The sequence below is a fragment of the Pseudomonas sp. PNPG3 genome, assembly GCF_023093815.1.
Lineage (GTDB): Bacteria > Pseudomonadota > Gammaproteobacteria > Pseudomonadales > Pseudomonadaceae > Aquipseudomonas > Aquipseudomonas asiatica.
On sequence record NZ_JALLKV010000044.1, the window covers coordinates 1 to 52,261 of the forward strand.

Consider the following 52,261-nt stretch of genomic DNA (forward strand, 5'->3'; position numbering starts at 1 on the left):
AGGTCTGGGTGACAGATATCACTTACATCCGCACCTATGAAGGATGGCTCTATCTAGCGGTAGTGCTGGATCTGTTCTCACGCCAAAGGATCTGGGCGAGATTGTTCCCCACAGCGGGCGCTTCCCCGCTGCGGTAGAACGTGCACTGTTTTTCCTGCTACTGGCGCCATGGGAAGACTGGGCCGAGATGACCGAAGTGGACTGGCGGGGTTTCCGGCTGCCTTGGGTCTATACCCTCGACGATGACCTGTGCGCTTTCCCGCACCCGCCGCCCCACCCTGAGCGGCTGACGTGGGAGCCGTGCTCCTTCCAAGTGGACCACGACGAGTGGGAGGAAGCCGAACGCCCTATGTGGCTGCGAACTTGGGCAACCGCCGAGGATGTGCGGCAGGCACTGGAAGCCAGGTGGGAGCTGCTGCGTGTAGCTAGCCCCCAAGCGTCGGAGCTTTTCTCAACTCCTGTCGAACACTTCCTGGTCCGTGCGTTTCTTTCTGACGGCATCGATGAAGTGATGGCGCACCTCATCATGATTGAGGCCGCGTTTGGCGCCGAGGAAGACCACAGGCGTAAGCTGCGACTAACAGGTGATAATTACGACGAATCGCCGACGCGCAGGGTTGCTGCAAGACTGAGCGCCGCCATCGTCGAGCCTGGCGCAGCGAAGGAGCATCCCGTCGCCGTGTGATGATGGACCTGGGGTACATTAAGCGTTTAACGCAGCGCTGCGCGAGTCCTGCATTGGGGGTGATTGCTTTGAGAGAGGCTGAAACACTGATTCGGCATACCGGCAAGCTGAATATTGGCGCTGTGGAGAAAGCGATATTGGAGACTTTTCCATGATGAGGTTCTCTGAAATTGAGGCGTTCAGGGCCGTCATGTTGTCGGGCTCAACCACTGCGGCCGCGCAGACGCTGCACACCTCACAACCTAATGTGAGCAGAGCGATTGCGCTGCTTGAACAAAAAACCGGCTTGAAACTTTTCGAGCGATTGCCAGGGCGACTGGTGCCCACCAGTGACGCCCGGTCCTTCTTCAAGGAGGTACAACGAAGCTTTGCGGGGCTGCACCATCTGGACGAAGCCGCCAAGCGGATCAAGCGGTTCAGCGGTGGCGCGCTGACGGTCGCCGCAGTACAGATGCTTGCGCTGGGCCTGGTGCCCAGGGTGATGCAGCAGTTTTGTCAAAATCTGCCCGAAGTCAGCGTGTCCATCCATACCGGCCACGCAACGACTGATCTTGCCCAGTCCCAGTGGACACCCCGTTAAGCGATAAACTGCAACGAGGTGAATCATGGCAAGACAAGCAACCCCAATGAAACAGACCCGCACCCGCCATTCCCAAGCCTACAAGGACGAAGCGCTGGCTTTGGCCGAGCGCATTGGCGTCAGCAAGGCTGCCGAACAGCTCGGCCTGCATGCTTCCCAGCTCTACGGCTGGCGGAGCAAGAAGCACCAGACTCAGGCCGGCAGCGAGCGCGAGCAGTCGCTGGCCGACGAGAATGCCCGACTCAAGCGGCTGTTGGCCGAGCACGCCGAGGAGCTGACCATCGTAAAAAAGGCCGCCGCGTACTTTGCCAAGAGCCTCAAGTGAAGTACGCCTTCATGAGGACTCATACCGCGCATTTCTCGATCCAGGCCATGTGTCGCGTGTTGGGCGTTGCCCGCAGCGGTTACTACGCTTGGTGCTCTCGCAGGCCGTCAATGCGCCAGCGGCGAAGAGCCGAACTGGATCGGCAGGTCGCTCAGGCATACAGCGCATGCAAGGGCCGCAGCGGGGCTCCACGGCTGTGCCACGACCTGCGGGAAGCCGGCCTACCCTGCAATCGCAAGACGGTAGCCGCCTCGATGCAACGGCAAGGACTGCGTGCCAAGGCCGCCAAGAAGTTCAAGGCCACGACCAATTCTCAGCACTCCCTGCCAGTGGCAGAGAACTTGCTCAAGCAGGATTTCAAGGCATCTGCGCCAAATCAGAAATGGGTGGGTGACATCACCTACCTGCATACGGAGGAAGGCTGGCTGTATCTGGCAGTGGTCATCGATCTGTATTCGCGGATGGTGATCGGCTGGGCCATGAACGAACGCATGACGGCCGACTTGGTTTGCGATGCCTTGCACATGGCGCTGTGGCGACGCAGGCAGCCTAATGACGTGATCGTGCATAGCGACCGCGGCAGCCAGTACTGCTCAGCGGCTTACCAGGAGCTGATCCGCGCCCATCACTTGCGATGCAGCATGAGCGCCAAAGGCAACTGCTACGACAATGCCTGTGCAGAGAGCTTCTTCCACAGCCTGAAGGTCGAGTGCATCCACGGCGAGCGCTTCACGAGCCGCGCCCAGATGCGTGAAACCGTGTTTGAATACGTCGAAACCGATTACAACCGCCAGCGGCGACACAGCACGCTGGGGCACATCAGCCCAGAGGCCTTCGAGGCCAGGATGTGTGCTTAAACCCGTGTCCACGGCTGCTGGGCAAGATCACCCAGTTAATGGCGCGTGATGTGGACTCTATGCCCACGGCTCTCTGACCACCTTCGACCAGTTCGAACAATAGGGCCAACCCCGCAATGGTCTGCGGCATTTTTAGATAATGGGATTGCAATGCTGGGTGAAATTCTTCGCTCCGGCTTTGTTGCATATGACGCGTATACCAGGCGTTAAACATTTCCTGTGCTTCTGGGCTGAACCTGAGCGTAGTACGGGGCTCGGATGGTAGCTGATCGAGGTAGTCAATAACCTGTTTCACTTGCTCAGCAGCAGCTTGGTTTGGCCAGCGATCGACCAGACGCCACTGACGGATATCGTCGGGATAGACGGCGAGCTGTAGGCGCTGAATCAGGCCGTCATCCACCTCGCCGCTGATCGAGGCGTTCACGAGGGATGCGATTCGTGAGGGTTGAATTCCGCCTATCAGCGATAAACAACATGACTCGATGAACAGGGTTCCTCGGCCAATACGATCGTAGGTGAATGAGCCGTTGCCATCGAAGCACTCCAAGTAGAAAGCGCGTGCCACTGAGCCGTCCTCACTCTGTATTGTTGCGAGCCAGCCCCCGAGCTCGTCACGTACTAGCAGCAGGCCGTTTGGGTTTTCGTTGAGCAGCTCACCGAGCTTTTCTACTGTTGAGTCGTTGACGGTGTAACGACGCTGCACTGGGGGCAGCACATTACTCGAAACCTTGGTGAGTTCCTCCCGCGCTCCAAGTTTGTCACCGCTGCCTACAAGTTTTGTGGCCTTGCTCTTAGCAGCCTTGCGCTCGATGTCGAGCAGCTCAGTGTTGGTCCTGTACTCCTCCAACGCCATGGAGTGCTGATTTCGCTCTCTTGTCTCCAATGCGTCCAAGGGACGAAGCGCTTGCTTGAGCGCTGGTGTTTTCATTGCAGACGGCCTTCCAATGATGACTCCCCATTGGTTGGGAACGACAGTCCAATCATCATGTTGCTTCGGGTGGATGGTGAATTTGCGTCCGACTACGGCGCTAACAGCAACCACAAGCGCGACCCCAACGAAATCCGGTGGGCACTGAGTGCGCTCGGCGACATCCAGCACGTATTCTTGAAGAACAGCAGGCAGTAGCTCTCCACGCCAGGGCATAACCCTGGCCAATCCGCTCGGCAGTGGCTTTGGCACGATGCTTGGATTCAGATACGAAGCACGTGCTGCCTCGGGCATTTCCGCCAAGAACGACGGTATCTGCTCGTGTGTGGTCATTGCTCAGCTCTCTCAGAGAGAGCCCGAGTGACTCCATCACGCTCGCTGATCTTGCCCTCCAGCCAGGCTTCCACCTCCGCGACGACGAAGTAAACGCCAGCCTGTTTGGTTGAGCCAAATTTGATGGGGCGAGGGAAGCTGGGATCGTTTTCTCGCAGCTTCTCGAGGCCGGAGCGGCTCTTGTCAAAGCATTGCTGCAGAGAGGTATGGCTGATCAGGTACTTCTTGGGGGCATGTGTCGGCATGTGCGGGTCTCTGTGTGTAAGCCGACACAGATTTAATACTCCTGAAAGATCGCTGTGGCGCGTTTTCAAACCGGAAAGCGACAGAAAACGTTTTTTCGGTTGTTGAGGTAACGGCGGTAGCCGGGGAGGGGCTTCACGGGAAGGGAGGCTGTCATAAAGCTGGCATTACCCAACCATAACGGCCCAAAAAGACACAAAAAAGGCACTGTAGCTGTTCGCTAAGTGCCTGATTTGTAAAGGATATTTGGTGGAGCCGGGGGGATTTGAACCCCCGTCCGCCAGTACTCCGCTGTCGGTACTACATGCTTAGCCGTGTCTACTGAGTTAATCCGCAGCCGCCCGACGGGCAGGGTGCTTTGGACGAGTTGGGTAAGTTTTAGTCGCTTTGCCCCCAACGTGCTACACGACGATCCTGTTCTGTATGACAATCATTTCGGGTTTACAGGCATCCCCTGATGATTGCTGGAGCCGAAGCTACCAGAAGGTCGGGCTCGGCTGCTTACGCAGCGAGAGCGTACTCCGCCTCGAAGTTTTCGTCATTGGCAACTATAGAAAGTTGCAACAGTGGATTTACGAGTTCTGTTACCAACTCGGCATGCACCTAGAGTTTCGCTACCGGCGTCGAATCCTGATCGGCCCCACACTAGCTCTAAGCTAACGCACCTTACGGTACGTGAGGCGGAGTATACGCCATTGCGCGGGCGACGTCGACAGCCAGTCCGGTCGCCCGCTTTTGGGCTCACGCGCCGCTACCGCCGCCGCTGGTGCCGCTGCCTTTCTCCGTTTTTTCCAACCGCTCCAGGACTTTACTGGTGATGGCGATGCATTCCTTGGTGTCCCCCGATGCCTGGGCAGCCTTGGCTTTGTCGACGTGCTCGGTGATGGCCTTGTCCAGGCCTTCGGAGGTAGCGCCGGCGGTGGCCATGCTGTCGTCGATCTTTTGCAGGTTGGCGGTGCAGAGGTCTTCGGCGGCGAATACCGGCGAAGCCAGCAGGGTGGCGGCCGCGAACAGGGCCGAAAGCGCGGTACCTTTCATGGGAGTCTCCTTCTGGGCCTCTGGAAGGTGGGCCTGTAAGGATGGACTGCGGGGGATTGGCGGGGGTTCAATCGGGATGGCACCGGCTTTGCCGGTGTTCGCGGCTGAAGCCGCTCCTACAGGTACAGCGTGGGCCCAAAGCCGGCGCGGTACCTGTGGGAGCGGGCGTGCCCGCGAAGCAGGCTGCGCGGTGTATGGCACCGGCTGCGCCGGTGTTCGCGGGCATGCCCGCTCCCACAGGGATTGCGGCAGCTATCAGGTTTTGTGTTAAACGGTCATATGCTACGCGGCCGGGTGACGCGGTCTACCAGGTAGACCAGCCCGTGGTAGTCGATGCCGCTATGGCTGGACAGGCCGATCTCGCAGGTGCGGCTGGTGGAGATGCCTTCGCTGCAATATTGCACCGCATCCTTCAGGCTGCGCAGCGAGTGGGCGTTGAGCTCGGGGGTGGTGAAGCCTTTGTCACCGGCAAAGCCGCAGCAGTGTATGCCCTCCGGGATCACCACCTGTTTGCTGCAACGCCGCGCCAGGTCGATCAGCGCCTGGCTTTCGCCCAGGTGCTGGGTGCTGCAGGTCACATGCACGGCCACTGGTTCGTCCTGGGGGGTGAACTCCAGGCGCTCGAGCAGGTGGGTGCGGATGAAGCGCACCGGGTCGTACAGGTCCAGCCGGGTGTCGTTCAGGTCCTGCACCAGGCGCAGAGTGCAGGGGCTGGTGTCGCAGTAGATCGGGTCGAGGCCGCCGCGGCTTGCGTGCAGCAGGGCGGCAATCAGTTCCTGGCGTTTGTGCTCGGCCTGCTCGGGGTAGCCCTTGGAGGCAAACGGCTGGCCGCAGCACAGGCTGTCGGCATTGTCGGGGAATACCACCTGGTAACCGGCCTTTTCCAGCAGGGCGCGGGTCTTGTCCAGCAGCGAACTCTGCTCGCGGTCGGCATAGGCCGGGCCCATCACCCGCGAGACGCAGGCAGCCAGGTACACCACGCGAGGGCGGGCGTCGTTGCTGGCCGGGCCAAAGTCCAGTGGGCGCAGTGGTTGTGGCATCGCCGGGGTCCACTTTGGCAGGCGGCCTTTGCTGGCTTTGTTCAGCGAAGCGCTCAGGCGGCCCAGGCGTGGGGCGCCGAGCAGCTTGCGTGCGGTATTGGCGGCGGTCAGGGTCAGGCGCGCGCCGCCCAGGGCGGTGTGGAAGTGTTCGGCTAGCCAGTCGGCGGTTTTTTCGTGTTCGGCGGCCTGGCTGCGCAGTTTCTTCACCAGTTCGCCGGTGTTGATGCCAACCGGGCAGCGCTGGGCGCACAGGCCGGTGGCGGCGCAGGTGTCGATGCCCTGGTACTGGTAGGTCTGGCGCAATTCCCGGGTGTCGATGCCGGCGCGCTGTTTGGCCTGGATGTCACGCCACATGACGATGCGCTGACGTGGGCTGAGGGTCAGGCCTTTGGAAGGGCACACCGGTTCGCAGAAGCCGCACTCGATGCACTTGTCGACGATCTCGTCGGCAGCGGGCAGCGGCTTGAGGTTTTTCAGGTGGATGTCCGGGTCTTCACTGAGCACCACGTCGGGGTTGAGGATACCGTTGGGGTCGAGCAGGCGCTTGAGCTTCCACATCAGTTGATAGGCGTCGTGGCCCCATTCCAGCTCCACAAACGGTGCCATGTTGCGCCCGGTGCCGTGCTCGGCCTTGAGCGAGCCGCCGAACTCCACCGCCACCAGTTGCGCCACATCGTCCATGAAGGCCTGGTAGCGGGCGACTTCCTCGGCGCTGTTGAAACCCTGGGTGAAGACGAAGTGCAGGTTGCCTTCCAGGGCGTGGCCGAAAATGATCGCTTCATCGTAGCGATGCTTGTCGAACAGCTGGATCAGGCGGTTGACGCCTTCGGCCAGTTGCTCGATGGGGAAGGTGACGTCTTCGATGATGACGGTGGTGCCGGTCTGGCGTACGGCGCCGACGGCGGGGAAGGTGTCCTTGCGGATCTTCCACAGCTGGTTGTACACGGCGGGGTCTTCGCTGAAGTCCACCTGCTGTTCCAGTGGGAAGTCGGCGATCGAGGCCATCACCTGTTGCAGCTGTTCATGCAGCAGGCTCTGGCTGGCGGCACGGGACTCGATCAGCAGGGCGCAGGCGTTGTCCGACAGGCCTTTTACCCACAGAGGCATGCCGGGCATGTTCTGCACCGAGCGAAGGCTGCGGCGGTCGAGCAGTTCAACGGCCGAGACCGGCTGGCGCTTGAGAACGGTCACCGCGCGGCAGCAGCTTTCCACGCTGGGGAAAACCAGCAGTGCGCTGGCCTTGTGCGGGTGGTCGGGCACGGTGTCGTAGGTGACGGCACTGATGAAGCCCAAGGTGCCTTCGGAGCCGACCAACAGGTGCTGCAGGATATCCAGCGGTTGGTCGTAGTCCACCAATGCGTTCAGCGATAGGCCAGTGGTGTTCTTCAGCCGGTATTTGTGCCGGATGCGCTCGGCGAGTGCAGTGTTGGCGCGGGTCTCGCGGCCCAGGCGGGCCAGTGCTTCCAGCAGGCCGGCGTGGCTGGCCTCGAACGCGGCGACGCTGGCCGGGTCTTCGCTGTCCAGGCGCGTGCCGTCGGCCAGCACCAGGCGCAGGCCGGCCAGGGTGTGGTAGGTGTTCTGCGCGGTGCCGCAGCACATGCCGCTGGCGTTGTTGGCGACGATGCCGCCAATCTTGCAGGCGTTGATCGACGCCGGGTCGGGGCCGATCTTGCGCCCGAAGGGAGCCAGCCAGGCATTGGCCTGGGCGCCGATGACGCCGGGCTGCAAGCGGATCTGCTCGCCTTGGCCGCGGATTTCGCGGCCGTTCCAGTTATCGCCCAGCACGATCAGCACCGAGTCACTGATGGCCTGGCCGGACAGGCTGGTGCCGGCGGCGCGGAAGGTGACCGGCACCCGCTCGCGCTGGGCCAGTTTGATCAGGCCGACCACTTCGTCTTCTGACTCGACGCGCACCACCAGCTTGGGGATCAGCCGGTAGAAGCTGGCATCGGTGCCGAAGGCCAGGGTGGAGGTGGGGTCGTCGAAGCGGCGTTCGGCGGGGATCAGGCGCTCGGCATCACGCAGGAACGCGGCGGGCAGGCTCATGCAGTCTCCTCGCGGGGCCGTGGCGTCTGTGCGCCACATGCCCCGGGTCAATCAGGCGGTCGTTCTTGCGGGCGGTCAGGCGCCCAGTTCGCGTACCAGCGAGTCGCGGGTGATCTCGCTGATCGACTTGGCGCCGGTCAGCACCATCGCTACGCGCATTTCCTTTTCGAACAGCTCCAGCAGGTTTTTCACCCCGGCCTGGCCGTGCACGGCAAGGGCGTAGAGGAAGGCGCGGCCGATCAGTACGGTATCGGCGCCCAGGGCGATCATGCGCACCACGTCGAGGCCGCTGCGGATGCCGGAATCGGCGAGGATCTTCAGGTCACCTTTGACCGCATCGGCAATTGCCGGCAGGGCGCGGGCGCTGGACAGCACGCCGTCGAGCTGGCGGCCGCCGTGGTTGGACACGACGATGCCGTCGGCACCGAACCTGACCGCATCGCGGGCGTCATCGGCATCGAGAATGCCTTTGATGATCATCGGGCCGTCCCAGAACTCGCGGATCCACTCCAGGTCTTTCCAGGAGATCGACGGGTCGAAGTTGTTGGCCAGCCAGCCGATGTAGTCGGCAAGGCCGGTGGGGTTGCCACGGTAGGTGGAAATGTTGCCCAGGTCGTGTGGGCGCCCCATCACGCCGACATCCCATGCCCACTCGGGGTGGGTCATGGCTTGTAGCACGCGGCGCAGCGGGCCGTTCTTGCCGCTCATGCCAGAATGGGCGTCGCGGTAGCGGGCGCCGGGTGTCGGCATGTCGACAGTGAACACCAGGGTCTTGACCCCGGCGGCCTTGGCCCGCTCCAGGGCGTTGCGCATGAAGCCGCGGTCCTTGAGAACGTACAGCTGGAACCACATCGGCCGGTCGATGGCCGGGGCCACTTCTTCGATCGGGCACACCGACACCGTGGACATGGTGAACGGAATGCCGTGGGCCGCCGCCGCACGTGCCGCCTGCACTTCACCACGGCGGGCGTACATGCCGGTGAGGCCGACCGGGGCCAGGGCCACCGGCATGCTCAGGGTTTCGTCGAACAGCTTGGTCTGCAGGCTGAGCTCGGACATGTTCTTCAGCACGCGCTGACGCAGGGCAATGCTGGCCAGGTCCGAGACGTTGTGGCGCAGGGTGTGCTCGGCGTAGGCGCCGCCGTCGGCATAGTGGAACAGGAAGGGAGGCAGCTTGCGTTGGGCCGCGGCGCGATAGTCGGTAGAGGCAGAAATGATCATGGATTCTCGCAGCGTTGCGTGTGGGGATTGCCGGGCGCGCGATGGCGCCCGGCCCCTTTCACTTTAGTGATGAACCAGCATGCCGGTCAGCCAATAGGCCTGGATCAGGGTGATCAGGCCGACGATGGTGGCGAAGAACAGGCTGTGCTTGACGGTAAAGCGGAACAGGTCGGATTCCTTGCCAACCAGGCCGGTGGCGGCGCAAGCCACGGCGATCGACTGCGGCGAGATCATCTTGCCGGTCACGCCGCCGCTGGTGTTGGCCGCTACCAGCAGAGTGTCGTTGACCCCGATCTGGTGCGCGGTGGTGGCCTGCAACGAGCTGAACAGGGCGTTGGACGAGGTGTCGGAACCGGTCAGGAACACACCCAGCCAGCCGAGGAACGGCGAGAAGAACGGGAACGCGGCACCGGTACCGGCCAGCACCAGGGCCATGGTCGAGGACATGCCCGAGTAGTTGGTGACGAAGGCGAAGGCCAGCACCATGCCGATCGATAGGATTGGCCAGCGCAGCTCCCAGAAGGTTTCCTTGAAAGTGGTCAGACCAGTTTTGAAGTTGATCTTCAGCACGGCCATGGAGATCAGCGCCGAGAGGAAGATCGCGGTGCCGGTGGCAGAGATCGGGTCGAGCTTGAACACCGCTGGCATGGCGGTTGGCGCGGCGACGATCGGTGCGGACTTGATCACCAGTTGGTCGAGGTGCGGGATAGCGAAGTTGAACACGAAGTTGTACATCGCGCCGCCCGGGGCGAAGGCCGCCTTGAACGGTTTCAGGGTCCAGATGGTGACCAGCACAGTGAGGATCAGGAACGGCGACCAGGCTTTGAAGATCTCGCCAAAGCTGTAGGGGCTTGGTTGGCTGCCGCTTGGCTGGACCACGGCGGCACCGACGCTGCCCTTGGCTTCGGCGAACGAACGCTTTGGCTGCCAGACTTTCAGGAACAGGGTCAGGGCGATCAGGCTGGCCAGGGCCGAGGTGATGTCCGGAAGCTCCGGGCCGATGAAGTTCGAGGTGAAGTACTGGGTGACGGCGAAGCTCAAGCCGGCGACCAGGGCGGCAGGCCAGGTTTCCTTCACGCCACGCAGGCCGTCCATCATGAATACCAGCCAGAACGGTACGAACAGCGACAGCAGCGGCAGCTGGCGACCGGTCATGGCGCCAATGTGGAAGGCGTCGATGCCGGTAACCTGGCCGGCCACGATGATCGGGATGCCCAGGGCGCCAAAGGCCACTGGCGCGGTGTTGGCGATCAGGCACAGGCCGGCGGCGTACAGCGGGTTGAAGCCCAGGCCCACCAGCAGCGCGGCAGTGATTGCCACCGGTGCACCAAAGCCCGCCGCACCTTCCAGGAAGGCACCGAAGCAGAAACCGATCAGCAGCACTTGCAGGCGCTGGTCGTCGGTAATCGACAGCACCGAGCTGCGGATCACTTCGAACTGGCCGCTCTTGACCGTGAGTTTGTACAGGAACACCGCGGCAACGATGATCCAGGCAATCGGCCAGAGGCCGTAGAGGAAGCCATAACCTGCAGCGGCGAATGCCATGTCGACAGGCATCTGGAAGGCGAAGATCGCCACCAGGATCGACAATGCGAGGGTGATGCTGCCGGCCACGTGGCCTTTGAGGCGGAACACCGCGAGGGCAAGGAAGAAGAAGACGATGGGGATGACCGCCGCCAGTGCGGACAGGCCAAGACTACCAAGCGGACTATAGATTTGTTGCCAGGTTTGCATATGGGGTGGCCCCTAATTGTTGTTGGTCAGGCACTGGCATTGGATAATTGGTAAGACCAATTTACAATGGCTGGGCGCTAGGTTAAAAGCGTCTTCGTGGGTGTGTCAATTTGTCCCGTGCAAAACTTTGGTCGTGTGCCGATGAGTGGGCATCTGATGGGCGGGGAAAATCGTCGGCTGGTGGGTGTTTGCAAGGCCCGGATCGGCGAGAATAGGCGCCCCCTGAAATCTGCCGGGGGTTTGTGGAGAGCATGTGATGGTTTTTGATCAGGTCCGCCAACGGCGCCTGTCCGACGACATCGTCGATCGGTTGGAAGGGATGATTCTGGAAGGTACGCTGACGTCTGGTCAGCGGCTGCCGGCCGAGCGCGTCCTTGCCGAGCAGTTCGGCGTGTCCCGCCCATCACTGCGTGAGGCGATCCAGAAGCTGGTGGCCAAGGGGCTGCTGGTCAGCCGCCAGGGTGGGGGCAATTTTGTCGCCGAGTCTCTGGGGTCCACTTTCAGCGACCCATTGCTGCAACTGCTTGAACACAGTGCCGAGGCGCAGCGTGACCTGCTCGAATTCCGCCATACCCTGGAGGCGTCCTGCGCCTACTACGCGGCCCAGCGCGCCACCCAGCCGGACCGGGCACGCCTCAAGGCGGCCTTCGATGCGCTGCAGGACTGTTATGCCAGGGCCGACGAAGTGACTCGGGCGGAGGAAGGCGCGGCCGATGCGCGCTTCCACCTGGCGATTGCCGAGGCTAGCCATAATGCCGTGTTGCTGCACACCATTCGGGGCTTGTTCGACCTGCTCAAGCGCAACGTGGTGACCAACATCGGCGGCATGTACCAGCAACGGACCGAGACTCGGGACATGCTGATCAGCCAGCACCGGGAGCTGTACCTGGCGATAGTCGAGGGCAGGGCGGAGGATGCGCGGGAAGTGTCCAGCCGGCACATTCTGTATGTGCAGGAGGTACTGGAAGAGGCGCATGAAGAAGCGCAGCGAGTGGCGCGGGCGGAGCGGCGTAGCGGGCGTTGAGATTTGTACTGGCAGTGCTGGCCTCTTCGCGGGTAAACCCGCTCCCACAGAGACCGCACCGAATCTGAACTCAGTGTGAATCCTGTGGGAGCGGGTTTACCCGCGAAGAGGCCGGAGCAGGCTGAAGAAGAGGTATTACTCTTCCTTGCCCTTGTTCCGCACAGCCCGCTGCAGCTCGCGGTTGGAATCGCGCTCGCGCATGGTGTCGCGCTTGTCGAATTCCTTCTTGCCCTTGCCCAGTGCGATTTCGCACTTGATCAGGTGCTTGCTCCAGTACAGCGCCAGGGCCACGCAGGTGTAGCCTTTTTGCGCCACGGCCGCTTCCAGGCGCTCGAGTTCGCGCTTGTTCAGCAGCAGCTTGCGAGTGCGGATGGGGTCGGCGATGACGTGGGTGCTGGCCGTGGTCAGCGGGGTGATGTGGCTGCCGAACAGCCAGGCCTCACCGTCCTTCAGCAGCACATAGCTGTCAGTCAGGTGCGCCTTGCCGGCTCGCAGGCTTTTTACTTCCCAGCCGGACAGGACCAGCCCGGCCTCGAACTTGTGTTCGATGAAGTAATCGTGTCGCGCCTTCTTGTTCTGCGCGATGGTCCCGGTCGGATGTTTCTTTTGTTTAGCCATAGGGGCGGCATTATAGGCAGTCGCCGCGTCGTCGGCTATGGGATTTCGGTGTGCTTGAGCCACTGCAATGAATACCGGACAATACAGCCGCTGTCTTTGCGACAGAACTTGTTTTCGGCACGCTGCGAAGCGCCGCCACCCAGCCTTGGAAGTGATGCCTGGATGACTACCCATATTCAACGCTCCGCCCTGCTGCCGTATCCCGCCCAGGCGCTCTACGATCTGGTCAACGATGTGGCCAGCTACCCGCAGTTTCTGCCTTGGTGCTCGGCCTCGACGGTGATCGAAGCCAGCGACACGCACATGCGTGCCAAGCTCGAAGTGGCCAAGGGCGGCATGAGCCAGCACTTCGTCACGCGCAATGTACTGGTGCCGGGGCAGTCTATCGAGATGAACCTAGAGGAGGGGCCGTTCACCCAGTTGCATGGCCTTTGGGTGTTCAAGCCGCTGGGTGAAAAGGCCTGCAAGATCAGCCTGGACCTTTCGTTCGACTATGCTGGCCCGCTGGTGCGTGCGACTTTGGGGCCGCTGTTCAACCAGGCGGCAAATACGCTGGTGGATGCGTTTTGCCAGCGTGCCAAGCAACTGAATGCCTGACTGAAACAGCGGCAACAAAAAGCCCGGACCAGGTCCGGGCTTTTTTGTATCTGCTCGCCGCTTATTGAGGCGAGGTTTCCAGCGGCGCTGGAGTCGGGACCGGGGTGGTCTCGATGGTGTCGATTTCGCGCTGGATGGATTCTTCCACCGAACCTGGCTTGGCCGGTTTTTCTTCAGGCTGCGCGGTGGGCTGCTCTGGCTGGTTGGCCGGGCTGACCGTGGTGTCGCTGCTGCCGCCGAGGATTTCCTGGTCGCGGCTGACGCCTGGCATGAAGTCGCCGGACAGGCTCACCAACTGGTCGCTTTCGTTGAAGAACACGCTCATGCGTTCTTGCTGGCGTTTGCCGCCGCCTGGCTGCAGGCTGTACAGGTAATCCCAGCGGTTGGTGTTGAAGGTGTCCTGGATTAGCGGGTTACCCATGATAAACCTTACTTGCCGGCGGGTCATTCCGGGGCGCAATTGGTCTATCATGTCTTGCGTAACGACATTGCCCTGCTGGATGTCGATTTTGTAAACCCCGGGAAACGAGCAACCGGCGAGTGCGAGCAGTCCCACTAGGGTGAGGCTGGTTAGCAAGAGCTTGGTGTTTTGCATCGGTGGGCGACTTCCACTATCTTGGCTGGACAACGTAAACCCCGATCATACCCGTATTAAGAGAAGCTGCGAAGCAGCATCGGCGAGAAAGCTGACCATGGTTGAAAATAGCGAATTGCGCAAAGCCGGTCTCAAGGTGACCCTGCCTCGAGTCAAGATCCTTCAGATGCTCGACTCCACCGAGCAGCGTCACATGAGCGCCGAGGATGTCTACAAGGCGCTGATGGAGGCTGGCGAGGACGTAGGCCTGGCCACCGTCTACCGCGTACTGACCCAGTTCGAAGCGGCGGGTCTGGTGGTTCGCCACAACTTCGACGGCGGTCATGCGGTGTTCGAACTGGCCGATGGCGGTCACCACGACCATATGGTCAACGTGGATACCAGTGAAGTCATCGAGTTCATGGATGCCGAGATCGAGAAACGCCAGCGCGAAATCGTGGCCGAGCATGGCTACGAGCTGGTAGACCACAATCTGGTCTTGTACGTGCGTAAAAAGAAGTAACGATTTCTTATCGTTATGAATGGCAAAGGCGACCTTCGGGTCGCCTTTGTGCTTTCTGAGGCAGAGACCTGTGTCGTTTGTGCCGGCCTCTTCGCGGGTACTGCGCAGGCTCAGGTCCGGTGAATATCCTGTGGGAGCGGGTTTACCCGCGAAGAGGCCTGAAAAAGAAGGGTTCAGGCCTTGCCGCTCACCACCATCTTGCGCGCATGCGCCAGGGATTCCTTGGTCAGGTCTATGCCGCCCAGCATCCGCGCCACTTCCTCTACTCGCTCGCGCTTGCCCAGGTTGGCCACGGCGGTGTGGGTGGTGTCGCTGTTGCGCACCTTGTGCACGAACAGGTGGTGATGCCCTTGTGCCGCCACCTGCGGCAGGTGGGTTACGGTCAGCACTTGGCCTCGCTCGCCCAGGCGGCGCAGCAATTGGCCGACGATTTCGGCAGTAGGCCCGCCGATACCGACGTCGACTTCGTCGAACACCAGGGTGGGAATGCGCGAGGTCTGCGCGGTAATCACCTGGATCGCCAGGCTGATGCGGGACAGTTCACCGCCTGAGGCCACCTTGGCCAGGCCCTTGAGCGGTTGGCCAGGGTTGGCGCTGACCAGTAGCTCGATCTGCTCCAGGCCATGGGGCGAAAGGTCTGCTCCTTCATTGGGTGTGAGTGCGATACAGAAGCGCCCGCCAGGCATGCCCAGGCGCTGGATCTCCTGCTCGACGGCCACCGCCAACTGTTGGGCGGCCTGCTGGCGCAGCGCGCTGAGCTCGAGCGCCTTCTCTTTATAATGCTGGGCAAAAGCGGCCAGTTCTTCACCCAATCGCTCGATCGACTCATCACTAGCGTTCAGGCCCTCCAGCTCTTCCATCAGTTGCTGCTGCAGGTGGGGCAGTTCGGTTGGGTGCACTCGGTGTTTGCGTGCCAGCGTATAGATAGTGTCGAGGCGTTCTTCCAATGCCTGCAGGCGTATGGGATCGGCGTCGAAGTTGTCGAGGAAACGATTGAGCTCGCCCACGGCTTCCTCGACCTGAATCTGCGCGCTGGCGATCAGGTTGGCCGCTTCGCCCAGTGCCTTTGGCGAGTTGGGGGCGGCACCCAGGCGGTTGAGGCTGGAGGTGAGGGCGCTGAGCACGTTGCCCGAATCGCTTTCGCTGCACTGGTCGATGACCTGGCGGCAGATGCCGAACAAGGCTTCGGCGCTGGTCAGGTTCTTGTGTTCCTGCTCCAACTGCTCCAGTTCGTATTCACCCAGGCCGAGGTTGTCCAGTTCCTCCAGCTGGTAGCTCAGCAGCTGATGGCGGGCGCGCTGCTCATCGCCGGAGTTGGACAGGCGCTCCAGCTCCAGGCGGGTCTGGTTCCAGCGCTTGGCCGCCAGCTGTACCTGACGGGCCAGGTCGATGGCGCCGGCGTACTCGTCGAGCAGGCGGCGATGGGTGTCGGTCTTGAGTAGTGACTGGTGCTCGTGCTGACTGTGGATATCGATCAGCAGCTCGCCCAGTGCCTTGAGGTCGCCGAGCGGGCAGGGGGTGCCATTGATGTAGCCGCGGCTGCGGCCTTCGGCGGTGATCACCCTGCGCAGGATGCACAGGCCGTCGTTGTCCAGGTCACGCTCGGCCAGCCAGACATGCGCCTCGGGGATGTCCACCAGGTCGAAGGTGGCGAGGATGTCTGCCTTGTCCGTGCCGGGGCGCACCACGCCACTGTCGGCCCGGTCGCCCAGGGCCAGACCGAGGGCATCGAGCATGATCGATTTGCCTGCACCAGTCTCACCGGTGATGACGGACATGCCTCGGGCGATCTCGAGGTCGAGGTGCTCAACGATGGCGTAGTTGTGAATGGACAGGTGCACCAGCATGGGGCGGCTCCCGAAAGTCAGGTCTGGTTATTTATACAGTACTTTTTTCAGGCCTGCCAATGCCCCTTGGCAGATTCTGTTGCAGCCGGGAAAACGACCTTGCCCCTTGAAGCTGGTTTTTCCGGCCCCATATAGCCGACATCAAAGGCGAGCCTGGCTCGCAGTCCACAAAATTGCGCAGGAGAGACCCCATGGCTGACGAACAGCTGAACGAGAAAGACCTTAACGTCGAAGAGACCGGTGCAGGTAATGCTGCCGATGCCCGCGTCCTGGAACTCGAGGAGCAGCTGGCCGCCGCCAAGGACCAGGCGCTGCGCGCCGTTGCCGACGTGCAGAACGCTCGTCGTCGTGCCGAGCAGGATGTCGAGAAAGCCCACAAGTTTGCCCTCGAGAAGTTCTCGGGCGACCTGCTGCCGGTGATCGACAGCCTGGAGCTGGCCCTGGCGCACTCCAGTGCCGACGATGAGCACGTCAAGCAGATCCGCGAGGGTGTCGAGCTGACCCTGAAGATGTTCCAGGACACTCTCAAGCGCTACAACCTCGAAGCAGTCGACCCGCACGGCCAGCCGTTCAACCCAGAGCACCACCAGGCCATGGCCATGCAGGAAAACGCCGAAGTGGAGCCGAACAGCGTGCTGAACGTGTTCCAGAAGGGCTATCTGCTCAACGGTCGCCTGCTGCGCCCCGCCATGGTGGTGGTCAGCAAGGCGCCAAGCGCGGCGCAACCCTCGATCAATGAAAAGGCTTGAAATCCATCCGGGCATCCCCATTTAGGTGTCAAGCCTTCAAGTATTACCGCAGTTGGCCAAAGTAGTCGCTGCTACCAAATTCAAGTTTCGGGAGAGTTAACATGGGTAAAATCATCGGTATCGACCTGGGGACCACCAACTCGTGCGTCTCTGTTCTGGAAAACGGTAACGTCAAGGTCATCGAAAACGCCGAAGGTGCGCGTACCACCCCTTCGATCGTGGCCTACGCCAACGACGGCGAAATCCTGGTTGGTCAGTCGGCCAAGCGTCAGGCGGTCACCAACCCGCACAACACTCTGTTCGCAGTGAAGCGCCTGATCGGCCGCCGCTTCGAAGAAGATGTTGTACAGAAAGACATCAAGCTGGTGCCTTACAAGATCGTCAAGGCCAGCAATGGCGACGCCTGGGTACAGGCCAGTGGCAAGGACATGGCTCCGCCGCAGATCAGCGCCGAAGTCCTGAAGAAAATGAAGAAAACCGCCGAAGACTACCTCGGCGAGCCAGTTACCGAAGCGGTCATCACCGTTCCGGCCTACTTCAATGACAGTCAGCGTCAGGCCACCAAGGATGCCGGTCGCATCGCTGGCCTGGATGTAAAACGCATCATCAACGAGCCAACTGCCGCTGCACTGGCTTACGGCATGGACAAGGCCAAGGGCGACCACACCGTCATCGTTTATGACCTGGGTGGTGGTACCTTCGACGTTTCGGTCATCGAGATTGCCGAAGTCGATGGTGAGCACCAGTTCGAAGTACTGGCTACCAACGGCGACACCTTCCTGGGTGGCGAAGACTTCGACATGCGCCTGATCGACTACCTCGTCGACGAGTTCAAGAAAGAGTCCGGCATGGACCTGAAGAACGATCCGCTGGCACTGCAGCGCCTGAAAGAAGCCGCTGAAAAGGCCAAGATCGAACTGTCCTCCGCTCAGTCGACCGACGTAAACCTGCCGTACATCACTGCAGACGCTACCGGTCCGAAGCACCTGAACGTGAAGATTTCCCGCGCCAAGCTGGAATCGCTGGTCGAAGACCTGGTTGCCCGTACCATCGAGCCTTGCCGTATCGCCCTGAAGGACGCCGGTATCGATGCAAGCAAGATCGACGACGTGATCCTGGTCGGTGGCCAGACCCGTATGCCGCTGGTGCAGAAAGCCGTTGCCGACTTCTTCGGTAAAGAAGCGCGCAAGGACGTCAACCCGGACGAAGCCGTGGCCATGGGTGCTGCTATCCAGGGCGCGGTGCTGGCTGGTGACGTCAAAGACGTACTGCTGCTGGACGTCAGCCCGCTGACCCTTGGTATCGAAACCATGGGTGGCGTGATGACTTCGCTGATCGAGAAGAACACCACCATCCCGACCAAGAAGTCGCAGGTGTTCTCGACTGCCGACGACAACCAGGGTGCCGTGACCATTCACGTGCTGCAGGGTGAGCGCAAGCAGGCTGCACAGAACAAGTCGCTGGGCAAGTTCGACCTGGCTGACATTCCGCCGGCTCCACGTGGCGTTCCACAGATCGAAGTAACCTTCGACATCGACGCCAACGGCATCCTGCACGTCAGTGCCAAGGACAAGGCCACTGGCAAGTCGCAGTCGATCGTGATCAAGGCCAACTCCGGCCTGTCGGACGAAGAGATCGAGCGCATGGTGCGTGACGCCGAGGCCAACGCCGAGGAAGACCGCAAGTTCGAAGAGCTGGCCGCTGCCCGTAACCAGGGTGACGCGCTGGTTCACTCGACCCGCAAGATGGTCGCTGACGCTGGTGACAAGGTTACCGCTGAAGAGAAAGCCGCCATCGAGGCTGCCGTTGTTGCCCTGGAAGCCGCTGTCAAAGGCGACGACAAGGCTGCCATCGACGCCAAGGTCGAGGAGCTGTCCAAGGTTTCGGCGCCGGTTGCCCAGAAGATGTACGCCGAGCAGTCGGCCGAACAGCCTCAGGGCGGCGCACAGCAGGCCGAGCCGGAAGCCAAGCACGATGACGTGGTTGACGCTGAGTTCGAAGAAGTGAAAGACAACAACAAGCAGTAATCCCTGCATGTTGTCGGCCAGTTCACCGCCGTTTGGTGGTGAGCTGGTAGGATGTCGCCGCGCGGGGGCTTGCTCCCGCGTTGGCGTATCTGGAATTCGAGAATTTTTACAGCATCTGTCAGTGGCCCTGGTGGGCAAATGGCGGGTGCTGATGGCGCGGCGTAGATGCCAGACGCCCAACAAGGTGCAAATGACCTATGTCCAAGCGTGATTATTATGAGGTATTGGGTGTCGAGCGCGGCGCCAGCGAATCAGACCTCAAGAAGGCTTACCGTCGCCTGGCGATGAAGTACCATCCGGACCGCAACCCAGGCGACAAAGAGTCGGAAGACAAGTTCAAGGAGGCCAACGAGGCCTACGAAGTGCTGTCTGACGCCAGCAAGCGTGCTGCGTTCGACCAGTACGGTCATGCGGGTGTGGATCCAAGCATGGGTGGTGGTGGCGCCGGTTTCGGTGGTGCCAACTTCTCCGACATCTTCGGTGATGTGTTCAGCGACTTCTTCGGGGGTGGCCGTGGCGGCTCGCGTGGTGGTGCTCAGCGCGGCAGTGACCTGCGCTACACCCTGGAACTGAACCTGGAAGAAGCGGTACGTGGCACCACGGTCAGCATCCGTGTGCCCACGCTGGTCAACTGCCAGCCGTGCGACGGCTCCGGTGCCAAGAAGGGCTCGACCCCATCTACCTGCCCGACTTGTGGCGGTATCGGCCAGGTGCGCATGCAGCAAGGCTTCTTCTCGGTACAGCAGACCTGCCCGCGCTGCCATGGCCAGGGCAAGATCATTACCGACCCATGCACCTCGTGCCACGGCGAAGGCCGTGTCGAGGAATACAAGACGCTGTCGGTCAAGGTGCCGGCAGGTGTCGATACTGGCGACCGCATCCGCCTGTCGGGCGAGGGCGAGGCTGGTACCCATGGTGGCCCGACCGGCGACCTGTATGTAGTGATCAACGTGCGTGAGCACGAGATCTTCCAGCGTGATGGCAAGCACCTGTACTGCGAAGTGCCAATCAGCTACACCGATGCTGCCTTGGGTGGCGAACTGGAGGTGCCGACCCTCGATGGTCGGGTGAAGCTGAAGATCCCGGAGGGTACCCAGACCGGCAAGCAGTTCCGCCTGCGCGGCAAGGGTGTTGCTCCGGTGCGCGGTGGTGGTGCGGGCGACCTGCTCTGTCGTGTAGCGGTGGAAACCCCGGTCAATCTCAGCCGTCGTCAGCGCGAGTTGCTCGAAGAGCTGCGTGATTCGCTGGAAGGCGATAGCTCTCACTCGCCCAAGGCCAGTGGCTGGTTCGATGGCGTGAAGCGCTTCTTCGGCGATCTCTGACAAGGAAATGGCTATGCGACGTATTGCAGTGATGGGCGCGGCAGGGCGGATGGGCAAGACCCTCGTCGAGGCCGTGCAGCAACAGGCCCCCCAAGCGGGCCTGACGGCGGCGATAGACCGCCCGGACAGCTCGCTGGTTGGGGCTGATGCCGGTGAGTTGGCGGCCCTGGGTCGTATTGGTGTGCCGATTTCCGACGACCTGTCCAAGGTGGTCGACGAGTTCGACGTGCTGATCGATTTCACACACCCTTCGGTGACCCTGAAGAACCTGGCGTTCTGCCGCAAGGCGGGCAAGGCCATGGTCATTGGCACTACTGGCTTCACGCCGGAAGAGAAGCAGCAGTTGGCCGAAGCCGGCAAGGAAATCCCGATCGTTTTTGCCGCCAACTTCAGCGTCGGCGTCAACCTGTGCCTTAAGCTGCTGGATACCGCAGCGCGCGTGCTGGGTGACGATGTGGATATCGAAATCCTCGAAGCGCACCACCGGCACAAGGTCGATGCGCCGTCGGGCACCGCGCTGCGCATGGGTGAAGTGGTTGCCCAGGCGCTGGGTCGCAACCTGCAGGAAGTGGCCGTGTATGGCCGTGAAGGGCAGACCGGTGCACGTGAGCGTCAGACCATCGGCTTCGCCACCGTGCGTGCTGGAGATGTGGTGGGTGATCATACCGTGCTGTTCGCCGCTGAAGGCGAGCGCGTCGAGATTACCCACAAGGCTTCCAGCCGCATGACCTTTGCCAAGGGCGCCGTGCGTGCGGCGCTGTGGCTGGACGGGCGCGAGCCTGGCCTGTACGACATGCAGGATGTGCTCGAGCTGCGTTAAGCAGTTTGAACTGTGTTGGCTTCTTCGCGGGTAAACCCGCTCCTACAGGTACAGCGTTGCCCAGGCATGGCTCTATCCCTGTAGGAGCGGGTTTACCCGCGAAGAAGCCGGCACAGATGTCAGCCTGTCGCATTGATGTGTTTTAGAGGCACATCCGCGGTAGACCGAAAACGCACTTTTCTGTAAGCTACAGCTTTAGTGTGTCCACTAAAAGCGCGCAGCGAATTGAATTCAGCACATGAAAGCGGGGTGACGTGTCCATACGTCACTCCGCTTTTTTGCAACCTGCGATCGCCCTTTCATGCTTGATTTACGGGAGGTCTTCTTGACAAAGCCAGCCATACTCGCCCTTGCCGACGGCAGTATTTTCCGCGGTGAAGCTATCGGTGCCGACGGTCAGACCGTTGGTGAGGTGGTATTCAACACCGCTATGACCGGCTACCAGGAAATCCTTACAGACCCTTCCTATGCGCAGCAAATCGTTACCCTGACCTACCCGCACATCGGCAATACCGGTACTACCCCGGAAGACGCCGAGTCGAACCGCGTCTGGTCCGCTGGCCTGGTCATTCGTGACCTGCCGCTGCTGGCCAGCAACTGGCGTAACACCCAGTCGCTGCCTGAGTACCTCAAGGCCAACAACGTCGTCGCCATCGCCGGCATCGACACCCGTCGCCTGACCCGAATCCTGCGTGAAAAGGGCGCTCAGAACGGTTGCATCCTCGCCGGTGACAACATCAGCGAAGAAGCCGCCATCGCCGCTGCCCGCGCCTTCCCGGGCCTGAAGGGCATGGATCTGGCCAAGGTCGTTTCCACCAAGGAACGCTACGAGTGGCGCTCCAGCGTGTGGGAGCTGAAGACCGACAGCCATCCGACCATCGAAGCCGCTGACCTGCCTTACCACGTGGTCGCCTTCGACTACGGCGTCAAGCTGAACATCCTGCGCATGCTGGTTGCCCGTGGCTGCCGCGTGACCGTGGTGCCGGCCCAGACTCCGGCCAGCGAAGTGCTGGCACTCAACCCGGACGGCGTTTTCCTGTCCAACGGCCCTGGTGACCCCGAGCCTTGCGACTACGCCATCCAGGCGATCAAGGAAATCCTCGAGACCGAGATCCCGGTATTCGGTATCTGCCTGGGCCACCAGCTGCTGGCCCTGGCTTCTGGCGCCAAGACCGTGAAAATGGGCCATGGCCACCACGGTGCCAACCATCCGGTCCAGGATCTGGACACCGGTGTGGTCATGATCACCAGCCAGAACCACGGCTTTGCCGTTGACGAGGCCACCCTGCCGGGTAACGTCCGCGCCATCCACAAGTCGCTGTTCGACGGCACCCTGCAGGGTATCGAGCGCACCGACAAGAGCGCGTTCAGCTTCCAGGGCCACCCTGAAGCGAGCCCAGGCCCGACCGACGTCGCGCCACTGTTCGATCGTTTCATCGATGCCATGGCCAAGCGCCGCTGAGCATCCTGCTTCAAGGCCCCGGGCCGGCTTGCGCCGCGCCCGGAAGCGCCTGACCCAGATTGTTCAAAGCGGCTTGCCGACTGACCCCGGATTTGAGTGACAACCATGCCAAAACGTACAGACATCAAAAGCATCCTGATTCTTGGCGCTGGCCCGATCGTGATCGGCCAGGCCTGCGAATTCGACTACTCCGGCGCCCAGGCCTGTAAAGCCCTGCGCGAGGAAGGTTTCCGCGTCATCCTGGTGAACTCCAACCCAGCCACCATCATGACCGACCCGGCCATGGCCGACGCCACCTACATCGAGCCGATCAAGTGGCAGTCGGTGGCCAAGATCATCGAGAAAGAGCGCCCGGACGCACTGTTGCCGACCATGGGTGGCCAGACTGCACTGAACTGCGCCCTGGACCTGGAGCGCCACGGCGTTCTGGAAAAGTTCGGCGTGGAAATGATCGGTGCCAATGCCGACACCATCGACAAGGCCGAAGACCGCTCGCGCTTCGACAAGGCCATGAAGGACATCGGCCTGGAGTGCCCGCGCTCCGGTATCGCCCACAGCATGGAAGAAGCCAACGCCGTCCTCGAGCGCCTGGGCTTCCCGTGCATCATCCGTCCGTCGTTCACCATGGGCGGCACCGGTGGTGGTATCGCCTACAACCGTGAAGAATTCGAAGAAATCTGCGCCCGTGGCCTGGACCTGTCGCCGACCAAGGAACTGCTGATCGACGAATCGCTGATCGGCTGGAAGGAATACGAGATGGAGGTTGTCCGCGACAAGAAGGACAACTGCATCATCGTCTGCTCGATCGAGAACTTCGATCCGATGGGCGTGCACACCGGTGACTCGATCACTGTCGCCCCGGCACAGACCCTGACCGACAAGGAATACCAGATCATGCGCAACGCCTCCCTGGCGGTGCTGCGTGAAATCGGTGTTGAAACCGGCGGCTCCAACGTTCAGTTCGGTATCTGCCCGAACACAGGCCGCATGGTCGTGATCGAGATGAACCCGCGCGTTTCGCGTTCCTCGGCGCTGGCCTCCAAGGCCACTGGCTTCCCGATCGCCAAGATCGCTGCCAAGCTGGCTGTCGGTTACACCCTCGACGAACTGCAGAACGACATCACCGGCGGCCGCACCCCGGCCTCCTTCGAGCCGTCGATCGACTACGTCGTCACCAAGCTGCCGCGCTTCGCCTTCGAGAAATTCCCGAAAGCCGACGCCCGCCTGACCACCCAGATGAAGTCCGTGGGTGAAGTCATGGCCATCGGCCGTACCTTCCAGGAGTCTCTGCAGAAAGCTCTGCGCGGCCTGGAAGTCGGCGCCTGCGGCCTCGACCCGAAAGTCGACCTGGCCAACCCTGAAGCCAGCAGCATCCTCAAGCGCGAGCTGACCGTACCGGGCGCCGAGCGTATCTGGTACGTGGCTGACGCCATGCGTGCCGGCATGACCTGCGAGCAGATCTTCGACCTGACCGGCATCGACATGTGGTTCCTGGTGCAGATGGAAGACCTGATCAAGGAAGAAGAGAAGGTCAAGACCCTGGCCCTGTCGTCGATCGACAAGGACTACATGCTGCGCCTCAAGCGCAAGGGCTTCTCTGACCAGCGCCTGGCCAAGCTGTTGGGTATCACCGACAAGAACCTGCGCCGTCACCGCCACAAGCTGGAAGTGTTCCCGGTGTACAAGCGCGTCGACACCTGCGCTGCCGAATTCGCTACCGACACCGCCTACCTGTACTCCACCTATGAGGAAGAGTGCGAGGCCAACCCGTCGACCCGCGACAAGATCATGATCCTGGGTGGCGGCCCTAACCGTATCGGCCAGGGTATCGAGTTCGACTACTGCTGCGTACACGCCGCACTGGCGCTGCGTGAAGACGGTTACGAGACCATCATGGTCAACTGCAACCCGGAAACCGTCTCCACCGACTACGACACTTCCGACCGCCTGTACTTCGAGCCGCTGACCCTGGAAGACGTGCTGGAAGTGTGCCGCGTCGAGAAGCCGAAAGGCGTGATTGTCCACTACGGTGGCCAGACCCCGCTGAAACTGGCCCGCGCCCTGGAAGAAGCTGGCGTACCGATCATCGGTACCAGCCCGGATGCCATCGACCGCGCTGAAGACCGCGAGCGCTTCCAGCAGATGGTTCAGCGCCTGAGCCTGCTGCAGCCGCCAAACGCCACCGTGCGCAGCGAAGAAGAAGCCATCAGCGCTGCTGGCGGCATCGGCTATCCGCTGGTAGTGCGCCCGTCCTACGTACTGGGCGGCCGTGCCATGGAAATCGTCTACGAGCTGGACGAGCTCAAGCGCTACCTGCGCGAAGCTGTGCAGGTGTCCAACGACAGCCCGGTACTGCTCGACCACTTCCTCAACTGCGCCATCGAGATGGACGTGGATGCGGTGTGCGACGGCACCGATGTGGTGATCGGCGCCATCATGCAGCACATCGAGCAGGCCGGCGTTCACTCCGGCGACTCGGCATGCTCCCTGCCACCGTACTCGCTGAGCAAGGAAGTGCAGGACGAAGTCCGCGTACAGGTCAAGAAAATGGCCCTGGAGCTGGGCGTGGTCGGCCTGATGAACGTGCAACTGGCCCTGCAGGGCGACAAGATCTACGTGATTGAAGTCAACCCGCGCGCCTCGCGTACCGTGCCGTTCGTCTCCAAGTGCATCGGCACCTCCCTGGCGATGATCGCGGCCCGCGTCATGGCCGGCAAAACCCTGAAAGAGCTGGGCTTCACCCAGGAAATCATCCCGAACTTCTACAGCGTCAAGGAAGCCGTCTTCCCGTTCGCCAAGTTCCCGGGGGTTGACCCGATCCTCGGCCCTGAGATGAAATCGACCGGTGAAGTCATGGGTGTCGGTGACAGCTTCGGTGAAGCCTTCGCCAAGGCCCAGATGGGTGCCAGCGAAGTACTGCCGACCGGCGGTACCGCATTCATCAGCGTGCGTGACGACGACAAGCCGCAAGTGGCTGGCGTTGCCCGCGACCTGATCGCCCTGGGCTTCGAAGTGGTTGCAACTGCCGGCACTGCCAAGGTTATCGAAGCGGCTGGCCTGAAAGTGCGCCGTGTGAACAAGGTGACCGAAGGTCGCCCGCACGTGGTCGACATGATCAAGAACGACGAAGTGTCGCTGATCATCAACACCACCGAAGGCCGCCAGTCGATCGCCGATTCCTACTCGATTCGTCGCAATGCGCTGCAGCACAAGATTTACTGCACCACTACCATTGCGGCCGGTGAAGCCATCTGCGAGGCGCTGAAATTCGGTCCGGAAAAGACCGTTCGTCGTCTGCAGGATCTGCATGCAGGACTGAAAGCATGAGCATTACCAAGTACCCGATGACCGTCCAGGGCGCTCGCGCCCTGGAAGAGGAGCACCTGTTCCTGAGCAAGACCGAGCGCCCGCGCCTGAGCCAGGCCATCGGCGAAGCACGTGAACTGGGCGACCTCAAGGAAAACGCCGAATACCATGCCGCCCGTGAAGAGCAGGGCATGGTCGAGGCACGTATCCGCGATATCGAAGGCCGCCTGCAGAACTCGGTGGTGATCGACGTGACTACCATCCCTCACACCGGCAAGGTGATTTTCGGTACCACCGTGGTACTGGCCAACACCGAAACCGATGAAGAGGTGTCCTACCAGATCGTCGGCGAGGATGAAGCCGACGTTAAACAGGGCAAGCTCTCGAGCGGAGCGCCGATTGCCCGTGCCATCATCGGCAAGGAAGAAGGTGATACTGTCGTCGTCAAGACGCCTAGCGGCACGGTCGAGTACGAGATTGTCGAAGTCAAGCACATCTGACCGGCGCCTGCGGGCGCCATCCCTCGAGGGGATCCTATGGCAGCTGGCCCAGGTTTTCTGGGTCGGTGGCTTGTGGGTGTTTCACGTGGGGTTGGTGCCCGCGCTCAAGGTCAGTGGCCTGGCGCCGCTGCTGGTGCAGGATATCGCCGGGCAGATCGACCGCTGGTTGATCGGTGTGGCGCTGCTTGGCTTGTTGACCCAGCTGGCGGTGCTGGCAAGGGTGGACGGCCTGTCGGCCTGGTGGCAGCAGTTCCGTGGCCAGATGCTGTTGCTCGGCTTCGGTGCCTGCGTGGGGTATTACACCTTGCGCTACGGTATTTCCGTTGGCGAGCGCTGGCAGCTGCTCTGTTTCCTGGTGCTGGGCTTTTCCGGCATCGTGCTGGTGGCCCAGCCGGTTCCGGTCAAGGTGCGCCGCTAAGCGGCTCGAGATCGCTGGGGCCGCTTCGCGGCCCATCGCCGGCAAGCCGGCTCCCACACCGACCGCATCGAATTCAGGCCATGCGCCGTACCTGTGGGAGCTGGCTTGCCAGCGATGGGCTGCGCAGCAGCCCCTTTGCCGTTACTTGTAACGGTGGATATTGGACAGCTGCTTGTTCGGCTGTGGGTTCTTGCGGTAGATCAGCGCTTTCTTGCCGATGGTCTGCACCAGTTCGGCACGGCCGGCCTTGCACAGTTCGGCAATGGTCTCGGCGCGCTCTTCGCGGTCTTCCGAGCGAATTTCGACCTTGATCAGCTCATGGTCGACCAAGGCGCGCTCCAGTTCGGCGATGACGCCTTCATTCAAACCGTTGCCAGCGACGATCAGGACCGGCTTCAGGTCATGACCAATGGACTTGTATTGCTTCTTCTGCTCGTTATTGAGCGGCATAATCTGACCCTTTCCGTCTGATTCTGTAAAATTGACCGGCATTTTACCCGAGGGCCACCGGCTCCGCCCAGTCAATCACGACGCATATCATCGAGGTGCCCCGTGGTACAACGTTCCAAAAGCAGCGCAAACTGGCTGCGAGAGCATTTCAACGATCCTTTTGTGAAACAGGCACAAAAGGACGGCTACCGCTCGCGTGCGAGCTACAAACTGCTGGAGATCCAGGAAAAGGACCGGCTGATCCGCCCAGGTATGAGCGTGATCGATCTCGGCGCTGCTCCTGGTGGCTGGTCGCAGGTGACCAGTCGTCTGATTGGTGGCCAGGGCCGCCTGATCGCGTCCGACATCCTGGAGATGGACTCGATCCCTGATGTGACCTTCATCCAGGGCGATTTCACCCAGGATGAAGTGCTGCAGCGCATTCTCGAGGCCGTCGGCGATTCGCACGTAGACCTTGTGATTTCCGACATGGCCCCCAATATGAGTGGTACGCCTGCGGTGGACATGCCGCGTGCCATGTTCCTCTGCGAGCTGGCCCTCGATCTGGCAACCCGCGTGCTAAAGCCCGGCGGCGATTTCCTGATCAAGATTTTCCAGGGCGAAGGTTTTGACGTGTACCTCAAGGACGTGCGCAGCAAGTTCGACAAGGTGCAGATGCGCAAGCCGTCGTCGTCGCGTGACCGTTCCCGCGAGCAGTACCTGCTGGGCAGGGGTTTCAAAGGGGCATGAAAGGCGTGAAGCGTGGTGGCCGATAGTTATTTCCAATCGGCCGCCGCGTCAGGATCGTCCGAACTTCGTGTAGTCTAGCTTTCACAAAGGGTTACAGACGGTGCCTGCGGCTGCGTAGGTAATGTAGTAAGTTAGGGCGATGAATATCATGCGAGGAACGGCTGCGTCGTGCGCCGACCTCAGAGGGTAGCGAATTGAACGACATGGCAAAGAATCTGATCCTGTGGTTGATCATCGCAGCTGTCCTGGTGACAGTGATGAACAACTTCTCCAGCCCTAACGAGCCGCAGACCCTCAACTATTCCGACTTCATCCAGCAGGTCAAGGATGGCAAGGTCGAGCGTGTGACCGTCGACGGCTACATCATCACCGGCAAGCGCGCCGATGGCGACAATTTCAAGACCGTGCGTCCGGCCATTACCGACAACGGCCTGATTGGCGACCTGGTCGACAATCACGTCATCATCGAAGGCAAGCAGCCTGAGCAGCAGAGCATCTGGACACAGCTGCTGGTAGCGAGCTTCCCGATCCTGGTGATCATCGCCGTGTTCATGTTCTTCATGCGCCAGATGCAGGGCGGAGCGGGGGGCAAGGGCGGGCCGATGAGTTTCGGCAAGAGCAAGGCGCGCCTGTTGTCTGAAGACCAGGTCAAGACTACCCTGGCCGACGTTGCAGGTTGCGACGAAGCCAAGGAAGAAGTCGGCGAGCTGGTCGAGTTCCTGCGCGACCCGGGCAAGTTCCAGCGCCTGGGCGGCCGTATCCCGCGTGGCGTGCTGATGGTCGGCCCGCCCGGTACCGGTAAGACCTTGCTAGCCAAGGCCATCGCCGGCGAGGCGAAGGTGCCTTTCTTCACCATTTCCGGTTCGGACTTCGTGGAAATGTTCGTCGGTGTCGGTGCCAGCCGTGTGCGCGACATGTTCGAACAGGCCAAGAAGCACGCCCCGTGCATCATCTTCATCGACGAGATCGACGCCGTTGGTCGCCACCGTGGCGCTGGCATGGGTGGTGGTCACGACGAGCGTGAGCAAACCCTCAACCAGTTGCTGGTGGAGATGGACGGCTTCGAGATGAACGATGGCATCATCGTCATCGCCGCTACCAACCGTCCGGACGTGCTCGACCCGGCGCTGCTGCGCCCCGGCCGCTTCGACCGTCAGGTGGTGGTGGGCCTGCCGGACATTCGTGGTCGCGAACAGATCCTCAAGGTACACATGCGCAAGGTGCCGGTCGGCGAGAACGTCAACCCGGCGGTCATTGCCCGTGGTACCCCTGGCTTCTCCGGTGCGGACCTGGCCAACCTGGTCAACGAGGCCTCGCTGTTTGCCGCGCGCGCCAACAAGCGCCTGGTCGAAATGAAAGAGTTCGAACTGGCCAAGGACAAGATCATGATGGGCGCCGAGCGCAAGACCATGGTCATGTCCGAGAAAGAAAAGCAGAACACTGCCTACCACGAGGCTGGCCACGCCATTGTCGGTCGCCTGGTGCCTGAGCACGATCCGGTCTACAAGGTTTCGATCATTCCGCGTGGCCGTGCCCTGGGCGTGACCATGTTCCTGCCGGAAGAAGACCGCTACAGCCTGTCCAAGCGCGCACTGATCAGCCAGATCTGCTCGCTGTACGGGGGCCGTATTGCCGAGGAAATGACCTTGGGCTTCGACGGCGTCACTACCGGTGCGTCCAACGACATCATGCGTGCCAGCCAGATCGCCCGCAACATGGTGACCAAGTGGGGCCTTTCCGAGAAACTCGGGCCGCTGATGTACGCCGAGGAAGAAGGCGAGGTGTTCCTGGGTCGCAGTGCTGCGAGCCAGCACGCCAGCGTTTCCGGCGAAACTGCCAAGCTGATCGACTCGGAAGTGCGCAGCATCATCGACCAGTGCTACGCCACGGCCAAGCAGCTGCTCACCGACAACCGTGACAAGCTCGATGCCATGGCCGAAGCGCTGATGAAGTACGAGACCATCGACGCCGAGCAGATTGACGATATCATGGCTGGCCGTACCCCCCGCGAACCGCGCGACTGGGATGATGACTCGGCTTCGGGCAAACCAGCTGCCCAGGGTGATCGCCCGGAATCGCCGATCGGCGGTCCAGCGGCTCAACACTAAGGGCATCTATGAGCTCAGTGCAGTACCCGACCCGGTTGCCTTGCGGCAACCGGGTTCTTGATTTGTCGCGTACCCATGTCATGGGTATTCTCAATATCACCCCTGATTCCTTCTCTGATGGCGGGCGCTTCAACCAGCGCGACGAGGCGTTGCGTCATGCCGAAGCGATGGTTGCCGCAGGTGCCACGCTGATCGACATCGGCGGAGAGTCCACGCGGCCGGGTGCGCGCGCGGTATCGGTGACCGAGGAGCTGGAGCGGGTGGCCCCCATGGTCGAGGCGATCAACAACCGACTCGACGTGGTCATCTCGGTCGATACCTCCACGCCAGCCGTCATGCGTGAATCGGCGCGCCTCGGTGCAGGGTTGATCAACGACGTGCGTGCTCTGGAGCGCGATGGCGCCCTGGACGCAGCCGCGGATACCGGCCTGCCGGTGTGCCTCATGCACATGCGTGGCGAGCCGGGTAACATGCAGGACGACCCGCATTACGAAGATGTGACCGCCGACGTTACGCGCTACCTTGAACAGCGAATGGTCGCCTGCGCCGCGGCGGGCATCGACGCAAACAGAATCATCCTTGATCCGGGCTTTGGTTTCGCCAAGACACTGGCGCACAATCTGAGCCTGTTCAAGCACATGGAAGCGCTCTATCGCCTTGGGCGCCCGCTGCTGGTGGGTGTTTCACGCAAGAGCATGATCGGCCTGACGCTGGAACGTCCGGTTGGCGAGCGGTTGTATGGCAGCCTTGCGCTGGCGGCGTTGGCCATGACCAAGGGGGCGAGCATCCTTCGTGTCCATGACGTGGCAGAAACCGTTGATGTGGTGCGCATGATCGCTGCGGTGCAAAACGCCGAATAAGAACATTGGAGTCCCTATGAGCAGAAAATACTTTGGTACCGACGGCATTCGTGGCCGCGTCGGCGAATACCCGATCACGCCTGACTTCATGCTGAAGCTTGGCTGGGCGGCCGGCATGGCCTTCCGCAAGCAAGGCCACTGCCGAGTGCTGGTTGGCAAGGACACGCGTATCTCCGGCTACATGTTCGAGTCCGCACTCGAAGCCGGCCTGTCCGCGGCAGGTGCCGATGTGATGCTGCTCGGGCCGATGCCTACGCCGGCCATCGCCTACCTGACGCGTACCTTCCACGCCGAAGCCGGCATCGTCATCAGCGCCTCGCACAACCCGCACGATGACAATGGCATCAAGTTCTTCTCGGGCCAAGGGACCAAGCTACCGGACGAAGTCGAGTTGATGATCGAGGAATTGCTCGATCAGCCGATGACCGTTGTCGAGTCGGGCAAGCTGGGCAAGGTTTCGCGCATCAACGATGCAGCCGGCCGCTACATCGAGTTCTGCAAGAGCAGTGTGCCGACCAGCACCAGCTTCGACGGCCTCAAGCTGGTTGTCGATTGCGCCCACGGTGCCACCTACAAGGTCGCGCCAAGCGTTTTCCGCGAGCTGGGTGCCGAAGTGACCGTGCTGCATGCCCAGCCAGACGGCCTGAACATCAACGAAGGCTGTGGCTCGACTCACATCGAATCGCTGCAGGCTGCCGTGCTGGTCGGTCATGCCGACCTGGGCATCGCCTTCGACGGTGATGGCGACCGCGTGCTGATGGTCGACCACACCGGCGCCATCGTTGATGGTGACGAACTGCTGTTCATCATTGCTCGCGACCTGCAGGAGCGTGGAAAGCTGCAGGGCGGGGTGGTGGGCACGCTGATGAGCAACCTGGGCCTGGAGCTTGCGCTGAAGGAACTGGATGTTCCGTTCGTGCGGGCGAAGGTCGGTGACCGTTACGTCATGGCAGAGCTGCTGGAGCGTGAGTGGCTGGTCGGTGGCGAAAACTCCGGGCACGTCGTTTGCTGCAACCACACCACCACCGGTGATGCGATCATCGCAGCGCTGCAGGTATTGATGGCACTCAAGCGCCGTGGCGAAACTCTGGCGCAGGCTCGTCAGGCCCTGCGCAAGTGCCCGCAGGTGCTTATCAACGTGCGCTATGGCGCCAGCAAGGTCGACCCGCTGGAGCACCCGGCGGTCAAGGAGGCCAGCGCCAAGGTGACCGAGGCTTTGGCAGGCCGCGGCCGCGTGCTGCTGCGAAAATCCGGTACCGAGCCGTTGGTGCGGGTGATGGTCGAGGGCGAGGACGAAAGCCAGGTGCGTGCGCACGCAGAAGCGTTGGCCAAACTGGTCGGCGAAGTTTGTGTCTGAAGGCGCTTGCCAGCGCAGATAGGGTTGGGTACTATCTGCGCCCACTTTGACCGACGAGGTAAAGCATGCGTCGCCCTATGGTAGCTGGTAACTGGAAGATGCACGGTACCCGCGCTAGCGTCGCTGAGCTGACCGAAGGCTTGAGAAATCTGGCCTTGCCGAGCGGAGTGGAAGTCGTTGTATTTCCACCGGCCTTGTTCATCAATCAAGTGATCGATGGCCTGGCAGGTAAGGAAATTACTGTCGGCGCACAGAATTCTGCAGTACAACCCGAACAGGGTGCGCTGACCGGAGAAGTTGCTCCGGAACAGCTGGTTGAAGCAGGCTGCAAGTTGGTGTTGATTGGTCATTCGGAGCGTCGCCAGATCATTGGTGAAACCGACGAAGTGCTCAATCGCAAGTTTGCAGCGGCCCAGGCCAAAGGTTTGAAGCCAGTGCTTTGCATCGGGGAAACCCTTGAAGAGCGTGAGGCTGGCAAAACGCTCGAAGTTGTCGGGCGTCAACTAAGCAGTATCATCGAGGCATTCGGTGTTAAGGCTTTTGCCAATGCAGTAATTGCCTATGAGCCTGTATGGGCCATCGGTACCGGCCTTACGGCCACGCCACAGCAGGCCCAGGATGTGCACGCAGCCATCCGTAGCCAGTTGGCGGCAAAAGATGCTGAAGTGGCTGCGAAGGTGCAGTTGCTCTACGGCGGCAGCGTGAAGGCGGCCAATGCGGCCGAACTGTTCGGCATGCCGGATATCGATGGGGGGCTCATTGGTGGAGCTTCCCTGAACGCAGACGAATTCGGTGCAATTTGTCGCGCCGCAGGAAACTGAACAAATGCTGGAAACAGTCATCGTTGTTTTTCATCTGTTGGCAGCGCTGTCGCTTGTAGTGCTGGTTCTGTTGCAACAGGGTAAAGGTGCGGAAGCAGGTGCATCTTTCGGCGCGGGTGCTTCAAATACCGTGTTCGGGAGCCAGGGTTCTGCAACGTTTCTGAGTAAATTAACTGCTATACTCGCTGCCACTTTCTTTTTGACAGCACTTGGGTTAGGATACTTCGCGAAGCAACAAGCTCACCAGCTTAGCCAAGCAGGTCTTCCAGATCCAGCAGTGCTAGAAGTGAAAGAGCCGCAGAAACCGGCAGTTAATGATGATGTACCGGTGCTCCAGCAGCAGAAGAGCGAAACCACTCCTAACACGGGTGATGTACCTCCTCCGGCACAAGAGCAGAAGTAACGGGTTTCAAGTAGTAGTATTGCCGAGGTGGTGGAATTGGTAGACACGCAACCTTGAGGTGGTTGTGCCCATAGGGTGTAGGGGTTCGAGTCCCCTTCTCGGTACCAATTAAAGCTTGAGAGCCCGCTTTAGCGGGCTTTCTTGCAGGTGAAGGTTCGGATTTGACCCTCAAGAGGGTTCGGTCTTATACTTTTGCCCCAGCTTTGTCGCGGGGTGGAGCAGCTTGGTAGCTCGTCGGGCTCATAACCCGAAGGTCGTTGGTTCAAATCCAGCCCCCGCAACCAGCTTCAGCGGAGCCCCTTTTCAGGGGCTTTTTGCTAACCGAACAGTTTTCGGCGTCGTTGTCCAACGGCGCTTTCAGGGATGGGCGCTTCGCCCATTTTTTATTTGCACAGCATGCACGAGGGGGTTCAGGTGTCGAGCAAGCTAGAACAGTTGCAGGCCTTGTTGGCCCCGGTTGTCGAGGGTCTGGGCTATCAATGCTGGGGGATCGAATACGTTTCCCAGGGTAAGCATTCGGTACTGCGCATCTACATCGACAAGGAAGGCGGCATCCTGGTGGACGACTGCGAAGCGGTCAGCCGTCAGGCCAGCGCAATTCTCGATGTGGAAGATCCGATCAGCAGTGAATACACCCTCGAGGTGTCTTCTCCAGGCATGGATCGCCCACTGTTCACTCTGGAACAGTTTGCCTCGCATGCCGGCGAACAAGTGAAGATCAAGCTGCGCTCACCCTTCGAGGGTCGTCGTAACTTCCAGGGCCTTCTCCGCGGTGTGGAGGAGCAGGATGTGGTGGTCCAGGTGGACAATCAAGAATTCCTGTTGCCGATCGACTCGATCGACAAGGCCAATATTATTCCCAGTTTTGACTGAGACGTGCCGGGCCCGGCGGACTATCCGGGCCCAATGGCTTGCGCAAGGCGAGGCGTACGATGAGCAAAGAAGTACTGCTGGTTGTTGAATCGGTATCCAACGAAAAAGGTGTACCGCCCGGCGTCATTTTCGAAGCGCTGGAAGTGGCACTGGCCACTGCAACCAAAAAACGTTTTGAAGACGAAGTCGACCTGCGTGTGGAAATCAACCGCCACACCGGTAGCTACGAGACCTTCCGTCGCTGGACCGTGGTCGACGAAGCCGATCTTGATGATCCGGCGATCGAGACCTGGTTGAGCAAGATTCACGAAACCCACCCTGAAGCCAAGGTTGGTGACGTGATCGAAGAGAAGATCGAGTCCATCGAATTCGGTCGTATTGCCGCCCAGACCGCCAAGCAGGTCATCGTGCAGAAGGTCCGTGAGGCCGAGCGTGCCCAGGTGGTCGATGCCTACCGCGAGCGCGTTGGCGAGATCATCTCCGGTACCGTCAAAAAGGTTACCCGCGACAACGTCATCGTTGACCTGGGCAACAACGCCGAGGCCCTGCTGGCCCGCGAAGACATCATTCCGCGCGAGACCTTCCGTGTTGGCGTGCGCCTGCGTGCGCTGCTCAAGGAAATTCGCACCGAGAACCGTGGCCCACAGCTGATCCTGTCGCGCACCGCGCCACAGATGCTGATCGAGCTTTTCCGCATCGAAGTGCCGGAAATTGCCGAGGGCCTCATCGAAGTCATGGCTGCATCCCGTGATCCGGGTTCGCGAGCCAAGATCGCCGTCCGCTCCAAGGACAAGCGCATCGACCCGCAAGGCGCCTGTATCGGCATGCGTGGTTCGCGCGTCCAGGCCGTATCCGGGGAGTTGGGTGGTGAGCGTGTGGATATCGTCCTGTGGGACGATAACCCGGCGCAGTTCGTCATCAACGCCATGTCGCCGGCTGAAGTCGCGGCGATCATCGTTGATGAAGATGCCCATGCCATGGACATCGCCGTTGCCGAGGACAACCTGGCCCAGGCCATTGGTCGTGGCGGTCAGAACGTTCGCCTGGCCAGTCAGCTGACCGGCTGGACCCTGAACGTGATGACCGAGAAGGACATCCAGGCCAAGCAGCAGGCCGAAACCGGTGACATCCTGCGCAATTTCATCGATGAACTGGAAGTCGACGAGGAGCTGGCCCAAGTGCTGGTCGACGAAGGCTTCACCAGCCTCGAAGAAATTGCCTACGTACCGTTGGAAGAAATGCTCAACATCGATGGCTTTGACGAAGATATCGTCAACGAGCTCCGCGCTCGAGCCAAGGACCGTTTGTTGACCAAGGCCATCGCTACCGAAGAAAAACTGGCAGACGCCCATCCGGCTGACGACCTGCTCTCCCTCGAGGGTATGGACAAGGACCTGGCGGCGGAACTGGCGGTGCGCGGCGTGGTTAACCGCGAAGACCTGGCCGAGCAGTCGATCGACGATCTGCTCGACATCGACGGCATCGACGAAGAGCGTGCCGGCAAGTTGATCATGGCCGCCCGAGCCCACTGGTTCGAGTAATTAGGCGCGGCCTGAGGAGAGAAGTGCATGACGCAAGTCACGGTGAAAGAACTGGCCCAAGAGGTCGAGGCACCGGTAGAGCGCCTGCTGCAGCAGATGCGTGAGGCAGGTCTGCCGCACACCGACGCCGGTCAGGTAGTGACCGACAATGAGAAGCAGACCTTGCTGACTCATTTGAAGAGCAGCCACAAGAGCAAGGCGGAAGAGCCTCGCAAGATTACCTTGCAGCGCAAAACCACCAGCACCCTGCGTGTCGCCGGTAGCAAGAGCATCAGCGTAGAAGTACGCAAGAAGAAAGTATTCGTGCAGCGCAGCCCGGAAGAAATCCAGGCTGAGCAGAAGCGTGAGCTGGAAGAGCGCCGCGCGGCTGAAAACGCCGCTCGCGAGAAGGTCGAGGCCGAAGTTCGCCAGCGCAACGAAGAGCAGGCTCGCCGTCAGGCCGCCGAAACCGCTGCTGCAGCCCCTGCGCCTGCCGCCAAGCCAGAGGCGGCACCTGCCGCTGCCCCGGCCCCGGTAGTTGCCGACGCCCCGGCGTCCGAAGACGCCGCAGCCCGTGCTGCCGAGCGCAAGAAGGACGAAGCTCGTCGCAACGAAGGCCGCACCCGTGACGAAGACCGTCGTGGTGGCGAGCGTCGTGGCGAGGCCCCGCGCGTGTCGATCAAGGTCAAGGTCAAGGAGAAGGAAAAGGCTCCTACTCCTCGTGCCGCGCCGCGCACCACCGATGAAGAGAGCGATGGCGTACGCCGTGGCCGCGGTGGCAAGAGCAAGCTGAAGAAGCGCAACCAGCACGGCTTCCAGAACCCGACCGGTCCAGTCATCCGTGACGTGACCATCGGCGAGACCATCACCGTCTCGGAACTGGCCCAACAGATGTCGGTCAAGGCCGCTGAAGTGGTCAAGTTCATGTTCAAGCTGGGTACCCCGGTCACCATCAACCAGGTGCTCGACCAGGAAACCGCTCAGCTGGTCGCCGAAGAACTGGGCCACAAAGTGACCCTGGTCAGCGATACCGCCCTGGAAGACTCCCTGGCCGAATCGCTGAAGTTCGAAGGTGAAGTCGAATCGCGTGCGCCGGTCGTTACCGTCATGGGTCACGTTGACCACGGTAAGACCTCGCTGCTCGACTACATCCGTCGTGCCAAGGTTGCCGCTGGCGAAGCCGGTGGTATTACCCAGCACATCGGTGCCTACCACGTGGAAACCGACCGCGGCATGGTCACCTTCCTCGATACCCCAGGCCACGCTGCGTTCACCGCAATGCGTGCCCGTGGTGCCAAGGCTACCGACATCGTCATCCTGGTGGTGGCGGCGGACGACGGCGTGATGCCGCAAACCCGCGAAGCCGTTCAGCATGCCAAGGCAGCTGGCGTTCCGCTGGTGGTTGCAGTGAACAAGATCGACAAGCCGGGTGCCGATATCGATCGCATCCGCAACGAGCTTGCTGTCGAAGGCGTGACCTCCGAGGACTGGGGTGGTGATACTCCGTTCGTCAAGGTTTCGGCCAAGATGGGTACCGGCGTCGACGAACTGCTCGAGGCTGTACTGCTGCAGGCCGAGATCCTGGAACTGACCGCTACCCCGACCGCTCCAGGTCGTGGTGTGGTTGTCGAATCTCGCCTGGACAAGGGCCGTGGCCCGGTGGCGACCATCCTGGTTCAGGACGGTACCCTGCGTCAGGGCGACATGGTCCTGTGCGGATCCAACTATGGCCGCGTGCGCGCCATGCTCGACGAGAACGGCAAGCCTGTGAAGGAAGCCGGCCCTTCGATCCCGGTCGAAATCCTCGGCCTGGACGGTACCCCGGAAGCCGGTGACGAGCTGTCCGTGGTTGCCGACGAGAAGAAGGCCCGTGAAGTTGCCCTGTTCCGTCAAGGCAAGTACCGCGAGGTCAAGCTGGCCCGTGCTCACGCCGGCAAGCTGGAAAACATCTTCGAGACCATGGGTCAGGAAGAGAAGAAGACCCTCAACATCGTCCTCAAGACCGACGTGCGTGGTTCCCTGGAAGCACTGCAGGGTTCGCTGTCGGGCCTGGGCAACGACGAAGTTCAGGTGCGCGTGATCGGTGGCGGCGTCGGTGGTATCACCGAAAGCGACGCCAACCTGGCGCTGGCTTCGAATGCAGTACTGTTCGGCTTCAACGTGCGTGCCGATGCCGGCGCGCGCAAGATCGTCGAGCAGGAAGGTCTGGATATGCGTTACTACAACGTGATCTACGACATCATCGAAGACGTCAAGAAGGCCCTGACCGGCATGCTCGGCAGCGATGTTCGCGAGAACATCCTGGGTGTCGCCGAAGTACGTGACGTGTTCCGTTCGCCGAAGTTCGGCGCCATCGCTGGCTGTATGGTCATCGAGGGTACCGTGTACCGCAACCGTCCGATCCGCGTACTGCGCGAAGACGTTGTGATCTTCGAAGGCGAGCTGGAGTCGCTGCGTCGCTTCAAGGACGACGCCTCCGAAGTACGTAACGGCATGGAGTGCGGTATTGGCGTGAAGAGCTACAACGACGTCAAGGTCGGCGACAAGATCGAAGTCTTCGAGAAAGTCCAGGTTGCTCGTACCCTTTAAGGGTGAGCAGGGCGCCAGCCCCCGCCGCAGGGCGGTGGGCAGCGCCTCAGTAGGTAGCGCCCGGTCAGGCTTCAGCCTGACCGGGCGTTTGCCGCTTTAAGTTACAGGTAGCAAGAATGGCAAAAGAATATAGCCGTACCCAACGCATCGGCGACCAGATGCAGCGCGAGCTGTCGGAGCTGATCCGCCGTGAAGTCAAAGACCCGCGCGTCGGCCTGGTGACCATCACTGCCGTCGATGTCAGCCGTGATCTTGGCCACGCCAAGGTGTTCATCACCGTGATGGGCCAGGACGGCGCCGACGCCGTACCGCAGACCCTCAAGGCCCTGACCAGCGCCGCGAGCTTCCTGCGCCTGCACCTGGGCCGTGTGATGCAACTGCGCAGCGTGCCGCAACTGCACTTCCACTTCGACGAAAGCGTCAGCCGTGGTGCCCACCTGTCGGCACTGATCGAGCGCGCGGTCGCCGAAGACCGTCTGCACAAGGATGCCGACAAGCTGGACGCCGAGGAGTAAGCGGTGGCCCAGGTCAAACGTATCCGCCGCAACGTCAGCGGCATCATCCTGCTCGACAAGCCGCTGGGCTTCACCTCCAACGCCGCCCTGCAAAAGGTGCGCTGGCTGCTCAATGCGGAAAAGGCCGGTCACACCGGCAGCCTCGATCCGCTGGCAACCGGCGTGCTGCCGCTGTGCTTTGGCGAAGCGACCAAGTTTTCGCAGTACCTGCTCGATTCCGACAAGGGCTACGAAACGGTCATGCAGATGGGGCAGACTACCAACACCGGCGATGCCGAAGGTGAAGTGCTGCAGACCCGTGAGGTGACCGTTGGTCGCGCCGACATCGAGGCCCTGCTGCCGCGTTTTCGTGGCCAGATCAGCCAGATACCGCCGATGTACTCGGCGCTCAAGCGTGATGGCCAGCCGCTTTACAAGCTGGCACGTGCAGGAGAGGTAGTGGAGCGCGAGGCGCGTTCTGTTACTATTGGCCGCTTGGAGTTGCTCGAGTGCGAAGGCACCCGTGCAAGGCTGAGCGTAGGATGCAGCAAAGGCACCTATATCCGCACCCTGGTGGAGGATATCGGTGAGGCCCTTGGCTGTGGCGCCTATGTCGCCGAGCTGCGCAGGACCCAGGCCGGGCCTTTCGCGCTGGCACAGACGGTCACCCTCGAGGAACTCGAACAGGCCCACGCCGAAGGTGGCAACGAAGCGCTCGACCGCTTCCTGATGCCTTCGGACAGCGGCCTGCAGGACTGGCCACTGGTGTGCCTGTCCGAGCACAGTGCGTTTTACTGGCTGCATGGGCAGGCGGTACGCGCGCCGGACGCGCCGCAATTTGGCATGGTCCGGGTACAGGATCACAATGCGCGCTTCATCGGTATCGGTGAAGTGAGCGAAGACGGGCGCATTGCGCCGCGTCGGCTGATTCGGTCGGAATGACCGAAACCGCGGGGTCGGGCAATTGCCAGGCCCCACGGCACCAAGGGTGGCTGTCAGTAGGCACGGTCACACCTTTTTTATTAATACAGGGATTTGTCCCTGGCCTATTGGACCCCGCATGCGGGATCCGTTATCAGGAGAAGCCAAATGGCCCTCAGCGTTGAAGAAAAAGCTCAGATCGTTGCCGAATACCAGCAAGCCGCCGGCGATACCGGTAGCCCGGAAGTGCAGGTTGCTCTGCTGACCGCCAACATCAACAAGCTGCAAGGCCACTTCAAGGCCAACGATAAAGACCACCACTCCCGTCGTGGTCTGATCCGTATGGTCAACCAGCGTCGTAAGCTGCTGGACTACCTGAAGGGCAAAGACACCACTCGTTACAGCGCCCTGATCGGTCGCCTGGGTCTGCGTCGCTAATAGCGGCCTGGCCAGTGGTGTGCATGGCGTGTCGCAGGCTTCGGCAGGGCTGTTTTGCAGTGCTGCCGTTGGACACGCCACGCGTATCTCCGAGGTTGGCAGCCTGGCAATGCTGAGCGGATTTTCCGCTTGGTGCCAGGCTCCCAGCCTCGTGTTGTATCTGGACGGTCAATGGGGCCGATTCCCCGTTCTGCCCAAGAATTCGCAAGAAACCAGTTCCCCCAGAGCCACTGAAAAAAGGTAGGAAACCGTGAACCCGGTAATCAAGACATTCCAGTTCGGTCAGTCGACCGTTACTCTCGAAACGGGCCGTATTGCCCGTCAGGCAACCGGCGCCGTGCTGGTTACCGTCGACAACGACGTCACCGTGCTGGTGACCGTGGTCGGTGCCAAACAGGCCGATCCAGGCAAGGGCTTCTTCCCGCTGTCGGTCCACTACCAGGAAAAGACCTACGCCGCCGGCAAGATCCCGGGTGGCTTCTTCAAGCGTGAAGGCCGTCCTTCCGAGAAAGAGACCCTGACCTCGCGCCTGATCGACCGTCCGATCCGTCCGCTGTTCCCGGAAGGCTTCATGAACGAAGTGCAGGTTGTCTGCACCGTGGTTTCCACCAGCAAGAAGACCGACCCGGACATCGCTGCGATGATCGGTACCTCGGCCGCCCTGGCCATCTCCGGCATTCCTTTCGAAGGCCCGATCGGCGCCGCTCGCGTTGCCTTCCACGAAAGCACCGGCTACCTGCTGAACCCGACCTACGAGCAACTGGCTGCCTCGAGCCTGGACATGGTCGTTGCCGGTACCGAATCGGCTGTACTGATGGTTGAGTCGGAAGCCAAAGAGCTGACCGAAGACCAGATGCTGGGCGCCGTGCTGTTCGCCCACGACGAATTCCAGGCCGTGATCCAGGCCGTCAAGGAACTGGCTGCCGAAGCCGGCAAGCCGACCTGGGACTGGCAGCCAGCCCCGGCCAACGTCGAGCTGATGAACCTGGTACGCGCCGAGTTCGGCGAAGCCGTTTCGCAGGCCTACACCATCACCCAGAAGGCTGACCGCTACAATCGCCTGGGCCAGCTGCGCGACGAGGCTGTTGCCCGTCTGAGCAACGAAGAGACCGGCCCGTCCGCCGGCGCCATCAAGGAAATCTTCGGCGAGCTGGAATACCGCACCGTCCGTGAGAACATCGTCAACGGCAAACCGCGTATCGACGGCCGTGACACCCGCACCGTGCGCCCGCTGAACATCGAAGTCGGCGTCTTGCCAAAGACTCACGGTTCGGCGCTGTTCACCCGTGGCGAAACCCAGGCCCTGGTCGTTGCGACCCTGGGTACTGCCCGTGACGCCCAGCTGCTGGACACCCTGGAAGGCGAGAAAAAAGACCCGTTCATGCTGCACTACAACTTCCCGCCATTCTCGGTGGGTGAGTGCGGTCGCATGGGCGGCGCTGGCCGTCGTGAAATCGGCCACGGCCGCCTGGCCCGTCGTGGCGTGCAGGCCATGCTGCCGAGCGACAGCGAGTTCCCGTACACCATCCGCGTGGTATCGGAAATCACCGAATCCAATGGTTCCAGCTCCATGGCTTCGGTCTGTGGTGCTTCCCTGGCCCTGATGGACGCTGGTGTACCGATGAAGGCACCGGTTGCCGGTATCGCCATGGGCCTGGTTAAGGAAGGTGACAAGTTCGCCGTCCTGACCGACATCCTGGGTGACGAAGACCACCTGGGCGACATGGACTTCAAGGTAGCCGGTACCGCCAAGGGTGTTACCGCGCTGCAGATGGACATCAAGATCAACGGTATCACCGAAGAGATCATGGAGATCGCCCTGGGCCAGGCCCTGGAAGCGCGCCTGAATATCCTCGGCCAGATGAACCAGATCATCGCCCAGTCGCGTAGCGAGCTGTCGGCCAACGCCCCGACCATGATCGCGATGAAGATCGACACCGACAAGATCCGTGACGTCATCGGTAAAGGCGGCGCCACCATTCGCGCCATCTGCGAAGAGACCAAGGCTTCGATCGACATCGAAGACGATGGCTCGATCAAGATCTTCGGCGAAACCAAGGAAGCGGCAGATGCTGCCAAGCAACGCATCCTGGGCATTACCGCCGAAGCCGAGATCGGCAAGATCTACGTCGGCAAGGTCGAGCGCATCGTCGACTTCGGTGCGTTCGTAAACATCCTGCCTGGCAAGGACGGCCTGGTGCACATCTCCATGCTGAGCGATGCTCGCGTCGAGAAAGTCACCGACATCCTGAAAGAAGGCCAGGAAGTCGAAGTACTGGTACTGGACGTGGATAACCGCGGCCGTATCAAGCTGTCGATCAAGGACGTTGCCGCGGCGAAGGCCTCGGGCGTCTAAGCGACCGCCACGCAACAGGAAAAGGGCCCTTCGGGGCCCTTTTTTCATGGGCGAAAGGGAACCTTTTGCGGACTTGCATCTTGCATGCAGGTTTACCGTGCAGATTGCAAAATGCACGACGACGGGAATGCTGGTTTTTCGCTAACTTATTGATTTGAAAGGAAACAAGCGAGACGGAAAAGCTGGCACAGCGCATGCAACTACCTCCATATCTGACGCCAGGACATACGGCGCAGACCTTTCGAAAAACAGGAGTGACTCACATGAAGAAGTTCGCCATTGCTGCCGCTACTGCTACCGCCCTGACCCTGACCATGGCTAACGGCGCATTCGCTGCGGAGCCAACCCAGGCTCCAGTCATGTTGGCTGCCAACACCGTGGATAACGCCAAGCAGGAAGGTTCCGACACCTGGATCACTACCAAGGTGAAAGCGGACCTGCTGACTGAAAAAGGTATTCCAGGCAGCGACATCAAAGTCGAGACCAGCCAAGGCGTCGTCTCGCTGTCGTCTGACGTGGCGATCACTCAATCCCAGAAAGAAGAAGCAGTACGCATCACCAAGAACATCAAAGGCGTAAAAAGCGTCATGTCTGACGGCCTGAAAGCCGAATAAGGAATGTCCCGTCGGCCAAACGGATTTGGCCACCTTCGCTCCGAGCCCCGGCTATTTGCCGGGGCTTTTCATTGGCGGCTAGTACACCGGGTTACGCGCGATCACATCACTCTCGAAGCATTCTTGCTCGACGATCAGCGGCTCGACCAATGGCCGGCTATCGCGAAAGTGCGCGGTCTGGGTATGCGCTTCATAGGCTGCATCGTCGCGGTAGATCTCGTACAGGTAGATCAACTCCGGGTCGACCCGGTCTTGCGACACATCGAATGCCAGGCAACCAGGTTCAGTGGCGACTGAGAGGCTGCGGCATTGACCTTGATCGCAGTGAGAAAATCCTCGGCGCAACCGGGCTTCACTCGGGTCTTGATGAACAGGCTATACACAAGGCTCTCCTTTTGTTTTAAATTCTCAACTGAATTGTATACAAAAATGGAGCTTCGCCAATGTCCGAATTGCCTGCACGCCCTGGTCGCCTGAACGGCCTGCGCCATATTGCCTTGTTGGTGCCCAACCTGGAGGAGTGCGAACGCTTCTACGTCGATGTGCTGGGCATGGAGGTGCTGAACCGCGCCAACGAAGACCTGGTATATCTCACTTGTGGTAACGACAACCTGTCGCTGGGGCGCGGGGCAGGGGCGGCCAATGGTTTGCAGACCCTGGACCACTATGGGTTCATCGTCGATAGCGTGGAGGAGCTGGAGGCCTGGTACCAGTATTTCAAGGCCCATGGCGTGACCCTGCTGGACCGGCCGTTCAACCATGGTGACGGGGCGCGCAGCTTCCACCTGCTGGACCCGGCAGGGAACAAGGTGCAGCCGTTGTACCACCCGGCGGTGTCGGGGCAGCGGTTGGTGTGAAGCCTGTACCGGCCTCTTCGCGGGCTTGCCCGCTCCCACAAGGACCGTACACAGTTCAAGGCCTGTGCAGTACCTGTGGGAGCGGGCAAGCCCGCGAAGAGGCCAGACCTGCTAGTAGAAGTTATTCGGCATCCAGATGCATCGGCGTCACCACCCGACCATCGCTCTCGGCCTGGCCCAGACTGGTATCGATGAAGTACACCCGGTCATCTTCCAGCTGGCCTTTGTCTACCAGGTAATCCTTGATGCTGCTGGCCCGCTCCTGGCCAAGTGTGCGCAGCAGCGCAGTACTTTCGGCCCAGGACTTGATCACCGCCTCGCGCAGCTTGGCGGTGCGCTCGTCGCGGCCCAGTTGCTCCCATTCCGCAGGCGGCTGTTGCTTCAGGCGGTTACGGTAGATGCCTTCGAGCATCGCCGGTTTTTCGCTGTCGTCGACCACCAGCATCGAGGCATTGGCCGGCACCTTGTCACCGCGGCGCTGCAGGATCTTGTACCAGGTGGCCTGGTACTCACGCTCCAGGCGCTGCTGGGCGATCAGCGGGCCGTCGCTGGCCTGGGCGCTGGTGCCTTCGATTTCCAGGCGCAGCTCCGGGCGTTCCTTCAGGGCCGACGCCAATTTGTCCAACGATGCCTGGGCGTCGCCACTAAGCTCGCTGGAGCCCGGGGCGAAGGACACATTGCCCAGATCTTCCGAGCCACCGCCGGCAACTAGCCCGCCAATGAACTTGAACGGCGCTTGCGCCGCACGCAACACCAGGTTGCGCAGGGTTTGCCAGACGATCGGCATCACGCTGAACTGCGGGTTGTTGAGGTCTCCAGATACTGGCAGCTCGATCGAGATCTTGCCTTCGGTATCCTTCAGCAGTGCCACCGCCAGGCGGATAGGGAGGTCCACTGCGTCCGGGCTGTCGACCTTCTCGCCCAACTGCAACTGCTCAACCACCACCTTGTTCTCGGCCTTCAGCTGGCCATTGGTGATCAGGTAATGCAGGTCGAGGTTGAGCCGGCCCTTGCGGATACGGAAGCCGGCGAACTTGCCGGAGTAGGGTGTGAGTGTGGTCAGCTCGACCCGCTTGAAGCTGGTGGCGATATCCAGGCTGGCCAGCGGGTTGAACGGGTTGAGGGCGCCTTTGATGGTGACCGGCGCGTAGCGGTCGACCTTACCCTTGACGTCGACCTTGGCCGGCACCGGCTTGCGATTGTCGATGGTGCCGATCCGGCCGCTCAGCTGCTGGATGGCCGTGGCGAAGTTGGGGGTGAGGGACAGGTCGGCGAAGTTGGCCGAGCCGTCGTTGATGTCGATCTGGCCGATGTGGATGCCTAGCGGCTTGTCGTTGCCGGCGGAGGCCGGCTTGGACTGGCTGGTCGCCGGGGCGCCGGCCGGCTGCGGGATCAGCAGGTCGTTGATGTTGGTCGTGCGGTCTTCGTTGATGATGAAACGCGCATAGGGTTGCAGCAGGGTCACTTTGTCGATCGACAGCGCATCGCCGTGCACGTAGGACAGGCCGTCGACGTTCACCTGTTGCCATTTGACGAAGTCACGGCTCTTGATGGTGTCGAGGGTGTGCAGCTGGCTGACCTGTGCCTTGCCGGTGACACTGAAGGCCAGTGGTGCGGTGTTCTTCAGGTCGACCTTGAGGTCGCTGGCGAGCATGCCGCTGCGCAGCTCCAGCAGGATGAACGGGCTGATATAGGCCTGGGCCACTCGCAGGTCGATATCGCGGGTGCTCACGTCCAGCTTGGCCCAGATGGGCGCCAGGTTGACCTGGCCGGCCGCCTGAAGCTTGCCTTGCTTGCCCACGCCGGTATCGAGCTTGAGGTTGAAGGGCGACTTGTTGAGACTGTCGAAACCTTGCAGGTCGGCGTTGAGCGGGCCGACGTCGAGGGCCACCGGCTCCTTCTGAGTACGGTCTGCCAGGTGCACCAGGTAGTTACGCAGTTGCACGTCCTTGAGCAGCACCTGCCAGGGTTTGCTCGGCTCCTTGGCGGCTTGCTGTTCGGGCGTGGGCTCGGCGGCGGCCGGTTCGGCCTTTTCCTTCGGCGTAGCCTTGGCCGGCTGGCTGGCGAACAGTTTCTGCCAGTCGAGCTGGCCGTCCTTTTCCAGCGCGGCCCAGGTTTCCAGTTTTTCGCTGCGGATCTTGCCCACGGTGACCAGCTGCTTGACCAGATCGACCGAGGTTTCGCTTACTTCCAGGCTGGCCAGGCGTGCCAGCGGGCGGCCATCCGGGGCCTTGATGGCAAACGGGGCGATGCGCACCGACGCGTTGTCCAGCAACAGTTCGGTCTGCTTGGCGAGGTTGAGCTTGTAGTGGGTGTCGAGGCTGACCACGCCGTCTTCCAGCACCAGTGGCACGGCATCGCGCACATAGGGCCAGAATGCCTTCATCTTGCCTTCGGTGATCTTCAGTGTGCCTTCAGAGGCGATTGGCGCCAGGCTAAGGGTGCCTTTCCAGTCGATGCGCCCGCCGTTGGGGCCGATGGCCACCAGGGTCATGTCGGCATTGTCGTTGGGCAGGGTGCTGAGGTTTTTCAGCTCCAGGTTCATGTTGTCGTAGAGGAACTCGATCGGCTCGCTCGGGCGCAGGTCCTCGAAGTGCAGGTAACCATCGCTGAGCTTGATGCTGCCGATGCGTAGCGGGAACGGGTCGCTGGGTGGCTCGTCAGGCTTGGCTTCGCTGGCTGGCAGTTTGAACAGGCGGGTCAGGTTGAGAGTACCGTCCTTGGCGAACAGCACTTCGTTGCGCGGTTTGACCAGTTCCACTGCGTCCAGGTGCAGGGCACCGCTCCATAGACTGTCGAGCGAAAGATTGGCGTACAGCCGGTCGAAGCCGACCTGCTCCTTGCCAGGCTCGCCGATCTGCAGGCCCCACAGTGTCAGCTCGAGGCTGAAGGGGTTGAGTTCGATCCGATCGAGGTGGGCAGGCACGGTTGCGTACTGGGCCAACTGTTGGTTGGCGATGCGCAGCGCGACACCGGGGAGAACGAAAAAGCCAAGAAGGCTGTAGAGGGCTACCAGGGCCAGCAGTGCGCCAGCGGCGCGAGTCAATCCTTTGTACATGTGTCGCTTCGTCTGTCTAAGCAGGAGAGCTTGGAGTATGGCACGTTAAATCAGTTCCGCTGAGGCGACCAGTTGACCTCATTCGATACCCATGCGCCGTTTGGCCCGGTGCGCCGAGCCGTCGCGCATCGCCCAGCGCAGTACTGGCGCAGTGCGTTGCAGGCCCAGGCGGATCATGCGCCGCTGCAACGGACCGTGCTGTAGCCCGAGCATGGTCTGGGCCCAGGCCGGCAGCAGGTCGATGCCGGCGTGTAGCATCAGCTTGCCCACCGGCTGTGCCAGGCGGCTGGGGGCGGGGGCATCGAGCAGGATGCCGACCACCTCATGGCTGCGGGCGTCGCAGTGCAACTGTGGGCGCATGTGCTGCAGATAGTCCTCGACCTGCTGGCACGAGCGCGGCACGTCGCGGGCGCCAAGGCGCTCGGCAATCAATGCGATCTCTGCGTAGTAGGCATCCTGCTCGGCGCGCGCTAGTTGCGGGTTGCGGTAACGCAGGTGGGCGGCGAGAAAGCTGCTGACTTCCGCCACGTGCACCCAGGTCAGCAGGTCAGGGTCGCTGGCCGCATATGGGCGGCCATCCGGCGCGGTGCCTGTCACCTGCAGGTGGATGGTGCGCACCTTGTCGATCAGCCACTCGGCATCGCGGGTGGCGCCGAAGGTGGTGCCGGAGATGAATTGGCTGGTGCGGCGCAGGCGGCCGAGCAGGTCTTCACGGAAGTTGGAATGGTCCCACACCCCGGCCAGGGCCAGTGGGTGCAGCAACTGCAGCATGAGGGCACTGATGCCACCGACCAGCATGCTCGGGAAGTCGCCATGTACCCGCCAGCTGATGCTGTGCGGGCCGAACAGGCCGGGGTCGCCTTTGGGCGATTCCAGGTCGAGCTGGCCGAGGGCCAGCCCTGTAAGGCTCATGACCTGGGTTTCGATGCGGCGGCGAAGGGCTTCCATGGCGACCTGTGGTTCAGGGCGGCCATGGGCAACGGCCGCCGGTTACTGGTTGAGGCGTTTGTCGATCAGGCCCTGCACCACGCTGGGGTCGGCCAGGGTCGAGGTATCGCCCAGGTTGTCGAGTTCGTTGCAGGCGATCTTGCGCAGTATACGCCGCATGATCTTGCCTGAGCGTGTCTTGGGCAGCGCCGGAGCCCACTGGATCAGCTCGGGTTTGGCGAAACTGCCGATTTCCTTGCTGACCAGGGCCAGTAGCTCGGCCTTGAGCGCGTCGTCCGGCGTTACACCATTCATCGGTGTGACGAAAGCGTAAACGCCTTGGCCCTTGAGGTCGTGGGGGTAACCGACCACCGCCGCTTCGGCAACGCTGTCATGCAGCACCAGCGCGCTTTCCACTTCGGCGGTACCGATACGGTGACCGGAAACGTTGATCACGTCATCGATACGCCCGGTGATCCAGTAGTCTCCATCGGCATCGCGGCGGGCACCGTCGCCGGTGAAGTAATAGCCGGGCATCGGCTTGAAGTAGGTGTCGACCATGCGCTGATGGTCGCCATAGACACTTCGGATCTGCCCGGGCCAGCTGGCCTTGATCGCCAGCAGGCCGGCACCGGGGCCCTCGATGAGCTTGCCCTTTTCGTCCAGCAGCACTGGTTGTACGCCGAACATGGGCTGGGTGGCACAGCCGGGCTTGAGCGACTGCGAGCCGGGCAGCGGGGTGAGCATGATGCCGCCTGTCTCGGTCTGCCACCAGGTATCGACGATGGGGCAGCGCTTTTGCCCGACTTCTTCGAAATACCACTCCCAGGCTTCCGGGTTGATCGGCTCGCCGACGCTGCCCAGCAGGCGCAGGCTCTGGCGTGAAGTACTCTGCAGCGGCGCGGAGCCCTCGCGCATCAGCGCGCGCAGGGCGGTCGGGGCGGTGTAGAAGATGTTCACCTTGTGTTTGTCCACCACTTGCCAGAAGCGCGAGGTGTCCGGGTAGTTGGGCACGCCTTCGAACATCAGCGAGATCGCGCCATTGGCCAGCGGACCATAGACGATGTAGCTGTGGCCGGTCACCCAGCCGACATCGGCGGTGCACCAGAACACCTCGCCATCACGGTAGTCGAACACCACCTTGAAGGTGAGGGTGGCCTGCAGCAGGTAGCCGCCGGTAGTGTGCAGCACGCCTTTGGGTTTGCCGGTGCTGCCGGAGGTGTAGAGGATGAACAGCGGGTCTTCTGCACCCATCGGCTCGGGAACGCAGTCGTCGCCGGCTTTTTCCGTTGCCTCGTGGTACCAGAGGTCACGGCCTTCGGCCCAGACGACATCGCCGCCGGTACGGCGCACCACGAATACGCTGCTGACCGCGGGGCAGCTGGCCAGGGCCTTGTCGACGTTCTGTTTCAGTGGGATGCGTTTGCCGCCGCGCACACCTTCATCGGCGGTGATCACCGTACGGCAGTCGGCATCGAGGATACGGTCGCGCAAGGCATCGGGCGAGAAGCCGCCGAACACCACCGAGTGGATGGCACCGATGCGGGTGCAGGCAAGCATGGCGAAGGCGGCCTCGGGGATCATCGGCATGTAGATGCACACCCTGTCGCCTTTCTTCACCCCGCGTGCTTTCAGTGCATTGGCCAGGCGGCAGACCTGGCGGTGCAGTTCGCGGTAGGTGATGGCCTTGGAATCCTTGGGGTCATCGCCTTCCCACAGCAGGGCGGTCTGTTCGCCGCGTCGGGCCAGGTGGCGGTCGATGCAGTTGTAGCTGACGTTGAGCTGGGCGCCGTCGAACCAGCGGGCGCTGCCGGTCTTCAGGTCGCATTGCTGCACGCTCGACCAGGGTTTGATCCATTCCAGGCGCTTGGCCTGTTCGGCCCAGAAGGTGTCGGGGTCATCCACCGACTGGCGGTAGAGGCGGCGGTACTCGTCGGGGGTGAGGGCGGCGGACTGGCTGACGGCCAGGGCCTGGGGGTAGTTGCGGATATCGAACATGGCGGGTGGTCCTGCTCTTGTAAGGGGCGATGGACTGCAACGGCTATTCGATAGGACAGTGTAGCTGGGAGAGGTGTTCAACCTGAGCCGGCCTCTTCGCGGGCGAGCCCGCGAAGAAGTTGGCGAAGGTTTCAGATCAACCGCGGTGACGGCCGCGGAAGTAGTTGATCAGGCCTTGGGTGGAACCATCTTCGGCGCTGTCTTCCAGGCTGCCGACCAGGCGTTGGTAAACGCCCTTGCCCAATTCTTTGCCCAGCTCCACGCCCCACTGGTCGAAAGCGTTGATGCCCCAGATCACGCTCTGCACGAACACCTTGTGCTCGTACATCGCCACCAGCGCGCCCAGGCGGCGCGGGCTGATGCGTTCCACCACCAGGGTGTTGCTCGGGCGGTTGCCCGGGATCACCTTGTGCGGGGCCAGCTTTTCGATGTCCGCTTCGTTCAGGCCTTTGCCACGCAGCTCTGCCTCGGCTTCCTCGCGGGTTTTGCCCAACATCAGCGCCTGGCTCTGCGACAGGCAGTTGGCGTACAGCCACTGATGATGGTCGGCCACCGGGTTGAAGCTCACCACCGGCACGATGAAGTCGGCCGGAATCAGCTGAGTGCCCTGGTGCAGCAGCTGGTGGTAGGCATGCTGGCCGTTGCAGCCGACGCCGCCCCAGATAACCGGACCGGTGTCGGTCTTCACCGGGGTGCCGTCCTGCAGCACGCTCTTGCCGTTGGACTCCATGTCCAGCTGTTGCAGGTGCTTGGTGATGTTGCGCAGGTAGTGGTCGTACGGCAGGATCGCGTGACTCTGGGCGCCCCAGAAGTTGCCGTACCACACGCCCAGCAGGGCCAGCAGCACCGGCATGTTCTTGTCGAACGGCGCGGTCTGGAAGTGCTGGTCCATGGTGTAGGCACCGGACAGCAGTTCCTTGAAGTTGGCGGTACCGATGGCCAGGGCGATCGGCAGGCCGATGGCCGACCACAGCGAGTAGCGCCCGCCCACCCAGTCCCACATCGGGAAGATGTTTTCTTCGCGGATGCCGAAGGCCACGGCGGCGGCCTTGTTACTGGAAACGGCGATGAAGTGGCGATACAGCTCGGCTTCCGAGCCGCCCTGGGCCAGGTACCAGGTACGCGCGGCCATTGCGTTCTTCAAGGTCTCGAGGGTGTTGAACGACTTCGACGAGACGATGAACAGGGTGGTTTCGGCGCGCAGGTTGGCCGACAGCTCGTGGAACTCACTGCCGTCGATGTTCGCCAGGTAGTGGCAGCGCACGCCGCGCTGGGCGTAGGGCAGCAGCGCCTCGGACACCAGTTCGGGGCCGAGGAACGAGCCGCCGATGCCGATGTTGACCACGTCGGTGATCGGTTTTTCGCTGTAGCCGCGCCACAGCCCGTCGTGAATGCGGCCGACCAGTTCGGTGATCTGGTTGAGTACCTTGTGTACTTCCGGCATGACGTTCACGCCGTTGACGCTGAGCTTGTCGCCTACCGGCCGGCGCAGGGCGGTGTGCAGCACCGGGCGACCTTCGGAGGCGTTGATGATTTCGCCACTGAACATCGACTTGATGGCGTCCTGCAGGCCCACTTCGTTGGCCAGGTTCACGAGCAGGTCGCGGCTTTGTTCGGTGATCAGGTTTTTCGAGTAGTCGAGGAACAGGCCGCAGCAGCTCAAGGAAAACTGCTCGAAGCGCTTGGTATCGGCGGCGAAGGCTTCGCGCATGCTGAAACCTTGCATGGCGTCGCGGTGTTGCTGAAGCGCCTGCCAGGCGGGCAGGGCCGTGACATCGTGGGGTGTACGGTAATACGCCATTGCGCGGGGTTCCCTTGGTGCGTGATGAGACCTTGGACACGGCACTCATTGCCGGGTTCAGGCTGGCACCATTATAGGCAAAGGCCACTTGCAGGGAATGGGTAAGGCGGGGGAATTTGGGGGAAGCAACTGTCTTGTATTGCCTGTACTGGCCTCATCGCCGGCAAGCCAGCTCCCACAGGGATAGCGCATGGCTCGAGGCCGATGCGGTCGGGGTGGGAGATTCTATGGTTTTAGGGAAGTTTTTTAAGCGGCTTTTGACCGATACTC

The 52,261-nt window shown here is 61.4% G+C and carries 43 protein-coding genes, 2 tRNA genes, 1 other RNA gene and 2 pseudogenes; 32 read left to right on the forward strand and 16 right to left on the reverse strand.

Going from position 1 to position 52,261, the window contains the following annotated elements; all coding sequences use genetic code 11:
* The 4 genes and pseudogenes from MJ643_RS31595 to MJ643_RS22790 form a co-directional block, all read left to right on the forward strand.
* Nucleotides 1-92: pseudogene (locus tag MJ643_RS31595) on the forward strand (DDE-type integrase/transposase/recombinase); the annotation flags it as partial.
* A gap of 95 nt (nucleotides 93-187) precedes the next feature.
* The gene (locus MJ643_RS22780; protein ID WP_052150942.1) at nucleotides 188-685 is read left to right on the forward strand and encodes a hypothetical protein; all 498 of its coding nucleotides are present in this window, start codon (nucleotides 188-190) and stop codon (nucleotides 683-685) included.
* A 151-nt stretch (nucleotides 686-836) separates the two neighbouring features.
* On the forward strand, nucleotides 837-1,265 hold the full coding sequence (locus MJ643_RS22785) for a LysR family transcriptional regulator (protein ID WP_247727002.1): 429 nt from the start codon (nucleotides 837-839) through the stop codon (nucleotides 1,263-1,265).
* A 25-nt stretch (nucleotides 1,266-1,290) separates the two neighbouring features.
* Nucleotides 1,291-2,447, forward strand: a protein-coding gene (locus MJ643_RS22790) for an IS3 family transposase (RefSeq protein WP_096010363.1) whose coding sequence is annotated in 2 segments (ribosomal slippage) — nucleotides 1,291-1,549 and nucleotides 1,549-2,447 — 1,158 coding nt in all. Because the reading frame shifts where the segments join, the coding sequence is not laid out codon by codon here.
* On the opposite strand, the gene MJ643_RS22795 is transcribed toward MJ643_RS22790, so the two are convergent.
* From MJ643_RS22795 to MJ643_RS22825, 7 genes are all read right to left on the reverse strand, one after another.
* Complete coding sequence (locus MJ643_RS22795; RefSeq protein WP_197860509.1) at nucleotides 2,410-3,708, reverse strand: YfjI family protein; 1,299 nt, start codon at nucleotides 3,706-3,708, stop codon at nucleotides 2,410-2,412. The genes MJ643_RS22790 and MJ643_RS22795 overlap by 38 nt on opposite strands.
* A complete protein-coding gene (locus MJ643_RS22800) occupies nucleotides 3,705-3,953 on the reverse strand; it encodes a hypothetical protein (RefSeq protein WP_013974306.1) in 249 nt (82 codons plus the stop codon). The genes MJ643_RS22795 and MJ643_RS22800 overlap by 4 nt, the downstream gene beginning before the upstream one ends.
* A 245-nt stretch (nucleotides 3,954-4,198) precedes the next feature.
* Nucleotides 4,199-4,593: a transfer-messenger RNA gene (gene ssrA / locus MJ643_RS22805) on the reverse strand.
* 99 nt (nucleotides 4,594-4,692) lie between these two features.
* Nucleotides 4,693-4,989 (reverse strand): hypothetical protein, encoded by a 297-nt coding sequence (locus MJ643_RS22810; RefSeq protein ID WP_013974305.1) that lies wholly within the window; start codon nucleotides 4,987-4,989, stop codon nucleotides 4,693-4,695.
* A gap of 275 nt (nucleotides 4,990-5,264) precedes the next feature.
* A complete protein-coding gene (locus MJ643_RS22815) occupies nucleotides 5,265-8,075 on the reverse strand; it encodes an FAD-binding and (Fe-S)-binding domain-containing protein (RefSeq protein ID WP_013974304.1) in 2,811 nt (936 codons plus the stop codon).
* 75 nt (nucleotides 8,076-8,150) lie between these two features.
* Entirely contained in the window at nucleotides 8,151-9,296 is a 1,146-nt protein-coding gene (lldD, locus tag MJ643_RS22820; protein WP_013974303.1) for an FMN-dependent L-lactate dehydrogenase LldD, read from the reverse strand.
* A gap of 63 nt (nucleotides 9,297-9,359) precedes the next feature.
* Nucleotides 9,360-11,030, reverse strand: coding sequence for a lactate permease LctP family transporter (locus MJ643_RS22825; protein ID WP_013974302.1), 1,671 nt, complete (start codon nucleotides 11,028-11,030; stop codon nucleotides 9,360-9,362).
* Nucleotides 11,031-11,286: 256 nt separating this feature from the next.
* On the opposite strand from MJ643_RS22825, the gene MJ643_RS22830 reads away from it, so the two are divergent.
* Nucleotides 11,287-12,054, forward strand: a complete 768-nt coding sequence (locus MJ643_RS22830) for an FCD domain-containing protein (RefSeq protein WP_013974301.1) — start codon at nucleotides 11,287-11,289, stop codon at nucleotides 12,052-12,054.
* Nucleotides 12,055-12,189: 135 nt separating this feature from the next.
* Here MJ643_RS22830 and smpB read toward each other — a convergent pair whose 3' ends face one another.
* Complete coding sequence (gene smpB, locus MJ643_RS22835; RefSeq protein WP_013974300.1) at nucleotides 12,190-12,672, reverse strand: SsrA-binding protein SmpB; 483 nt, start codon at nucleotides 12,670-12,672, stop codon at nucleotides 12,190-12,192.
* A gap of 162 nt (nucleotides 12,673-12,834) precedes the next feature.
* Between smpB and MJ643_RS22840 the strand changes: the two genes are divergently transcribed.
* Nucleotides 12,835-13,269: a type II toxin-antitoxin system RatA family toxin gene (locus MJ643_RS22840; protein WP_003258078.1), complete on the forward strand. Its 435-nt coding sequence runs from the start codon at nucleotides 12,835-12,837 to the stop codon at nucleotides 13,267-13,269.
* Between the two features lie 61 nt (nucleotides 13,270-13,330).
* On the opposite strand, the gene bamE is transcribed toward MJ643_RS22840, so the two are convergent.
* Nucleotides 13,331-13,864 carry an outer membrane protein assembly factor BamE gene (gene bamE / locus MJ643_RS22845; RefSeq protein ID WP_015271871.1) on the reverse strand — a complete coding sequence of 178 codons (534 nt, stop codon included), beginning with the start codon at nucleotides 13,862-13,864 and terminating at the stop codon, nucleotides 13,331-13,333.
* Between the two features lie 97 nt (nucleotides 13,865-13,961).
* Here bamE and fur point away from each other — a divergent pair, with 97 nt between their 5' ends.
* Nucleotides 13,962-14,366 (forward strand): ferric iron uptake transcriptional regulator, encoded by a 405-nt coding sequence (gene fur / locus MJ643_RS22850; RefSeq protein WP_012274258.1) that lies wholly within the window; start codon nucleotides 13,962-13,964, stop codon nucleotides 14,364-14,366.
* Between the two features lie 173 nt (nucleotides 14,367-14,539).
* Here fur and recN read toward each other — a convergent pair whose 3' ends face one another.
* Nucleotides 14,540-16,213, reverse strand: coding sequence for a DNA repair protein RecN (recN, locus tag MJ643_RS22855; RefSeq protein ID WP_013974298.1), 1,674 nt, complete (start codon nucleotides 16,211-16,213; stop codon nucleotides 14,540-14,542).
* A 191-nt stretch (nucleotides 16,214-16,404) separates the two neighbouring features.
* Between recN and grpE the strand changes: the two genes are divergently transcribed.
* The 8 genes from grpE (at nucleotide 16,405) to MJ643_RS22895 (ending at nucleotide 26,817) form a co-directional block, all read left to right on the forward strand.
* On the forward strand, nucleotides 16,405-16,962 hold the full coding sequence (grpE, locus tag MJ643_RS22860) for a nucleotide exchange factor GrpE (RefSeq protein ID WP_003258073.1): 558 nt from the start codon (nucleotides 16,405-16,407) through the stop codon (nucleotides 16,960-16,962).
* A gap of 101 nt (nucleotides 16,963-17,063) precedes the next feature.
* A complete protein-coding gene (dnaK, locus tag MJ643_RS22865; RefSeq protein WP_015271867.1) occupies nucleotides 17,064-18,989 on the forward strand; it encodes a molecular chaperone DnaK in 1,926 nt (641 codons plus the stop codon).
* A gap of 197 nt (nucleotides 18,990-19,186) precedes the next feature.
* The gene (dnaJ, locus tag MJ643_RS22870) at nucleotides 19,187-20,311 is read left to right on the forward strand and encodes a molecular chaperone DnaJ (protein ID WP_013974296.1); all 1,125 of its coding nucleotides are present in this window, start codon (nucleotides 19,187-19,189) and stop codon (nucleotides 20,309-20,311) included.
* A 13-nt stretch (nucleotides 20,312-20,324) separates the two neighbouring features.
* A complete protein-coding gene (gene dapB / locus MJ643_RS22875) occupies nucleotides 20,325-21,131 on the forward strand; it encodes a 4-hydroxy-tetrahydrodipicolinate reductase (protein ID WP_013974295.1) in 807 nt (268 codons plus the stop codon).
* A 325-nt stretch (nucleotides 21,132-21,456) separates the two neighbouring features.
* Nucleotides 21,457-22,593 carry a glutamine-hydrolyzing carbamoyl-phosphate synthase small subunit gene (gene carA, locus MJ643_RS22880; protein WP_013974294.1) on the forward strand — a complete coding sequence of 379 codons (1,137 nt, stop codon included), beginning with the start codon at nucleotides 21,457-21,459 and terminating at the stop codon, nucleotides 22,591-22,593.
* 105 nt (nucleotides 22,594-22,698) lie between these two features.
* Nucleotides 22,699-25,920 (forward strand): carbamoyl-phosphate synthase large subunit, encoded by a 3,222-nt coding sequence (gene carB / locus MJ643_RS22885; RefSeq protein ID WP_013974293.1) that lies wholly within the window; start codon nucleotides 22,699-22,701, stop codon nucleotides 25,918-25,920.
* Entirely contained in the window at nucleotides 25,917-26,399 is a 483-nt protein-coding gene (gene greA, locus MJ643_RS22890) for a transcription elongation factor GreA (RefSeq protein WP_013974292.1), read from the forward strand. The genes carB and greA overlap by 4 nt, the downstream gene beginning before the upstream one ends.
* Nucleotides 26,377-26,817: a hypothetical protein gene (locus tag MJ643_RS22895; RefSeq protein WP_049798463.1), complete on the forward strand. Its 441-nt coding sequence runs from the start codon at nucleotides 26,377-26,379 to the stop codon at nucleotides 26,815-26,817. The genes greA and MJ643_RS22895 overlap by 23 nt, the downstream gene beginning before the upstream one ends.
* A gap of 141 nt (nucleotides 26,818-26,958) precedes the next feature.
* Here MJ643_RS22895 and yhbY read toward each other — a convergent pair whose 3' ends face one another.
* Complete coding sequence (yhbY, locus tag MJ643_RS22900; RefSeq protein ID WP_003249945.1) at nucleotides 26,959-27,267, reverse strand: ribosome assembly RNA-binding protein YhbY; 309 nt, start codon at nucleotides 27,265-27,267, stop codon at nucleotides 26,959-26,961.
* A 102-nt stretch (nucleotides 27,268-27,369) separates the two neighbouring features.
* Here yhbY and rlmE point away from each other — a divergent pair, with 102 nt between their 5' ends.
* The 16 genes from rlmE (at nucleotide 27,370) to MJ643_RS22980 (ending at nucleotide 43,350) form a co-directional block, all read left to right on the forward strand.
* Complete coding sequence (gene rlmE / locus MJ643_RS22905) at nucleotides 27,370-27,996, forward strand: 23S rRNA (uridine(2552)-2'-O)-methyltransferase RlmE (RefSeq protein ID WP_015271862.1); 627 nt, start codon at nucleotides 27,370-27,372, stop codon at nucleotides 27,994-27,996.
* A gap of 203 nt (nucleotides 27,997-28,199) precedes the next feature.
* Complete coding sequence (gene ftsH / locus MJ643_RS22910) at nucleotides 28,200-30,104, forward strand: ATP-dependent zinc metalloprotease FtsH (RefSeq protein ID WP_015271861.1); 1,905 nt, start codon at nucleotides 28,200-28,202, stop codon at nucleotides 30,102-30,104.
* Between the two features lie 8 nt (nucleotides 30,105-30,112).
* Nucleotides 30,113-30,964, forward strand: coding sequence for a dihydropteroate synthase (gene folP / locus MJ643_RS22915; RefSeq protein ID WP_023661277.1), 852 nt, complete (start codon nucleotides 30,113-30,115; stop codon nucleotides 30,962-30,964).
* A 16-nt stretch (nucleotides 30,965-30,980) separates the two neighbouring features.
* Complete coding sequence (glmM, locus tag MJ643_RS22920) at nucleotides 30,981-32,321, forward strand: phosphoglucosamine mutase (RefSeq protein ID WP_013974287.1); 1,341 nt, start codon at nucleotides 30,981-30,983, stop codon at nucleotides 32,319-32,321.
* A 65-nt stretch (nucleotides 32,322-32,386) separates the two neighbouring features.
* The gene (tpiA, locus tag MJ643_RS22925) at nucleotides 32,387-33,142 is read left to right on the forward strand and encodes a triose-phosphate isomerase (RefSeq protein WP_023661275.1); all 756 of its coding nucleotides are present in this window, start codon (nucleotides 32,387-32,389) and stop codon (nucleotides 33,140-33,142) included.
* A gap of 4 nt (nucleotides 33,143-33,146) precedes the next feature.
* A complete protein-coding gene (gene secG / locus MJ643_RS22930; protein ID WP_015271857.1) occupies nucleotides 33,147-33,545 on the forward strand; it encodes a preprotein translocase subunit SecG in 399 nt (132 codons plus the stop codon).
* A 21-nt stretch (nucleotides 33,546-33,566) separates the two neighbouring features.
* Nucleotides 33,567-33,652, forward strand: a tRNA-Leu gene (locus MJ643_RS22935).
* Between the two features lie 100 nt (nucleotides 33,653-33,752).
* A tRNA-Met gene (locus tag MJ643_RS22940) sits at nucleotides 33,753-33,829 on the forward strand.
* A gap of 130 nt (nucleotides 33,830-33,959) precedes the next feature.
* Nucleotides 33,960-34,418, forward strand: coding sequence for a ribosome maturation factor RimP (gene rimP, locus MJ643_RS22945; RefSeq protein WP_003249960.1), 459 nt, complete (start codon nucleotides 33,960-33,962; stop codon nucleotides 34,416-34,418).
* Nucleotides 34,419-34,477: 59 nt separating this feature from the next.
* On the forward strand, nucleotides 34,478-35,959 hold the full coding sequence (gene nusA, locus MJ643_RS22950; RefSeq protein WP_003258062.1) for a transcription termination factor NusA: 1,482 nt from the start codon (nucleotides 34,478-34,480) through the stop codon (nucleotides 35,957-35,959).
* Between the two features lie 27 nt (nucleotides 35,960-35,986).
* Nucleotides 35,987-38,527: a translation initiation factor IF-2 gene (gene infB, locus MJ643_RS22955; RefSeq protein WP_024087764.1), complete on the forward strand. Its 2,541-nt coding sequence runs from the start codon at nucleotides 35,987-35,989 to the stop codon at nucleotides 38,525-38,527.
* Nucleotides 38,528-38,643: 116 nt separating this feature from the next.
* Nucleotides 38,644-39,042, forward strand: a complete 399-nt coding sequence (rbfA, locus tag MJ643_RS22960; protein ID WP_003258061.1) for a 30S ribosome-binding factor RbfA — start codon at nucleotides 38,644-38,646, stop codon at nucleotides 39,040-39,042.
* Between the two features lie 3 nt (nucleotides 39,043-39,045).
* The gene (gene truB, locus MJ643_RS22965) at nucleotides 39,046-39,963 is read left to right on the forward strand and encodes a tRNA pseudouridine(55) synthase TruB (RefSeq protein ID WP_013974284.1); all 918 of its coding nucleotides are present in this window, start codon (nucleotides 39,046-39,048) and stop codon (nucleotides 39,961-39,963) included.
* Between the two features lie 147 nt (nucleotides 39,964-40,110).
* Nucleotides 40,111-40,380: a 30S ribosomal protein S15 gene (rpsO, locus tag MJ643_RS22970; protein ID WP_003249971.1), complete on the forward strand. Its 270-nt coding sequence runs from the start codon at nucleotides 40,111-40,113 to the stop codon at nucleotides 40,378-40,380.
* A gap of 250 nt (nucleotides 40,381-40,630) precedes the next feature.
* On the forward strand, nucleotides 40,631-42,736 hold the full coding sequence (pnp, locus tag MJ643_RS22975) for a polyribonucleotide nucleotidyltransferase (protein ID WP_013974283.1): 2,106 nt from the start codon (nucleotides 40,631-40,633) through the stop codon (nucleotides 42,734-42,736).
* A 263-nt stretch (nucleotides 42,737-42,999) separates the two neighbouring features.
* On the forward strand, nucleotides 43,000-43,350 hold the full coding sequence (locus MJ643_RS22980) for a BON domain-containing protein (protein WP_013974282.1): 351 nt from the start codon (nucleotides 43,000-43,002) through the stop codon (nucleotides 43,348-43,350).
* A 78-nt stretch (nucleotides 43,351-43,428) separates the two neighbouring features.
* Here the strand turns inward: MJ643_RS22980 and MJ643_RS22985 are convergent.
* Nucleotides 43,429-43,733, reverse strand: a pseudogene (locus MJ643_RS22985) (putative quinol monooxygenase).
* A 60-nt stretch (nucleotides 43,734-43,793) separates the two neighbouring features.
* On the opposite strand from MJ643_RS22985, the gene MJ643_RS22990 reads away from it, so the two are divergent.
* Nucleotides 43,794-44,207 (forward strand): VOC family protein, encoded by a 414-nt coding sequence (locus MJ643_RS22990; protein ID WP_010955354.1) that lies wholly within the window; start codon nucleotides 43,794-43,796, stop codon nucleotides 44,205-44,207.
* A 121-nt stretch (nucleotides 44,208-44,328) separates the two neighbouring features.
* Here the strand turns inward: MJ643_RS22990 and MJ643_RS22995 are convergent, their stop codons facing one another.
* The 4 genes from MJ643_RS22995 to pgi form a co-directional block, all read right to left on the reverse strand.
* Entirely contained in the window at nucleotides 44,329-47,265 is a 2,937-nt protein-coding gene (locus MJ643_RS22995; RefSeq protein WP_013974280.1) for a DUF748 domain-containing protein, read from the reverse strand.
* A gap of 78 nt (nucleotides 47,266-47,343) precedes the next feature.
* Complete coding sequence (locus tag MJ643_RS23000) at nucleotides 47,344-48,213, reverse strand: oxygenase MpaB family protein (protein ID WP_013974279.1); 870 nt, start codon at nucleotides 48,211-48,213, stop codon at nucleotides 47,344-47,346.
* Nucleotides 48,214-48,255: 42 nt separating this feature from the next.
* Nucleotides 48,256-50,190, reverse strand: a complete 1,935-nt coding sequence (gene acs, locus MJ643_RS23005) for an acetate--CoA ligase (protein ID WP_013974278.1) — start codon at nucleotides 50,188-50,190, stop codon at nucleotides 48,256-48,258.
* A gap of 136 nt (nucleotides 50,191-50,326) precedes the next feature.
* Nucleotides 50,327-51,991 (reverse strand): glucose-6-phosphate isomerase, encoded by a 1,665-nt coding sequence (pgi, locus tag MJ643_RS23010; protein ID WP_024087758.1) that lies wholly within the window; start codon nucleotides 51,989-51,991, stop codon nucleotides 50,327-50,329.
* Nucleotides 51,992-52,261: the final 270 nt, after the last annotated feature.

Excerpts from the sequence above, each read along its gene's own strand:
- tpiA (WP_023661275.1), top strand. The coding sequence starts at position 32,387 with ATGCGTCGCCCTATGGTAGCTGGTAACTGGAAGATGCACGGTACCCGC.
- greA (WP_013974292.1), top strand. The coding sequence starts at position 25,917 with ATGAGCATTACCAAGTACCCGATGACCGTCCAGGGCGCTCGCGCCCTG.
- MJ643_RS22800 (WP_013974306.1), bottom strand. The coding sequence starts at position 3,953 with ATGCCGACACATGCCCCCAAGAAGTACCTGATCAGCCATACCTCTCTG.
- nusA (WP_003258062.1), top strand. The coding sequence starts at position 34,478 with ATGAGCAAAGAAGTACTGCTGGTTGTTGAATCGGTATCCAACGAAAAA.
- acs (WP_013974278.1), bottom strand. The coding sequence starts at position 50,190 with ATGTTCGATATCCGCAACTACCCCCAGGCCCTGGCCGTCAGCCAGTCC.
- rbfA (WP_003258061.1), top strand. The coding sequence starts at position 38,644 with ATGGCAAAAGAATATAGCCGTACCCAACGCATCGGCGACCAGATGCAG.
- MJ643_RS22810 (WP_013974305.1), bottom strand. The coding sequence starts at position 4,989 with ATGAAAGGTACCGCGCTTTCGGCCCTGTTCGCGGCCGCCACCCTGCTG.
- infB (WP_024087764.1), top strand. The coding sequence starts at position 35,987 with ATGACGCAAGTCACGGTGAAAGAACTGGCCCAAGAGGTCGAGGCACCG.
- MJ643_RS22795 (WP_197860509.1), bottom strand. The coding sequence starts at position 3,708 with ATGACCACACACGAGCAGATACCGTCGTTCTTGGCGGAAATGCCCGAG.
- MJ643_RS22785 (WP_247727002.1), top strand. The coding sequence starts at position 837 with ATGATGAGGTTCTCTGAAATTGAGGCGTTCAGGGCCGTCATGTTGTCG.
- dapB (WP_013974295.1), top strand. The coding sequence starts at position 20,325 with ATGCGACGTATTGCAGTGATGGGCGCGGCAGGGCGGATGGGCAAGACC.
- MJ643_RS22980 (WP_013974282.1), top strand. The coding sequence starts at position 43,000 with ATGAAGAAGTTCGCCATTGCTGCCGCTACTGCTACCGCCCTGACCCTG.
- carB (WP_013974293.1), top strand. The coding sequence starts at position 22,699 with ATGCCAAAACGTACAGACATCAAAAGCATCCTGATTCTTGGCGCTGGC.
- MJ643_RS22990 (WP_010955354.1), top strand. The coding sequence starts at position 43,794 with ATGTCCGAATTGCCTGCACGCCCTGGTCGCCTGAACGGCCTGCGCCAT.
- MJ643_RS22815 (WP_013974304.1), bottom strand. The coding sequence starts at position 8,075 with ATGAGCCTGCCCGCCGCGTTCCTGCGTGATGCCGAGCGCCTGATCCCC.
- glmM (WP_013974287.1), top strand. The coding sequence starts at position 30,981 with ATGAGCAGAAAATACTTTGGTACCGACGGCATTCGTGGCCGCGTCGGC.
- MJ643_RS22825 (WP_013974302.1), bottom strand. The coding sequence starts at position 11,030 with ATGCAAACCTGGCAACAAATCTATAGTCCGCTTGGTAGTCTTGGCCTG.
- MJ643_RS22840 (WP_003258078.1), top strand. The coding sequence starts at position 12,835 with ATGACTACCCATATTCAACGCTCCGCCCTGCTGCCGTATCCCGCCCAG.
- fur (WP_012274258.1), top strand. The coding sequence starts at position 13,962 with ATGGTTGAAAATAGCGAATTGCGCAAAGCCGGTCTCAAGGTGACCCTG.
- bamE (WP_015271871.1), bottom strand. The coding sequence starts at position 13,864 with ATGCAAAACACCAAGCTCTTGCTAACCAGCCTCACCCTAGTGGGACTG.
- grpE (WP_003258073.1), top strand. The coding sequence starts at position 16,405 with ATGGCTGACGAACAGCTGAACGAGAAAGACCTTAACGTCGAAGAGACC.
- dnaJ (WP_013974296.1), top strand. The coding sequence starts at position 19,187 with ATGTCCAAGCGTGATTATTATGAGGTATTGGGTGTCGAGCGCGGCGCC.
- secG (WP_015271857.1), top strand. The coding sequence starts at position 33,147 with ATGCTGGAAACAGTCATCGTTGTTTTTCATCTGTTGGCAGCGCTGTCG.
- dnaK (WP_015271867.1), top strand. The coding sequence starts at position 17,064 with ATGGGTAAAATCATCGGTATCGACCTGGGGACCACCAACTCGTGCGTC.
- MJ643_RS22995 (WP_013974280.1), bottom strand. The coding sequence starts at position 47,265 with ATGTACAAAGGATTGACTCGCGCCGCTGGCGCACTGCTGGCCCTGGTA.
- folP (WP_023661277.1), top strand. The coding sequence starts at position 30,113 with ATGAGCTCAGTGCAGTACCCGACCCGGTTGCCTTGCGGCAACCGGGTT.
- rpsO (WP_003249971.1), top strand. The coding sequence starts at position 40,111 with ATGGCCCTCAGCGTTGAAGAAAAAGCTCAGATCGTTGCCGAATACCAG.
- pgi (WP_024087758.1), bottom strand. The coding sequence starts at position 51,991 with ATGGCGTATTACCGTACACCCCACGATGTCACGGCCCTGCCCGCCTGG.
- recN (WP_013974298.1), bottom strand. The coding sequence starts at position 16,213 with ATGCTGGTGCACCTGTCCATTCACAACTACGCCATCGTTGAGCACCTC.
- ftsH (WP_015271861.1), top strand. The coding sequence starts at position 28,200 with ATGGCAAAGAATCTGATCCTGTGGTTGATCATCGCAGCTGTCCTGGTG.
- MJ643_RS22830 (WP_013974301.1), top strand. The coding sequence starts at position 11,287 with ATGGTTTTTGATCAGGTCCGCCAACGGCGCCTGTCCGACGACATCGTC.
- lldD (WP_013974303.1), bottom strand. The coding sequence starts at position 9,296 with ATGATCATTTCTGCCTCTACCGACTATCGCGCCGCGGCCCAACGCAAG.
- smpB (WP_013974300.1), bottom strand. The coding sequence starts at position 12,672 with ATGGCTAAACAAAAGAAACATCCGACCGGGACCATCGCGCAGAACAAG.
- MJ643_RS23000 (WP_013974279.1), bottom strand. The coding sequence starts at position 48,213 with ATGGAAGCCCTTCGCCGCCGCATCGAAACCCAGGTCATGAGCCTTACA.
- yhbY (WP_003249945.1), bottom strand. The coding sequence starts at position 27,267 with ATGCCGCTCAATAACGAGCAGAAGAAGCAATACAAGTCCATTGGTCAT.
- MJ643_RS22780 (WP_052150942.1), top strand. The coding sequence starts at position 188 with ATGACCGAAGTGGACTGGCGGGGTTTCCGGCTGCCTTGGGTCTATACC.